This is a genomic window from Achromobacter sp. (genome assembly GCF_032102605.1).
In the GTDB taxonomy this organism is placed as follows: domain Bacteria; phylum Pseudomonadota; class Gammaproteobacteria; order Burkholderiales; family Burkholderiaceae_B; genus Achromobacter.
In genome coordinates this window covers 1-57,198 of sequence record NZ_DAMDGT010000021.1, presented here as the reverse complement: position 1 = coordinate 57,198, position 57,198 = coordinate 1, and the positions used below count along the sequence as shown (strand labels likewise).

Genomic DNA, 57,198 nt, shown 5'->3' with positions numbered 1-57,198 from the left:
TTGAGAAACTTTCATGCAAGGCGTCCGAGCGGCGCCTGCCCTTGCGCATAATCGGGGCGGCAATGAAAAAGGGCCGCACCAGGCGGCCCTGCGTATACGTCGACCGACGTCAGGCCGACGTGGCCCCGATTTGCTTGGGAGCCAGCTTGGGATTGAGCGTATAGGTGCCCGTCAGCGAAGCCTGCGCCAGCACGTGCTTCTGGATGGCGCGCAGCGCATCTTCACCTGTGAACGAACCCTGCAGGTTCAGGCTGGGCACGTCCAGCGCGTACAGCGTGAAGATGTACCGGTGGACCAGGGCGTCGTTCCAGGGCGGGCAAGGGCCGTCGTAGCCAAAGTACTCGCCGCTCATGTCGTGGTCATTGGCGAACCACGAAGAATACGAGTTGATGCCCTGGCGCGCGTCCATGGGAGCCAGGGGGCCGCCCTTGCCGCGCGGCGTGATGCCGTTGGAGAAGGCGCCCTCTTCGATATCTCGCAGGTCGGCCGGCAGGTCCACCAGCACCCAGTGGAAGAAATCCACTCGGGGCAGGTCGGCGGGCACTTCGCGACCTTCCTGGTTGACGTCGTCGGGGCGCGAGGGCACGTCAGGATCGTGGCAGAGCAACGCGAACGACTGCGTACCCGCAGGGACGTCGTCCCACGAGAACTGCGGGTTGAAATTCTCTGCCAGCGCGACGTGCGATTGCGCATCGATCCTGCCGAATGCGTAGCGCTCGGGAATCGACTCGTGATCGGAAAATGACAAACTCGAAAGTTCCATGTCGTGCTCCTTTAAATGCCGCAAAGGCGCCCTGCCCCTGTCTGTACCCCCAGGGTATCAAAACTTCGGATTTACGGGTTCAAGTTAACACGCGCAAACTTGCGCTTGCCCACCTGAACGACGTAAGTCCCGGCCGGCAATTGCAACGATTTGTCTTCCACGCGATCGCCATTGACGCGCACCCCGCCTTGCTCGACGTTGCGCTGCGCTTCGGACCCCGACGCCACCAGGCCGGCTTCTCGCAGGAGCTTCAAGATGCCCACGGGAGCGCCGCCGATGTTCACTTCAGGCATGTCATCCGGAATCGCGCCATCGCGAAAGCGCGCCTCGAACGTGGCCAGGGCGTCGTCCGCGGCCTTGGCGGAATGGAAGCGCGCGATGATTTCCTGGGCCAGCATCACCTTGGCGTCGCGCGGATTGCGGCCGCCTTCGATCTCTTGCTTGAGCGCGGCGATGTCCTCCAACGAGCGGAACGACAGCAGCTCGAAGTACCGCCACATCAACGTATCGGAGATGGACATCAGCTTGCCGAACATGGAATCGGGCGACTCTGAAATGCCGATGTAGTTGCCCTTGGACTTGGACATCTTCTCTACGCCGTCCGTCCCGACCAGCAGCGGCATCGTCAGGATGCACTGCGGCTCCTGCCCATATTCTTTTTGCAGTTCGCGCCCGACCAGCAGGTTGAACTTCTGATCGGTGCCCCCCAGCTCCAGATCGGATTTCAGCGCCACCGAGTCATAGCCCTGCATCAAGGGATACAGGAATTCATGCACCGAGATGGGAATGCCACCCTTGAACCGCTTGGTGAAGTCCTCGCGTTCCATCATGCGAGCCACCGTGTAGCGCGACGCCAGCTGGATCATGCCGCGAGCGCCCAGCGGATCGCACCATTCGGAGTTGTAGCGGATCTCGGTTCGAGCCGGATCCAGCACCAGGCTGGCCTGCGCGTAGTAGGTCTTGGCGTTGGCTTCGATCTGCTCGCGCGTGAGCGGTGGGCGCGTGCTGTTGCGGCCGCTGGGATCGCCAATGGTGGACGTGAAGTCACCGATCAGGAAGATGACGTTGTGGCCCAGGTCCTGCAATTGGCGCATCTTGTTCAGCACCACCGTGTGGCCCAGGTGGATGTCCGGGGCGGTGGGATCCAGCCCCAATTTGATGCGCAGGGGCACCCCGGTGGCGCGGCTCTTGGCCAGCTTGCGGGCAAATTCGGATTCAACCAGCAGCTCGTCGCAACCGCGCTTGGCTATACGCAGATCCGCTTCGACTTCGGGAGTGATGGGGGCTTCGGATGGTGACATGACGGGGGACCAATGCGGCTTCAGCCGACAAAAAGGTGTAAAAAGTGACGAAAACTATCGAAAATTCTAGCCGAATCGGCTAGGATACCGGCCTAATCATACGCAACTGTCATATATACGCAGTTGTGTTCGCTCTACCACCCATTGTTCACAAGATGCGCCCCCGCGCCAGCCCTTGCCCCGGAAACGTGGCGCGCGAGGGCCGTTCGTGTCACGCACCCTGCGAGCTCAAGCCACCTGAGAGGGTATTTTCACGATGAATCGTGGCCTCCACGAACTGGCGAGTAGCATCAAGCGCAAAGTTGCTGCCGTGTTTGCGCCCGTTGAGCCCAAGCCCCATCGCTCGGGACTTTTCCGCCGCACTCTTCTCGTCTCCGCCATCGGTCTGTTCGCCGGCGCCGCCGCCCTCGGCATGGTGCAGCAACCCGACCGCACCGAACTCCCCCCGTCGCGCGTCATCCAGAGCATTTTGCCGCTGACCGCCGAACAAGTCGAAGTCAGCAGCCCCAGCGCCGCCCCCTACATCAGTGAAACCCGCATCCGTGCCGGCGACACGCTGTCGGCGGTGTTGCAGCGCCTGGAGCTGGACGCGCCCAACCTGCAGTCCTTCCTGACGCACGACGCCAGCGCACGCAGCATCTACAAGCTGTATCCGGGCCGCTCGGTGCAGGCGGCTACCGACGAACAGGGCAACCTGATCTGGCTGCGCTACATCCACACCCCCGGCAATGAATCCGACGGCCAGGTCGTGACGCGCATGCTGCACGTCGCGCCTTCCGGCGACAGCTACAAGGCCGAGGAAGTCACCGAAAGCACCGAACGCCAGACGCGCGTCGCGGTGGGCACGATCAAGTCCTCGCTGTTCGGCGCCACCGACTCCGCCGGCATTCCGGATTCGGTCACGATGCAGATGGCCGACATCCTCAGCGCCAAGATCGACTTCCTGCGCGACCTGCGCCAGGGCGACCAATTCCGCGTGGTCTACGAAGTGCGTTCGCACGACGGACGCTACGCCGGCGCCGGCCGTGTGCTCGCGCTGGAATTCATCAACGGCGGCAAGACCTACAGCGCCGTCTGGTTCAGCCCCGACGAAAAGTCCGGTTCCTACTACGACTTCGACGGCACCAGCCTGCGCGGCGCCTTCCTGCGCACTGCTCTGAAGTTCAGCCGCATCAGCTCGACTTTCGGCATGCGCATGCATCCCATCCACAAGACCTGGACGGGACACAAGGGCGTAGACTACGCCGCGCCTTCGGGCACGCCCATCCACTCCACCGCGGACGGCACTGTCGAATTCTCGGGCTGGCAGAACGGCTACGGCAACGTGGTCATCGTGAAGCACCACGGCAAGTACTCGACGCTGTACGCTCACCAGAGCCGTATCGCCGAGGGCATCACCAAGGGCTCGAAGATTTCCCAAGGTCAGCTGCTGGGCTATGTCGGCTCCACCGGCTGGGCCACCGGCCCGCACCTGCATTACGAGTTCCGCGTCGACAACCAGCCCATCGATCCGCTGTCCGTGGACCTGCCTGTGGCCCGCGCCCTTGAACCCGCTGAAGTCCGCGCGTTCAACCAAGCCGTGGCGCCCTACAAACAGCAGATCCAGTTGCTGACCGAGTTCCAGCAGACGCTGCCCGATGCGCTGACCAACGTGGCCAGCCGCTAGGCGGATCCGCAAGCCCTTCGGGGCAAAGAAAGCCCGCTTGGCGGGCGCGGCGGCGGGGCAGCATGCTCCAGCCGCCTTTTTTATTTTCGAGGTGCCCGTGAACGCCACCCAGCCCCTGCAACACGAAAGCGGCACGCTCTATATCGGATTGATGTCCGGAACCAGCGTCGACGGCGTAGACGGCGTGCTGACGCGGTTGGCCAACGGCCAGCCGCCTCAGGTGCTGGCCAGCGCCAGCCTTCCCATGCCCGAAAACCTGCGCCGCGAACTGCTGGCGCTGAACTTGCCTGGGAACGACGAACTTGGGCGTGCGGCGCTGGCAGCCAACGCACTCGCGCGCCTTTACGCCCAGGCGGTGTCTGCGCTGCTCAAGGACGCAGGGGCCGCCGCCCACGACATCACCGCCATCGGCGCGCATGGCCAGACCGTTCGCCACCGCCCGGACTTGGGCTATACCCTGCAGTTGAACGCGCCGGCGCTGCTGGCCGAACTGACGGGCATCGCCGTAGTGGCGGACTTCCGCAGCCGGGACGTCGCCGCGGGCGGCCAGGGTGCGCCCCTCGTCCCGCCCTTCCATGCGGCGATCTTCGGCGCCAGCCACGGCCGCGCCGTGCTCAACCTGGGTGGCATCGCCAATGTGACGCTGCTGACCAACGGGCAGCCGGCACGCGGCTTTGACACCGGTCCCGCCAACGTATTCCTGGACGGCTGGTGCCAGCGCCACCTTGGCCTGCCCTATGACGCGGACGGCCGCTGGGCCGCCACGGGCCAGGTGCTGGCGCCGCTGCTCGAACAACTGATCGCGAGCGAGCCCTGGTTCGGCTTGCCCCCACCCAAGTCCACGGGCCGGGACCTCTTCAACATGCAATGGCTGGACAGTCGCCTGGCCGAGTTCGGCGGACCCAAACCGGCGCCCCAGGATGTCCAGGCCACGCTGCAGCGGCTGACCGCCAGGACGGTCGCCAATGCGATAGACGCCGCGGCGCCAGGCACGCAAGACGTGTTCGTGTGCGGCGGCGGCGCCCGCAACGCGGGGCTCATGCGCGAATTGGCTTACTGCCTGCAGCGCCCCGTAAAGCCGACCGACGAGCTGGGGGTGCCAGCCCAACAGGTCGAGGCGCTTGCTTTTGCGTGGCTGGCGCAGGCCCACGTCGAACGCCGGCCGGCCGGCCTGCCCGCCGTCACGGGAGCGCGCGAGCCGCGCATCCTGGGCGCCTTCTACCCCGCCTGACGCGTTTCGCCTGACGCGTTTCACTTGGCGCGCCCCGCGCAGGCCGGCGCGGCGGCCCAAAACAAAAGCCCTTCGGCGTGCCGAAGGGCTTTTGTCTTTCCTGCCTGGCGATTACACCGAGAACGAGGAGCCGCAGCCGCAGGTGGTGCTGGCGTTGGGATTGCGGATGACGAACTGCGCGCCTTCCAGGTCTTCCTTGTAGTCGATCTCGGCGCCGACCAGGTACTGGAAGCTCATCGGGTCGACGAGCAACTGCACGCCGTCCTTGTCGAGCACGGTGTCGTCTTCGTTCACGACTTCATCGAACGTGAAACCGTACTGGAAGCCCGAACAGCCGCCGCCCTGCACGAATACGCGCAGCTTCAGTTCGGGGTTGCCTTCTTCGGCCAACAGGTCTTTCACTTTGGCGGCAGCCGAGTCGGTAAACACCAGGGGCACAGGCGGGGGGGCCTGAAGGTCGACGGTTTCGGTCACTGCATTCATGGTTCACTCCTGGCCGATAAGGCCATATTTCGGTGAGCGGCGTCGCCGCTCGTATAGTGTCACTATAGCGCAGGGCTTGATCAGACTCAAAGTTCCAGTTTGACACTGCGCGACGCGCGGACGGTTTCGCCCTCGAGGACGCTTACTGTCACGCTTTCGGGGACAAAGCCGTCTGGTACGGCCAGGATGCCCTGGCTGCGCTGGTACTGATCGAACTGCAGGGCCAAGGACGCGGCCGCGATGTTGTCGCCGGTGGCGGTAACGGGACCGGTTTCGGCCTTGACCTGCATGGGCGCCAGGTCCACCGTGACGGTTTCGCCCTTGAGCACGCCCGTGGCCTGGAACCGCAGCGCGCCCGCGAACGGCGTGGCGCCATTGCGGCCACTGCGCATCAACAGCACCTTGTACCGCAGGCCGCCGCCCTCGCGGTCGATCTGCACGCCGCGGATGTCCACCGAGCCTTCAGGTCCGGGCGGCAGCAATTGTTCGTAGAACGCGAGCTGGTCGCGCACCCGGCCGACTTCGGCCTGCGTGGCGTGAAGCTGGGCCTCGAGTTCCTGGCGAGCCGAACGCTCGATGACGAGTTCGCCGTCGGCGGTATCGAGTTGCCCTCGGACGTAGCGCAACTGCGTCGCCTGCTGGCGCATGGCCTCGTCCTGCGCCTCCGCCTGCTGCGTGCTGATCACAACCGCATCTTGAGGACGATAGAGCTGGCGCGCATGGAAAAAGCCTGCCGCCCCGCCCAGCAATACGCCCAGAATCAGACCCGCGCACAACCTCGCAAGCCCGCCATGAGTGGCGCGCTGCTTGGGCGAGGCGGAGGGATCTGCAGGCATCAAAAATAAGGACGGCGGCCCGCGATGGGCCGCCAAGACATCACGGCAGGATGGCGACCTGGTCCAGGCCCACCGTCTCGGGGATGCCGAACATCAGGTTCATGTTCTGCACGGCTTGGCCAGCGGCGCCCTTGACCAGGTTGTCCTGCACGACCATGACGATGAGCTGGTCGCCATTGCCCGGACGGCTGAGCGCGATGCGCAGCGTGTTCGAGGCGCGCACGGAACGCGTTTCAGGGTGGCTGCCGGCCGGCATGACGTCGACGAAGGGTTCGTCGGCGTATCGCGCTTCGAACAGGGCCTGGAAGTCGGTGTCGCGTGCTTCGGGCAGGATGCGCGCGTAGATCGTGGAGAACATGCCGCGGATCATCGGCACCAGGTGCGGGACGAAAGTCAGGCCGACCTTGCCGCCGGCAAGCTTTTCGAGCTGGGCGGTGATTTCGGGATGATGGCGATGGCCCGCCACGCCGTAGGCCTTGAAGTTGTCGGAAGCTTCGGAGAACAGCGAGCCAACTTCTGCCTTGCGGCCGGCGCCGGACACGCCCGACTTGCAGTCGGCGATGAGCGACTGGGTGTCGACCAGAGTCTTGCCGCCTTCGAGCAGGGGCGCGAGGCCCAGCAGCACGGTGGTGGGATAGCAGCCGGGATTGCCGATGACGCGCGCCTTGGAGATGGCTTCGCGGTTCAGTTCGACAAGGCCATACTGGGACTCGGCCAGGATGTCCGGGCAGGTGTGGGGAATCTTGTACCAGCGTTCGAACGTGGGAATGTCCTGCAGGCGGAAGTCAGCGGCCAGGTCGATGACGCGGGTGCCCGCGGCGATCAGTTCCTGGGCTTGCGCCATGGCCACGCCATGGGGCGTGGCGAAGAAGACCACGTCGCAGTCCGTCAGCGAGGCCTTTTCCGGCGCCGAGAAAGCAAGCTTCACACGGCCGCGCAGGTTCGGGTACATGTCGGCGACGGGCAGGCCGTCTTCCTTGCGGGACGTGATGGCAGTCAATTCCACGTTGGGATGCTGCGACAGCAAGCGCAGCAGTTCGACGCCGGTATAACCGGTGCCGCCGACGATACCAACCTTGATGCGGGTGTTCGATGCTTGGGCCATGATGAGAGCTCTTCGGAGAACGAAATACGATTGTATCGCTCGGGAAACAGGGGATTGCACCGGCGTGCCGGATTTGGCACGGCATTACCTGTCCGACCGGGCGGGGGTCGCGGAGTTCCGCGCAAGGCCGGCGATGACACGCATCGCCGGCCCAAAAACAAAAAGCCCGCCGAAGCGGGCTTTTTGCAGGGCATTAACGCTTGCTGAACTGCTTGCGACGACGTGCCTTGCGGAAGCCGACCTTCTTGCGTTCGACTTCGCGGGCATCGCGCGTGACAAAGCCAGCTTGCGACAGCGAGGGCTTCAGCGTGGCGTCGTAGTCGATCAGGGCACGCGTGATGCCGTGACGGATTGCGCCGGCTTGGCCGGTTTCACCGCCGCCGTGCACGTTGACCTTGATGTCAAACGATTCCAGGTGGCCGGTCAGTTCCAGCGGCTGGCGCACGACCATGCGGCCGGTTTCACGAGCGAAGAACTCGTCGACGGGCTTGCCGTTGACGACGATCTTGCCAGTGCCCTTCTTGATGAAAACGCGAGCCACCGAAGTTTTGCGACGGCCGGTTCCGTAATTCCAGTTACCGATCATGGCGTTTCCTTAGATATCCAGCGTCTTGGGCTGCTGGGCGGTGTGCGGGTGCTCGGCACCAGCATAGACCTTCAGCTTCTTGATCATGGCGTAGCCCAGAGGACCCTTGGGCAGCATGCCCTTGACGGCCTTCTGAATGGCACGGCCGGGAAAACGCTCTTGCATTTTCTCGAAGTTCGTTTCACGGATACCGCCCGGGTACGTCGTGTGGCGGAAGTACTTCTTGTCCTTCGCCTTGGCGCCGGTAACGACGATATCGGACGCGTTGATGATGACGATGTAGTCACCGGTATCAACGTGAGGCGTGAATTCAGGTTTGTGCTTGCCACGCAGACGACGTGCGACTTCGCTGGCCACACGACCGAGGACTTTGCCCTTGGCGTCGATCACAAACCAGTCACGTTGGACTTCATGCGGCTTGGCCACAAAGGTCTTCATGATGGTTCCTAAGAATAAAAATTTGCTCTGGTTGGAACATCCAGCCAGTTTTCTTTCCCAAACTAGGCCTAAATCCAGGTGATTCTTTCCAAGGCACAAAGAGACGGCCCGGGAAAATCCTGAAATTTCAAGCCCTTAATCGACCCCCGCCTAAGCGTTATGAATCCGCCCGTGCAAGGATCAAAATGAGGGAAAGCCTGAAATTCTAACACGGATGCTCAAAAAATGGGCAACCGGCAGGAATTCAGGCAGTTTGCGGCCCCCTTCAAGAAAGGGCGGCCGCGCACATTTCAACAGGGACGCATCGCGCCCCTGCCCGATCACGCGCCCAGATAGGCTTCCAGGACACGCGGGTGGCCCAGCAGCTCACGGCCGGAACCGGTCAGCGCCATGGCGCCGTTTTCCAGCACGTAGCCGTGTTGCGCGATCTTCAGCGCCTGCCGCACGTTCTGTTCGACCAGGAACAGCGTGAGGCCGTCGGCGTTGATGGCGCGCAGCGAGCGGAAGATTTCCTGCACCACGATGGGCGCCAGGCCCATCGACGGCTCATCGAGCAGCAGCAGGCGCGGCTTGGCCATCAGGGCGCGGCCGATGGCCAGCATCTGCTGCTCGCCGCCGGACAGGTTGCCGGCCATGCCGTTGATGCGCTCTTTCAGGCGCGGGAACAGGTTGAACACGTATTCCAGGTCGGAGTCGACGTTCTTCAGGCCTCGGCGGTAGGCGCCCAGCTCCAGGTTTTCCAGCACCGTCATCGTGGTGAGGATGGCCCGCCCTTCCGGCACCTGCACGATGCCGCGGGCAACCAGTTGGTTCGGCGCCAGGTTGGTGACGTCTTCGCCTTCGAAGAGGATGCGGCCGCGGGCCTTGGGCAGCAGGCCCGACAGCGCCAGCAGCGTGGTGGACTTGCCGGCTCCGTTGGCGCCGACCAGTGCGGTGATTTCGTTGGCGTTCAGGTCCAGGTCGATGCCGCGCACGGCTTCGATGTGACCGTAATTGACCTCGAGTCCGCGGACTTCCAGCATGGCGCTCATTGTGCGGCCCCCGCTTGTTCGGTGTCTTCGTCGTCTTCGCGGCCCAGGTAGGCCTCGATGACCTGCTCGTTGTTGCGGATCTCTTCGGGACCGCCGCAGGCGATGATCTTGCCGAAGTTGAGCACCGCGATGCGTTCGCACAGCCCCATCACGAAGCGCATGTCGTGCTCGATCATGAGGATGGTGTAGCCGCGGTCGCGGATCGCCAGGATCTCGCGCATGAGTTCGGCGCGCTCGCCGGTGTTCATGCCGGCGACGGGCTCGTCCAGCAGCAGCAGCTTGGGCTCGGTGGCCAGCGCGCGCGCCAGCTCCAGGCGGCGCTGCTCGCCATAGGACAGGTTGTCAGCCAGGTCGTTGGCCTTGTGGTCCAGCCGCATCCACGTCAGCAGTTCGTGTGCGCGCTCGCGGGCGCGCTGTTCGTGCTCGCGGTAGCCGGGCAAGCCCAGCAGCAGGCTGGGGAACCCGTAGTTCATGTGGCGGTAGGCGCCGACGACCACGTTTTCCAGCAGCGTCATCTCTTTGAAGAGACGGATGTTCTGGAACGTGCGGGCGATGCCCAGGCGCGTGATGCTGTGCGGCTTCTTGCGCAGCACGCTTTCGCCCTGGAACGTGATCGTGCCGCCGCTGGGCGGCAAGAGGCCGGTGATCAGGTTGAAGACCGTGGTCTTGCCGGCGCCGTTGGGGCCGATGAGGCCAAAGATGGCGCCCTGGGGCACGGACAGGCTGACGTCATGCAGGACGTGCAGGCCGCCGAAGCTCTTGGAGACGGAGGACAGCTCAAGCATGACGCTTCCCTCCCTGGCGGCCTTGACGCATCCAGCGCTTGAAGCGCGCCGGATCCCAGATGCCTTGCGGCAGGAACAACACAATCACCACCAGGATCACTCCATTCGCAATCAGGCGCAGATCCGCAAACCCACGCAGCAATTCGGGCAGCACCGTGATGATGAAGCTGCCCAGCACGGGACCGGCCAGGCCGCCGATGCCGCCCAGGATGGCCATGGTCAGGATTTCAACGCCGCGGTCGAAACCGTATTCGTTGGGACCGATGAAGAACGTCAGGTGGGCGTTCAAGGCGCCGGCCAGGCCGGCGATCATGGCGCCCGCCACGAACGCCAGCATCTTGTTGGCGCGCACGTCGATGCCCATCAGGCCGGCAGCCGTTTCGTCGCCTCGGATCGCGTCGAACGAGCGGCCGATCTTGGAAGCGCGCACGCGCCACAGGACGAACAGCACGATGACGACGGCCAGGACCACGTGCCACCACTGCGTCAGCTGCGGGATGCCGTTAAGGCCCAGCGCGCCGCCGGTGAGGGACTCGGTGTTCAGGATGGTCACGCGGACCACTTCGCCGAAGCCCAGGGTGGCCATCGCCAGATAGACCCCCGACAGCCGCAGCGTCGGCAGGCCGATCAGCGCAGCAACCAGCGCGGGCGCGGCCATGCCGCCAGCCAGCGCGACCGTGAACGGCGCGTCGTAGTTCATGGTGAGCAGCGCGGCGGTGTACGCCCCGATGCCCATGAAAGCCGCGTTGGCCATGGCCAGCATGCCGCAGGCCAGCGTCAGCCAGATGGAGAGAGCCAGCAGTGCATTGGTGCCGAGCGTCAGCACCACGTTGCCGTAGATGGCCCAGAAATTTTCGAATCCGCTCATACCTTAAGCCTTGCGTTGAACCACTTTGCCGAACAGACCTTGCGGACGCACCAGCAGGATCAGGAACAGCAGGCCGAAAGCCACCGCGTCGCGCATGGTGGAGCCGATATACGCCACGGACAGCACCTCGGCGAAGCCCAGGAACAGGCCGCCCAGCATCGCGCCGCGGATGTCTCCCATGCCGCCCAGGATGATGACCGCGATGCCCTTGTGCAGCATCGGCTGGCCCATCAGGGGGAACAGCGCGTTCGAGTACAGCCCGATCAGCACGCCGGCCACGCCGCCCAAAGCGGCGGCGGCAAACGAGGTGGTGATGAACAGCTTCTCGACGTTGATGCCCAGCAGCCAGGCCGCCTTGGGCGATTCGGCGATGGCGCGCAGCGCGCGGCCGAACTGCGTGCGGCGCATGACGTACATGAGCACGGCCATCAGCGCGAACGACAGGAAGATGATGCCCAGCTCGATGACGGTCAGGTGCAGGCCGGCGATCTCGATGACTTCCTCGGGCACGGTGCCGTGCGGGAAGCGCAGGTTGCTGGCGCCAAAGATGCTTTGAGCGCCGTTATTCAGGATGATGCCCACGCCGATGGTGGCGATCATGGGGATCAGGTGGGGCGCGTTGCGCTTGCGCAGCGGCTTGAGCACCAGGTAGTCGATGATGACCCCGGTAAAGCCGGCGACGAAGAACGCGACCATCAGCGCCGCCCACAGGGGCAGGCTGAATTGCTGGACCACGAACAGTGCCGCGTAGGCGCCAACCATGAAGACGGCGCCATGCGCCAGGTTGATCACCCCGAGCACGCCGAAGATCAGCGTGAAGCCCAGCGCGAACAGTGCATACACACAGCCCAGCGACAAGGCATTGACGAATTGTTGTTCGAACATGATGGGACTTTCCAGATCTGATAGGGCCGCCTCGCCGTGCCCACAACGAGGTCTTGTCTGCTTTCTGAGAAGCTTTCTGCTTGAATCGGCCCTGCGATAAAAAGCGCCTTGCGGCCGGCCGGGAGGCTGTCCGCAAGGCGCATCCCCCCGCGCGGGGATGCGTACCGCTTACTTCTCGATGACGTACTTGCCGTCCTTCGTGACGCTGACGATCGGCGCCTGGTCGGCATCGTAGCCGGCGGGCTTGCCGGCGCGGTCGTTGGCTTGGCGGAACTTGAACGGGCCGGTGGCGCCGGACCAGGTCACGGCCGGCAGGGCATCGCGCAGAGCGGCGCGATCCTTGGCCAGTTCACCGGTGATCTTGGTGTTCTTCAGCGCCTGGGCGACGATGTACATGGCGTCGTACGACTGCGCCGCGAACTGGTCGGGGGCATTGGTGAACTTGGCCTTGTAGGCGTCAATGAACTTGACGTTTTCCGGGGCCTTGTTTTCGATCGACCACGGGCTGCCGATCCACAGGTTGTTCGACGCGCCGCCAGGAGCCAGGTCGAAAATCTTGACCGAGTTCATGCCGTTGCCGCCGATGACGGGCACGTTCAGGCCCAGTTGGCGAGCCTGAACCATGATCGGGCCGCCTTCGGCCAGCAGCGCCGACAGCACGATGGCGTCGGGGTTGGTGCCCTTGATCTTGGTCAGCTGGGCCTTGAAGTCCACGTCGCCCTTGGCGAACGTTTCGGTCGTGGTGACCGGGATCTTCTGGTCTTCCAGGGCCTTCTTGAAGTTGTCGTAGCCGCTCTTGGTGAAGACGTCGTCGTTACCGTAGAGCACCGCCACGTTCTTCAGGCCGGTCTTGGCCTTGACGGTGGAGATGGTGGCGGGCAGCACGTCCGCTTCGGTGACCGAGTTGCGGAACACGTAGTTGCCGATGGAGGTGATGCCGTCAGCGGTGTTGGAGGTGCCGAAGGCGACCGTCTTGGCGGCTTGCGCGATCGGGTCGGCGGCCTGGGCCGAGTTCGACAGCGTGGGGCCGAAGACCATCAGGACGTTGTCCTTGAAGATCAGCTTCTTGAAGACGTTGATGGCTTCTTCTTTCTTGCCTTGTTCGTCCTCGACCACCAGCACGATCTTGTTGCCGTTGATGCCGCCCGCCGCGTTGATTTCATCGGCAGCCAGCTGGAAGCCGTTGCGGATGGACACGCCGTACTGGGCAGCGCCGCCGGACAGGGCTTCCGCCACGCCCAGCTTGATGTCTGCTGCATGGGCAGCGGGAACGACGCCAGCAGCGATCAGCGCGGCCAGCAACTTTTTGGTCTTGGATTGCATGGTTGTTACCACCTTAAAGTCTGTCTCGGAATATTGGTAATCCGGGCTGATGTAATCCTGCCGGATTGACGTCGAATGCCGCCTAAAGGCCGCACGTTTGCGCGTCAAGACCCGGGATATTACTCCTTTGTATCAGGCCGAAACTCGAATGCCGTTCAACAAAAGCCTCAAAACCGCCCATTTTTTTGTAAAAAACGTGTGGTTACTAGCAAAAACCCTACTTCCCACCGAATGCCATTCGGCATCGGCTTCCTCCTAACTCCTGGCGGACAGCGCCACGCCCAGATACTGGCCGTAGGCGCTTTCAGTCAGGCGAAACCAAGGCATCTCACTGTCGCGAAAGCCCATGTAACTATCGTGCAATGCCTTGAATCGGGGGTCTTTGGCGCCCAAGTCCTTGTAGACCTGCTGCGACGCCTCGAATGCCGCGTCCATGATCGAACGGGGAAATGCACGCACTTGCGCGCCGTTCGACGTCAGTTGGGTCAGCGCCTGCGGGTTCTGGGCGTCGTAGCGGGCTGTCGTCGCCGCGTGCGCGGCCATGGCCGCGGCCTGCAACACCGCCTGGTAATTCTTGGGCAGCTTGCTCCAGGCCTCGTCGTTGATATAGAGCGACAGCTGCTCGCCGCCGGCCCACCAGCCGGGTGCGTAGTAATACTTAGCTACCTTATTCAAGCCAAGCTTGGCGTCGTCGTAGGCGCCCGCACCCGCGACGGCCTGCAAGCCGTCCTTTTCGAACGCTTCGGCCAGCTTGGCCATGTCGGCCTGCTGCGGCGCAACGCCGAGCTTTGCCAGGACATCGCCGGCCAGGCCGCCCACGCGCATCTTCAGGTCTTTGAGGTCGCCGGGTCGCTTGATCTCTTTGACGTGCCAGCCGCCCATCTGGGCGCCGGTGTTGCCCAGCGGAAAGTTGATGATCTTTTCCGGCTTGAAGAGTTCACGGGTCAGGCGCAAGCCCTCGCCCTCGCTCATCCAGGCGTTCATCTGCCGCGCGTTCAGTCCGAAAGGCACGGCGGCGTCAAAGCAGAATGCGGGATTCTTGGCGTAATAGAGTCGCGACGACACATGGCCGCATTCCACCTTCTTGGTGGAGACGGCTTCCATCAGGTCAGCGGCCGCGACGATCTCGCCGTCCGGGAAGTGCCGGATATTGAACTTGCCGCCCGTGGACTCGGACACGAACTTGCAGAAGTTCTCGGCCGCGCCGACGCGCAGGTCCAGGGCGCTGGGAAACCCGGAGGAAAGGCGCCAGCTTACCGACGGCATGTCCTGCGCGAACGCGGGCGTGCTCACGGCGGCTCCTGCGACAGCGCCCAGACTGGCGCGCTTCAAGAATGAACGTCGTTGCATCTCTTTGCTCCTTTACAGCAACACCCGGGACTTCGAGCAATACCCGCCGGATATTACACGCTGGCAGGCGCGGGAACGGCTAGAGGAATTCCCCGAGCAGGTAAGGGATTGCAAAGAGGCTGGCGGGCGCGGCGCGCCCCGCCAGCGTGCGGGATCACGTCCCGGCGATGGCCATCTGCTCGATGAGGATCGAGCCGGTGGTCTTGGTGCCGCGCGAGATGGTGTCGGCGCCGATCGCGACGATCTGCTGGAACATGTCGGCCAGGTTGCCGGCAATGGTGACTTCCTGCACCGCGTGCTGGATCTGGCCGTTTTCCACCCAGTAGCCGAACGCGCCTCGCGAGTAATCGCCCGTGACGTAGTTGACGCCCTGCCCGATCAGCTCGGTGACGAGAAAGCCGGTGCCCAGCTTCTTGAGCATGGCTTCGAAGTCGTCGCCACGGCGCGTCTGCGTGGAGCTGAAGACCAAGTTGTGCGAGCCGCCGGCATTGCCGGTGGTGGCCATGCCGAGCTTGCGCGCGGTGTAGGACGACAGGAAATAGCCTTCCAGGACGCCGGCCGACACGACATTGCGGCGGCGCGTGCGCACGCCTTCGTCGTCGAACGGCGAGCTGCCCATGGCGCCCCGGATGTGGGGATCTTCGACCAGGTTGATGTGCTTGGGGAAGATCGGTTTGCCCAGGGAGTCGACGAGGAAGCTGGCCTTGCGATACAGCGCGCCGCCGTTGACGGCCTGCGTCAGCGCGCCGACCAGACCCAGCGCCAGCGGCGCCTCGAACAGGACCGGGAACTTGCCGGTGCGCACGCGGCGGGCCGACAGACGCGACAGCGTGCGCTCGGCGGCATAGCGGCCGATGGCCTCGGGCGACGCCAGCTTGGCCGGATCGCGCTCGGAGGTGTACCAGTAGTCGCGCTGCATGCCGTTTCCGCGGCCCGCGATGGGAGCCACGGACAGGCTGTGCCGCGAATAGGGATAGCCGCCCAGGAAGCCGCGCGTGTTGCCCATCACGAACTGGCCTTCGTAGGTGCCCACGGTGGCGCCGTCGGTGTTGGTGATGCGGGAATCGACCTCGCGGGCGGCGCGTTCGGCGCGCAGCGCGAGTTCCGCGGCTTCTTCGGTGGACACGGTCCAGGCGCGGTGCAGGTCCAGGTCCGGGAATTCCGTGGCCAGCTGATCCGCATCGGGCAGGCCGGCGGCCGGGTCGGCGGCGGTGTGGCGGGCGATGTGCCAGGCGGCCTCGACCGTCTGGCGGAGCGCGGCCTCGGAAAAGTCGGACGTCGATGCGGAGCCGCGGCTTTGGCCGGCGTAGACCGTCAGGTCCAGCGAACGGTCGCGCGTCTGCTCAACGGTTTCGATGTCGTTCTTGCGTACGGAGACAGAAAGTCCCAGGCTTTCCGAGACTTCCGCGGCAGCGTCGGAAGCGCCGATCTGGCGCGCGTAGGCCAGGGTTTGTTCGACGAGTTCGGAAAAACGCGCGTGATTCGCCGCCAGCGGCAAGGATGAGGAGGTTTTAACCATTGCAGTCCAATTTGCAGAGACGGTTATCATAGCCAAGTCTGTCATTGCGCAGTTTTCCATGAATTCCCATCCCGAAGAAGATTCCGTCGACGACGGTTACGACGAGAACGGCTACGACCGTCCAAGCAAGTCCCAGGTCAAGCGTGAAATGCACGCCCTGCTGGACCTGGGCAAGCAATTGATCGCGCTGTCGCCCGACCGCCTGAAGCAACTGCCGCTCGAAGAGCGCCTCTACGAAGCCATCCGCATGGCTCAGCGCACCACTGGCCGCGAAGGCCTGCGGCGCCAGGTCCATTTCGTGGGCAAGCTGATGCGCGACGCGCCCGCCGACGACATCCGCAAGCAGCTCGATGTCTGGGAGAACGGCTCGCGCGAGGAAACCGCCGCCATGCACCGGCTGGAGGCGCTGCGCGACCGCCTGCTGGAGGACGACGACGCCTTCACGCGCCTCTTGAACAACAATCCGCAGGCCGACGTGCAGCAATTGCGCACGTTGATCCGGGCCGCCCGCAAGGAAAAGCTCGCCAACGCCTCGCTGCTGCAAGGCCAGGAGCCGCAGAAGAAGCACTACCGCGCGCTGTTCCAGGCCTTGAAGACCCTCACCCTCTGATTCCCGGCCGCCCATGAACGCACCCACCGACCTGCTCGACTGCATCGAGATCGAGACCGCCCCCAATCCCACGCACGCCGTGATCTGGCTGCATGGCCTGGGCGCCGACGGCAATGATTTCGCGCCGATCGTGCCGGAACTGCGTCTGCCGGCCGGCCGCGGCGTGCGCTTCGTATTCCCGAACGCCCCGGTGCAGCGGGTCACCATCAACAACGGCATGGCGATGCGGTCCTGGTACGACATCCTGGTGATGGACCTGGTGCGCGTCGAAGACGGCCGCGGCATCCGCGCCTCGGAAGCCGCCATCCACCAGTTGATCGCGCGCGAGAACGCACGCGGCATTCCCACGTCGAACATCGTGCTGGCCGGGTTTTCGCAGGGCAGCGCCATGACTCTGCACACCGGGCTGCGCCTTCCCGAAAAGCTGGCGGGCATGATGGCGCTGTCGGGTTACCTGCCGCTGGTGGATACCGCCGAAGCCGAGCGCAACCACGCCAACAACGCCACGCCGATCTTCATGGCGCACGGCCAGTACGACCCGGTGGTGTCTCTGGCTCGCGCCGAAGCGTCGCTGGCCGAACTGAAGCGCCTGGGTTACGACGTGCGCTGGCGCACGTATCCGATGCCCCATTCGGTGTGCGCCGAAGAAGTGTCGGATATTTCAGCGTTCCTGAACGAAGTCCTGGTCTAGGACGGCCTGCGGCCTAGGGACGATGACGGGCGGCGCGCAAGGCGCGGCCCGTGTTCCTGGCCGATGGGCGCGCAAGGCCTGCGCGCCTACGATGGATGAGCCTTTCACGACGGCTCAAAAACCATTTTGTATACCAACTGGTATTCCAGCCTCGAATTGTCGGGGCTTCGATCGCGCGCGTCCATAGAGAAAAACGCCAATCGCAAAATGCTTGTCGCCTGTTTGTCTTGAATATAGTATTCGATCCAAGCCTTACCGGCCCGCGCAACCCAGTTCGGGCTTCCCTGTTGTTGTAGTCGATCCATCCCATTGGCCGTGTCGCGCCGGATGTCGGTGCGGCAATCAAGACGCAGGAGAAAGTCCCGTGAAAACCTTGCCCTTGCCCCGCGTGGCGGGCGTGGCGCTGCTCGCGCTGCTTGCCCCTCTGGCCGCCCAGGCCGAAGCCCTGAATCCCCCCGTGAAGGTCCGCTACGAAGAGGTGGTGCGCTCCATCCTGTACGTGCCCAAGTACGTTGCCCTGTCGCAGGGCTATTTCAAGGACGCCGGCCTGGACGTGTCCATGAAGACCTCGCAAGGCACGGACAAGGGAATGACCGCGCTGCTGTCCGGCAGCGCCGACATCGTGCTGATCGGGCCCGAGGCGTCGATCTATGTGCAGAACAGCGAATCCCCCGTCAAGCCGAAGATCTTCGCCGGGCTGACTGCCACCGACGGGTTCTTCCTGCTGGCGCGCAAGCCGGTCGACAAATTCGACTGGTCCATGCTGAAGGGCAAGGAGGTCATCGGCTTTCGACCGGGCTCGAACCCGATCGTGTTCCTGGAAACGGCGCTGCGCAAGCATGGCCTGGATCCGCAAAAGGACGTGAAACTGCTGAACAACATCGGGATTCCGGCGCGCGCCGGCGCATGGATGGCCGGCCAGGGCGAGTACGGCATCTTCCTGGAGCCTGAGGCGGGCGAGCTGGTGCGCAACGGCAAGGGGCACATCGTCGCCTCTGTGGGCCATGAAGTCGGGCAGGTGGACTACACGGTCTTCACCGCCACCGACAAATACATCCGCGACAACCCCAAGGTCATCCAGGCGTGGACCGACGTGGTCGCGCGCGCCGAGAAATACGTGAAGGACACGCCGGCCGCAACGCTGGCCCCGCAGATCATGACCTTCTTCCCCGGCATGGACCAGACCGCGGTGACCGAGGCCATCGAGCGCTACAAGCAGTACCAGATCTGGAAGACCACGCCCCTGGTGACGGCGCAGGCCATGACGCAGCTGCAGGACATGCTTGTCGCCAGCGCGGTCATGAAGGACAGCGCCCGCGTGAAATACGAGGACGTCGTGATCACCGACTTCGCCAAGAAGGCCCAATGATGGGGGCCGCCATCCACAATCTGAAGCCGGCGGCGGCCACGGCCAAGATCGAACTGCGGGAAGTCTGTCTGTCGTACTTCACGCCCGAAGGCGAGACCGAGGCATTGTCGAACGTGTCGTTCAGCCTGGCCCCGGGCGAATTCGTCAGCCTGATCGGACAGAGCGGCTGTGGCAAGAGCACCCTGCTCTCGCTGATCGCCGGCCTGATTCCGCCGACGTCGGGCGCAGTGCTGGTCGACGGCCAGGCCGTGACCAAGCCCAACCCGCGGATCGGCTACATGCTGCAGCAGGACTACCTGTTCGAGTGGCGCACCATCCTGGACAACGTGATGCTGGGCGCGGAGATCCAGGGCCGGCGCGATGCGCGCAGCGAGGCCCGCGCCGTGCACCTGCTGGAGAAGTGCGGGCTGGGCGCGTTCCTGACGCACACGCCGCGCCAGCTTTCCGGCGGCATGCGGCAGCGCGCGGCGCTGGCGCGCACGCTGGTGACCGAACCTGACGTGATCCTGCTGGACGAGCCGTTTTCAGCGCTGGACTCGCAGACGCGGCTGGCGATTTCCGACGAGGTCGTGGACATCCTGCGCCGCGAGGGCAAGACGGTGGTGCTGGTCACTCACGACATCGGCGAGGCCATCGCCATGACCGACCGAGTGATCGTGCTGTCGCGCCGGCCGGGACGGCTGAAGAGCCAGTACCGCATCCATTACGGCGACGGGCAGGTTCGGCCAACGCCTTTCCAGGCGCGCTCGCGGCCGGAATTCAACACCTATTTCAAACAGCTGTGGGACGAGCTGGACGTCCACGTGGAGGGCTGAGCCATGAACGCGCCGATTGCCAATACCGTTCCGCTGCGCGCCGTTCCCGGGCCCAGCGAAAAGTACCTCAACTACCTGCGCCGCGACCGCGCGCGTCGCCGCAACATCCGGGTGGCTCAGGGGTTGCTGCTGGCGGTCTTCCTGTGCGCCTGGGAGATCCTGCCGCGCATGCACATCCTGAATCCGCTACTTACCAGCTATCCCAGCGCGCTATGGCCCACCTTCATCGAACTGTGGAACCACGGCAGCCTGGGCAAGCACATCATGACGACGTTGTCCGCCACGCTGGTGGGCTTTGTGCTCAGCATGGCGATAGGGATCGCGGTGGCGGCGGCGCTTTGGTGGTCCGATTTTCTTTACAAGGTGTTGGATCCCTTCCTGGTGGTGGCCAACGCCATGCCCAAGATTGCGTTCGTGCCGATTTTCTACCTGTGGCTGGGCTCGGACTACGCGGTGTACGGCATGGCCGTGGCGATCGCGGTGTTCGTCACCATCATGGTGGTCTACGCAGGATTTCGCGGCATCGACCTGAACAAGGTGAAGCTTGCCCACACCTTCGGTGCCAGCCGCTGGCAGGTGCTGGTGAAGGTCGTCCTTCCGGGCAGCGTGCCCACGCTGATCGCCGCAGTGAAGATGAATATCGGCCTGGCGCTCGTCGGCGTCATCGTGGGCGAATTCCAGTCGGCGGACTCGGGACTGGGATTTCTCATCATGAACGGCAGCCAGGTCTTCAAGCTGAACATTGTCATGACCGCCATCGCGATGCTGGCGCTGATCTCCAGCGTCATGTACCTGATCATCTACCGCATCGAGGCCGCCGTGGCGCGGCGCTACGGATAAGGAGGCAGCATGGAATTCCCGCAATGGGTGAAGGACCGCGTCGTGGCCCGCCAGGGCTGCCTGCATCCTTATGACGAACTACCCGCCTCGCGCACCGCGGTGGTCGTGATCGACATGCAGCAGTATTTCACGCTGCCCGGCTACCAGGGCGAATGCGCGCCCGCGCGCGAGATCATCGAACCGATCAACCGGCTGTGCGCCGCCGTGCGCGACGCCGGCGGTGTCGTCGTGTGGGTGCAGACGGCGTCCGACAACGCCGACGTGTTCTGGTCGCATCACCACGGGGTCATGCTGACGCCGGAGCGCAGCGCCCGCCGCCTGGAAACGCTGCGCCGCGATTCACCCGGCTTCGAGCTGCATCCGGATCTGTGCGCCCGATCCACCGATCTGCGCGTGGTCAAGCGGTACTACAGCGCGATGGCGCCCGGCTCGTCCGAGCTGGAGCCGCTGCTGCGCGGACTGGGCGTGGACACGCTGCTGATTACCGGGACGGTCACCAACGTGTGCTGCGAGTCGACGGCGCGCGACGCGATGATGCGGGATTTCCGCACCATCATGGTGGACGACGCGCTGGCCGCCGTCACGCCCGCCGAGCACGAGAACGCCTTGCACGGATGGATGCTGTTCTTCGGCGACGTACTGTCCGTGGACGAGGTGGCCGCGCGGCTCAAGCCCGCGCAGCCGTCCCGCAAGACAGCCTGACGGCGGTCAACGGGCCGCCTGCCTGAACGCCCGAGCGCCAGCCTGAACGGGTTGGCGCGCCGCGGTCACGACAGGTTCAGCCAGACCCGGCGCATCGTCGGATCCTCGGGATCCGCGTCGTTGGTGAAGCCCAGGCTTGTCATCAGCGCCAGCATGGGCCGGTTGGTCGACAGCACCAGGCCATCGATGTATTCCAGCCCCTGCTCGCGCGCAGCGTCGATCAGCGCCGACATGAGCTGTCGCCCCAGTCCGCGCCGCTGCCAGTCGTCCCCGATGACGAGCGCGTATTCCGCGCCCCGGCCGTCGGGATTGCGCAGGTAGTGCGCGAACCCCACCAGCACTTCGTGCGGATGGCCGCGATTGGCCGGGTTGGGCACCTGCGTGGCCGCCACGAGGGCGAGCTCTCGGTGGTAATCCACTTGCGTGTAGCGGGACACCATGCGCGGGGTGAGCTCGCGCATCATGGACACGAAACGCATGTAGCGGGACCGCTCGGACAGGCCGCGGATGAACTCTTGCAGGGCCTCGCCGTCTTCGGGGCGGATGGGCCGCAACACCCAGGGAATGCCGTCGTCGAAGCGCCGCACCTGCACCAGGCGCGCCGGATACGGGTGGATCGCCATGTGCGGATAGCCGGCAGTCTGTGGCGATTCGCACCCGGGCCTCTCGGTCAGCGTCATGCGCAGGCCGTCCGCGCGAAGGCGGGTTTCGCCCGCGTAGAGCGGATCGATGTCCAGCGATTCGATATCTGGCAGTTCCGACACCAGTTCGGATACCAGCACCAGCGCCTGCTGCAGCGCCTCGGCCGCCATGTGGCCAACCCGTGGCGCCAGCACGCGGCGCCACAGTCGACTGCGTTCGATCAGTTGCCGCGCCAGGTAACCATTGAGCGGCGGCAGGTCCATGCCGCGCTCCGCGATCGGCAGCACCGCGTCAGGGCCACCCGCGCCGAAGCGGATGACCGGGCCGAACTGCGGATCGCGCCGCACGCGAATGGCCATCGGGCGGGATTCGGCCTCGGCGGGCGCCGCGTCCGCCGGCATGTCGCTAAGCGGCACATAGAACAAGGCCAGCAGCGAGCGGATTTCCGACGTGTTCAATTCGCGCCGGCACTCTGCCCGCACGCGCGCGACGATCTCGCGCGCGGCGGCCAGGTCGGGCACATGGCTGGCGGGCTCGGGCGGCTGTGTCTGCAGCAGCAACTGCTGGTTGTAGTGGTGGGACGCCAGCACGCCGAAGGCGTCGGCGGCGGATTCCGGGGTGCGGAACGCCGACGTGCCCGCGTCGTCCAGCATGCGACGCAGCGGCCGCATGCCCGCGTCGCCCATGAAACAGGACACCACGGGCTTCTTGGCGGACGGGGCGATCTGCGCGAGCTCGCGCGCGACCGCCGGCATGTCGGCCAGCGCGTCGGGCGCCAGCAGCACCAGCACGCCGTCCACGCCGGGGTCGTCCAGCACGGATTCCAGGATGGCGCGAATGCGTTCGGGCGTCATCGGCAGATAGGTGATGACGGGATTGGCCGTGTCGGCGTCGGGCTCCAGCATGTCGACCAGCGCACGCTGCGTGGTGGGAGCCAGGTCGGCGCGCAGGACGGCGGCATCGGGGCCGATGAGGTCCATGGCCAGTTGCGGAGGACCGCTGCCGTTGGAGATCAGCGCCACGCGGCGGCCCTTGGGGCGCCGCGTGTAGCCCAGCACCTTCACGGCAGAGAACAACTGCACGAAATAGCGCACTCGGACGGCCCCGGCGCGTCGCAAGGCCGCATCGAAGACGGCGTCGCTGCTGTCGGCATCGGAACGGCCAGCCTTGAGCACGATGACCGGCTTGACGCTGGCCGCGGCCCGCAGCGTGCTCATGAATTCGCGAGCAGGCCCGACGTCTTCGAGGTACAGGACGATGCTGTCCGTGCGGGGATCGCTGGCCAGGTAGTCCAGCAGCTTGGGCAGGCCCACGACGGCCTCGTCGCCCAGCGACACCGCGGTCGAAAAGCCGATATGCACGTCTTCGGCCCAATCCATGACCGCGGCCATGATGGAGCGCGACTGCGCCACCAGCGCCACTCGGCCCGCGCGCGCCAGCACGGGGTGCTGGCTGAAGTTGAAGCCGGCATGGGGCCGCTGCGCACCGAAAGACCGCGGGCCCAGCAGCTCGCACCGGTTTTCCTCGGCCCAGGCGCGGCACAGCGCCAGCGTGCCGCGCGGGTAGGGATCGGGCAATTCATGCGGCAGGAGGATCACCGCGCGCGGAGACAGCGGCGACAGCCTGCGCAGGGTTTCGGGCAGCACGGCGGGCGACACACAAACCAGGGCCAGATCGGGACGCTCGCCCGCCGCCAGGCCTTGCAGACTGGCCGGCAGGTCGGGCGCGGCGCCGGGTTCGACGGCGACGACCGTGGTCCTGGCCTTGAGCGCGGGAGACAGGGAGCCGGCCGCGGGCAGGGGCCGGTCGGCCACGATCACCAGCGAACCGGGTTCGAACATGGGCGCAAGAGCGTGTCGCAGCATAGGGAGGGCGGGCCAGGGCCTGTTCACACTAATCTAAAATAGCGTTCATCGTATCAAGACAAGCCCGCTGTCCGCTTGATGAGGACATTGCCCGACGCCGTTTTGTGGCGCCCCAGCCGCTAACATTGCCATCTATGACTTCCAACGCCTCTACTCCCATTCGTACCCGTTTCGCTCCTTCGCCCACGGGTTTCCTGCACCTGGGCGGCGCGCGCACCGCGCTGTTCTCCTGGGCCTTCGCGCGCCACCACAAGGGCACCTTCGTGTTGCGCATCGAAGACACGGACGTCGAGCGCTCCACGCCGGAAGCGGTTCAGGCCATCCTGGACAGCATGGACTGGCTGGGCATGCAGCCCGATGAAGGCCCCTTCTACCAGATGCAGCGCATGGATCGGTACCGCGAAGTCGTGGCGCAGATGCTGGCCGCCGGCACCGCGTATCACTGCTACAGCTCGCCCGAGGAAGTCGAGGCCATGCGCGAGGCTGCCCGCGCTCGCGGCGACAAGCCGCGCTATGACGGCACCTGGCGCCCCGAGCCCGGCAAGACGCTGCCGGCCATCCCCGAAGGCCGCAAGCCCGTCGTGCGGTTCAAGAACCCCCAGGACGGCGCCACGGCCTGGAACGACATGGTCAAGGGCACGATCAGCTTCGACAACACCGAACTGGACGACCTGATCATCGCGCGTCCCGACGGCACGCCCACCTACAACTTCTGCGTCGTGGTCGACGACTGGGACATGGGCATCACCCACGTGCTGCGCGGCGACGACCACGTCAACAACACGCCCCGCCAGATCAACATCCTGCGCGCGCTGGGCGCCACGCTGCCGGAATACGGCCACGTGCCCATGATCCTGGGTCCGGATGGCGAAAAGCTGTCCAAGCGCCATGGCGCGGTCAACGTCATGGAGTACGACAACGAGGGCTACCTGCCCGAGGCCATGATCAACTACCTGGCCCGTCTGGGCTGGAGCCACGGCGACGACGAGCTCTTCTCGCGCGATCAGCTGGTGTCGTGGTTCGACACCAAGCACCTGTCCAAGTCGGCTTCGCAATGGGATCCCAAGAAGCTGAACTGGGTCAACGCGCACTACATCAAGCAGATGGACAATGCCGAGCTGGCCGAGCGCGTCGCTACCCGCGTGGCCGCGCGCGGCGGCCATCCCGAGAAAATCGATCTGCCGGGCGTCATGGGCCTTTTGAAAGACCGCGCGGAAACCCTGGAGCAACTGGCGGAAGGCGCCATGCTTTTCTGCGGCGAATTCAAGGGCGCGCCGGCCGATCTGGCCGAACAGCACCTGACCGCGCCCGCCCGCGAAGCGCTGGCCGACTTTGCGCAGCGCGCCCAGGACACCGACTGGACCCGCGAAGCGCTGTCGGCCCTGATCAAGGCCGTGCTTGCAGACCGTGGCATCAAGATGCCGCAACTGGCCATCCCGCTGCGCGTGGCCGTCACCGGCCAGACCCAGACGCCCGCCGTGGACGCCGTGCTGGCGCTGCTGGGCAAGGAAACCGTGCTCAAGCGCCTGGCTGCGCTGTAATCGGGACGGGTGTCAGATACCGCTCATCGACACCCGCCGCTCAGCCCTGCTGTATCGCGGCCCGCGCCTTCAGCGCCCTGGCGAAGAAGGCGCCCAGCAGCGGCAACAGCACGGCTGACCCGCCGAACAGCGCCGCCGCGCCAATCTCGTCCACCACCGCCCCCGCGAGCGCCACGCCCGCCGCCTGCCCCATGAACAGGCAGGACGCGAACCACGCCACCGCCGTGCCCCGCGCCGACGGCACCATCTGCGTGGCATTGGTCTGCAGCGTCGCGTGCAGCAGGTAATAGCCGAATCCCGCCAGCACGCTGGCCAGCAGGCTCCACATCCAGACCGGGCCCAGCAGGTACGACAGGAACGCCACGCCCAGCACCAGTCCGCCCGCAACGGCCAGGCCGCGCTCGCCCAGCCGCTTGAGGATGCGCCCGGCAACCACGGTGTAGATCAGTCCGCCCACGGCATACACGGCCACCAGCGCCCCGGCGGCGGTCAACGAAATGTCGAAGCGTTCATGCAGATAGGACGGCGCAAAGGCCAGGGCGCCGAACACCAGCAGCCCTTCGACGAACACGGTGGCCAGCACCACCCTCGCCCATCGCGTGCCCAGCACCAGCCGCGCCTGCGAGATAAAGCCCTGCCGGGCGGCGTTGGGATCGACCTGGGCGAAGCCGGTCGCCCGCTGGCGCCGCACTTCCAGATGCAGCAGCACGCCGACGATGAGGTAACCGGCCACGAGCGCGGCGAAGGCCCAGCGCCAGCCGACCGTGTCCGCGAACAGGCCGCCGGCCAGTTGGCCCGCCGACATGCCGAGGATGGTGCCGGTCAGGAAGCGCGCCAGCGTCGCCTGGCGCCGCTCGTAGGGCACGTTGTCCCCGATCCAGGCCATGGACAACGGAACGATGCCTGCCCCCGCCGCCCCCGACAACGCGCGGCAGAGCACCAGCACGTCCAGCGATTCGGCCATGACCGCGCCGGCGCTGCCCAACGCGCACGCCACGGTGGCGACGCTGACGACCCGGTATTTGCCATAGCGGTCGCCCACCGGACCGAAGAACATCTGCAGCACGCCATACGCCACGGCAAACGCCGTGACTGCCCGCGCGGCCTGACCGGTAGTGGTGCCGAATTCCGCCGCCAGTTGCGGCAGCATGGGATCACAGATACGGAAAGCGCTGGCGCTGACGAAGGCGGCCAGAGCAAGCAGCGCGATCGCGCGTGCTTCGGAGGACATGGCGGGCATGGGAAACCGGCGGCGGGGCGTAAGTCGAAGCCCGCACCTTACCGCAGCCCGTCCATCTTGGTGAAGCCGCCGGGCGAAGTGTCCGCCCGGCGCAACGGTCAGTAGGCCAGGCGGTAGCCCGTGGGCATGCGGCGAGCGGTCAGCTGCATGCCGCCGGTCTTAAGCTCGCGCAGTGCGAACTTGGTCTTGTCGACTTTCTCGACGCGGTAGCGGTTCAGGTAGATCGGATCGTTGGCGTCCACGGGTTCGCCAGCCGATTGGGTGGTCCGCATCGTGTAGATGCCGTCCGCCACGCTCCAGCAACCGGTCTCGCGCAGGGCGGGACGCGTCTTGCGGCCGATCTTGAGCAGGGATTCGTAGGACATCGTGCCATCCGCCGACAGCACGATCAGCGACTGCATGTCGCCTGCGACGTCTTTCGGGCGCGAGTTGGACAACCAGGTGCCGATCATAGGATCGCCAGCCTTGGCGGGTTCGCAGGCCACAGGCTTGGCGGCCTCGGCCGGCTTGCCTTCGGTGATGGCGGCGGGTTTCCGGGCGGCGCAGCCGGCCAGGATCAGGATGGCGCAGGCAACGCCTGCCGAACGCAAAAACACACTGCTCATGACTTCCTCAAGACGTCCGCCGACGCGCCGCGCCGATCACACCGGCACATCCCAAGCGCAGCGGACATGACGCACTCTAAAGAGCCGTCCGGGAAGAATCAACGACGATCCGCGCCATGTGCAATTGCGCAACAGTGTTGCCGCGCGCGCGCCCGGCATCCGTCCGAAAACCGCAAAAATGCGTTGGTTTCAAGCGACACCAACCTACCCGCGCAGCGCCTTCGCACGCAGCATTTCTTCCATGCGCGCGGCTGCCGGCGACAAGCTGCGGCCGGCATGCCGGATGATGCCCAGCTCGCGTTCGATGCGCGGTCGCGACAAGGGCACGAACGCCAGGCCGGGCGAGTCCGGCGGCACGCCCAAGCGGGCCAGCACGGTGACGCCCACGCCGCGCTCCAGCATGGCAAGCAGCGACATCATGTTGGACACGAACACCTGCCGGTCCAGCATGAAGGCGGCTTGCGGGTAGCCGGCCAACTGGCGATGCGCCATGGTCCCCACCAAAGGCAGGTCGGCGATCTCGCGCCAGGTCACTGACTTGCGGCCGGCCAGCGGATGGCCGCGATGGCAGACCAGGCCAAACGCATCGCGCAGCAGCGGTTCGAAGGAAAGGCGGCGGTCGCGCGACACCAGACTGCACACGCCCAGTTCAACCTGCCCCGACAGGACCATGCGTTCGACGCCCTCGGAGTTGTCGTCGAAGAGGCGCAGCGCCACGGCCGGGTAGTGCTCGCGATAGGCCGCCACCAGCTCGGGCAGCCAGTGCGTGGCCGCGGAGGCGACCGACGCCATCGCCAGGGAGCCCGCGCCGCTACTGGCCAGCCCCGACAGGGCGCCCGCGACGCGGTCGTGGTGGTCCACCAATTCGCGCGCCAGCGGCACGCAGTCCTGCCCGAAGCGCGTGAGCGTGCCCCGATTGCCGGGCTCGAACAGCGGCTGCCCCAGGCGCTGCTCCATTTCGCGGATGGACAGCGACAGCGCCGGCTGCGACCGGAAGGCTCGGGCGGCCGCTGCGCGGAAACTGCCGAGTTCGGCCACCAGCAGGAAATGCCGATAGTGGGAAATGGACAGGTCGGGAAGCGGACGCATGCGCGGTATATTAGCCAGACTTATCAAACCATATGAAAAATAAATTTTTCTGATCATAAGCCGGCTTCTAAGATGGCCGCAATATGCACACCACCCACACGCCATCGCCCCTCATCACCGCCACGGATCCGCTGGACTTCGGCGCGGCCGACCGGCTGCCCGTTCTCCATGCCGGCCAAGGCCGGCTGTTGATTGGCGCGACACCGCAAGACGACAGGCCCGGCCTGCTGTTCGTGCCGGGCGCCTATCACGGCGCCTGGTGCTATGCGCACTATCTCGATTACTTCGCGAAGGCCGGCCTGGGCTGCGCGGCGTTGGACGTGCGCGGCCATGGCGCGCAGCCCCAGGGCGCCGCCTTCACGTCCGTCGCCATTGCCGACCTGGGACAGGATGTCGTCAGCGCCCTGGACGCGCTGCCAGGCCAGACCGTCGTCGTGGGCCACAGCATGGGTGCGTTGCCGGCGCTGCTGGCCGCCGGGCAGCGCCCCGTGGCCGGCGTGGTGCTGCTGGCGCCCTCGCCGCCCGGCGACCTGCCCGGCGCGCTGGGCCTGCCCGCCGTGCCGCCGGACACCCCGCGCGCTGCGCCCGACGACAGCGAAATCCGTGCGCGCTTCCTGGCGACCACGCCCAACCGCGATGTCAGCGAGGTGGCCCGGCGGCTGTGCGCCGAAAGCCCGCAGGTGCTGAATGACCGGTACCTGCTGCGCGTTACGGTCGGCGCCGAGTCGATCAGCGCCCCCGGCCTGTGCCTGGAAGCCGGACTGGACACGCATGACCGGCATCCGCCTGGCCAGGACCAGGCCATCGCGCGCCGCTACGGCTTTTCACACGCCCGGCTTGCCGGACAGCCGCATTGCATGATGTATGCGGACACATGGCAGGTCAGCGCGGCCGCCATCCTCGGCTGGCATCGCGGGCAATTCGGCTGACCGCGCAGGACGACAACCACAACGACGACCGCAACAACGACCACAACAATAACGACGCGCCCCGGCGCAACCAGGAGACAGACATGAACATTTCCCGCTTGCTGCGCCCCGCCCTCGCGGGCGCCTGCCTGCTGTTGGCCTCGACGTCGCACGCCGCCGGCTGGCCCGAAAAGCCCGTGACCATCATCGTGCCGTCCGCGGCAGGCGGCGCGGCCGACCTGACCGCCCGCACGTTTGCCCAATACCTGGGCGAGAAGACCGGACAGACGGTCGTCGTCGAAGACCGCCCCGGCGCCGGCGGCATCGTCGGCACCAACGCCAGCAAGAACGCGGCGCCGGACGGCTATACCTTCCTGCTGTCCACGAACTCCACCCACTCCGCCAACCAGTTCCTGTACAAGAACCTGCCGTACGACGCCCAAAAGGACTTCGAGCAAGTGGGCATGCTCGGCACATTCGGCACGGTGGGCGTCGTATCGCCGGACAGCCCGTACCGCACGGTGCCCGAACTGGTGGAGTACGCCAGGAAGCATCCCGGCGACGTCTTCTTCGGCTACTACAGCTCGTCCTCGCAGGTGCCGTCCGAACTGTTCAAGCAGCGCGCCGGCGTCAACATCACGGGCGCGGCCTACAAGAACATCACGCAGATCATCACGGACCTGCGCGGCAAGCAGATCGGTTTCGCCTTTGTTGATTACCTGACCGCCATGGGCCAGATCGACGGCAAGGGACTCATCCCCATCGCCGTGACCGGCGCGCGACCCCACGATGCCTGGCCCAGTGTGCCGACCATGGCCACGTACTACCCGGATTTCGTCGTGGCGGGCTGGCTGGGCCTGTCGGCTCCCGCGCGCACGCCCCCGGAAATCGTCGCGCGCATGAACGCCTACCTGCAGGCGGCGGTCAAGGACGAGGCCACGTCGGCCAAACTGCGCGCGTTGGGCCTGACCCCGGAGTCGATGGATGTGGCGCGTTTTGACGCCTTCGTGAAGGAGGACACGGCGCGTTGGAAGGAATGGATCCGCATCTCCGGCATCCAGCCCCAATAAACCTGCGCGACCTTCCCCGCGCGGCGCGTCCTCTATATATAGAGAGGACGCGCGTTGCGCCTACAGCGGCAACCGCTGTTCGTGCTTGATCTCGCGCAGCGCCACGATGGTGCGCGTCTGCCGGATGCCCGGCATGTTGAACAGGAACCGATGCAGGAAGCGGTCGTAGGCTTCGGGACTTTCGACAAGGATCTTCAAAAGGAAGTCCGAGTCTCCGGTGACCGCGTAGCACTCCAGGATCTCCGGCGCGTCCCGCACCGAACGTTCAAAATTCTCTACCGTGTTGGCGGAGTGCCGCTCCAGGCTGATCTGCGCAAACATGCAGCCCAGGCCCACCTTGCTGCGGTCCACCTGGGCGGCGTAGCCCTGGATCACCCCGCTCGCCTCCATTGCCTTCACCCGTCGCCAGACCGGCGCGGCGGACAGGCCGACCTTTTCTGAAAGCTGTTGCGCCGAGGCGCGGCCGTCCTCCTGCAGGGCCTTGAGGATGCCGATATCGGTCTTGTCCATGCGTTTGTCTCCTGTTTTTTATGGCACACGAAATGTTCATTGCGAATTATAGGGATAGCACGATCCAAAAACGCAATAAACCCGATGCCTGGCGAACCTATCATGGTGCGAAAGACGAGGAGCATTCACTATGGACGGTACCCCCGCCGCCGCCCCCCCGCTGGACCTTGAGTACCAGCTTGCCGACAACCTCACCCGAGAGTCCGGCCGCATTTTCCTGACCGGCACCCAGGCCCTGGTGCGCATGATGCTGACCCAGCGCCGGGTGGACCGCGAGCGCGGCTTGAATACCGCCGGGTTCGTGTCCGGATACCGGGGATCGCCGCTGGGCGGGGTCGACATGGCCATGTGGAAGGCGCAGAAAGCGCTGGATGCCAACCAGATCAGCTTCCTGCCCGGCATCAACGAAGACATGGCGGCCACCGCCGTCATGGGCACCCAACAGGCCGGCGTGCGCGCCGACCGCAACGTCGATGGCGTGTTCGCCATGTGGTACGGCAAGGGCCCCGGCGTGGACCGCGCCGGCGACGCCCTGCACCACGGCAACGCCGCAGGCGCGTCGCGCCATGGCGGCGTGCTGGTGGTGGTGGGCGACGACCACACCGCCGTGTCGTCGTCCATCCCGCACGCCAGCGAAGCGTCGCTGATCGGCTGGCAGATGCCGATCGTGCACCCGACGTCGATCGACGAATACGAGACCTTCGCGCTGTGGGGCTGGGCCCTGTCGCGCCATGCAGGCACGTGGGTCGCGTTCAAGGCGGTGTCGGAAACCATTGAAAGCGGCCACTCCTTCACCCCCGCACCCATTCAGTCCTACGACATGCCGGCCGATCCCGACATGCCGCCCGAGTCGCTGGAATACTCGGCGCGCGACTTCCTGTCGCTGGCTGTCGAAGCGCGGATGAACCTGCGCATGAAGGCGGTCGCGGCGTTCGCGCGCCGCCACAGCATCGACAAGCTGACCTGTCCCGCGCCCAAGGCCACGGTGGGCATCGTCACGGTGGGCAAGGCGCATCTGGACACCCTGGAGGCTTTGTCGCGCCTGGGCGTGGATACGGTCACGGCAAACGCCCCGGTGCGGATCTACAAACCCGGCCTGACGTGGCCGATGGACACGGGCCGACTGCTGGAGTTCGCGCGCGGCCTGTCGCACATCCTGGTGATCGAGGAAAAAGGCGCCGTCGTCGAAAGCCAGATCAAGGACCTGCTTTTCAATTTGCCCGATCGGCCCACGGTGATCGGCAAGAAGGGCCTGGACGGCGAATCCCTGGTGCCGTCGGCCGGGCAGCTGCGCCCCTCGCTGCTGGCCGCTCCGCTGGCAGGCTGGCTTTCACGCGCCGCCGGGCTGCCGGTCAGCCGTGACGTGTCGGCTTTCGAATGCCAGGCTCCGCTGTCCAACGACGCCGACGGGATGCGCCGCCGCCCCTATTTCTGTTCGGGCTGTCCGCACAGCACGTCGACCAAGGTGCCGGAAGGCAGCCAGGCGCTGTCGGGCGTAGGCTGCCACTACATGGCCGCATGGATGGACCGCGATACCGGCGGGCTGACGCAGATGGGCGGCGAAGGCGTCGACTGGATCGGACTGTCGCGCTACACCAAGATGCCGCACATCTTCCAGAACATGGGCGAAGGCACTTACTACCACTCCGGCTACCTGGCGATCCGGCAGGCCGTGGCCGCACGCGCCAACATTACGTACAAGATCCTCTTCAACGACGCGGTGGCAATGACGGGCGGACAGCCGGTCGATGGTCCGATCTCGGTGCCGCAGATCTGCCAGCAACTGCGTGGGGAAAACGTGGCGCGCATCGTCGTCACCAGCGATGAGCCCGAAAAGTACCAGGGCGTGGACCTTGGCCCGGGGATCAACGTTCATCACCGCCGCGAGCTGGATGCGCTGCAGCGCGAGCTGCGTGAAATTCCCGGCGTGACCGTGCTGATCCACGACCAGACCTGCGCGGCCGAAAAGCGCCGCCGCCGCAAGAAGAACCAGTTCCCGGACCCGGCGCGCCGCATGCTGATCAACAGCGCGGTGTGCGAAGGCTGCGGCGATTGCGGCGTGCAGTCCAATTGCCTGTCCGTCGTTCCGCTGGAAACGCCGTACGGTCGCAAGCGCGCGATCGACCAGTCGAGCTGCAACAAGGATTACTCCTGCGCCGAAGGTTTCTGCCCCAGCTTCGTGTCCGTCATGGGCGGCAAGCCCAGGAAAAGCGCAGCGCCCAAGGCAGACCAGGAACGCCTGCAACGCCTGATCGCGGAATTGCCCGAGCCCGAAGCTCCCGGGCTGGACCATCCTTATCGCCTGCTCGTCGCGGGCATGGGCGGCACGGGCGTGATCACCATCGGCGCCATCGTGTCGATGGCCGCGCACCTGGAGGGCCTGTCGGCCGCGGTGCTGGACCTGACCGGCCTTGCGCAGAAAGGCGGCACCGTCGTCAGCCACATCCGGCTTGCGCCCCCGGGCGCTTCCGCAGGACCCGTGCGCCTGGACTGGCAGCAGGCCGATGCGGCGATCCTGTGCGATCCGGTGGCGGCTGTGGCGCCGGATTCGCTGGGCGCCCTGCGCCGCGGCCACACGAAGGTCACGGTGAACACCTACGTCGCACCGGTGTCCGAATTCACGCGCAATCCCGACGCCGCCATGCGCCCCGAAGCCCTGCTGGCCAAGATCCGGCACGCTGCGGGCGATACCCACACGGCCGCCATCGACGCGCACGAGGCGGCGCTGGCGCTGTTCGGAGACAGCATCCTGTCCAACATGTTCATGCTGGGCTATGCGTGGCAGCGCGGCGGCGTTCCGCTGTCGCAAGCCGCCATCTACCGCGCCATCGAACTGAACGGCGTGGCGGTGGCAGCCAACCGCGCGGCGTTCGACAGCGGCCGCCTGGCGGCTCACCAGCCGGACGCGCTGGAAGGCGCACTGCGCCCGCGCGCGCAGGTCGTGCAGCTGCACGTGCCTGAAACTTTCGAGCGCGCGGTGGCGCGCCGCATCGAAGACCTGACGTCCTATCAGGACGCGGCGTATGCCCGCGCCTACCAGGACATCGTCGAAGCCGTCGCGGCTCGCGAACGGGAGCTCGCTCCCGACGCAAAATCCCCGCGCCTGGCGATGGCGGTGGCCCGCAGTCTCTTCAAGCTCATGGCCTACAAGGATGAATACGAGGTCGCGCGCCTGTACACCGGCGAAGCGTTCCAGGCTCAGTTGCAAGGCCAGTTCGAGGGCGATTACAGCCTGCGCTTCCATATGGCGCCCCCCATATTCGCGCGCAAGGACCCGCGCACCGGCGTGCCCCGCAAGATGACGCTGGGCCCGCGCACGATGTCGGCACTGAAATTGCTGACGCGCTTCAAGGGGCTGCGCGGCACCTGGTTCGATCCCTTCGGCCACACCGCCGAACGCAAGATGGAGCGTGGGCTGATCCGGGAGTACCGCCAGACCATAGACCAGCTACTTGTGGGGTTGACCCGGGACAAGCTTTCGCAAGCAGCTACAATCGCCGCCCTGGCAGAAAACATTCGCGGGTTTGGCCACATTAAGGCCGCGAACGTCGAGAAGTACCGGACCGAATTGGCGCGTCTGATGCAGAGCTATATGGCGCCTGCCCCGCACGCCATTCCTCTGCGGAAAACCGCATAAAAAGCCGGTCTGAGTGGTCACTGACCTGGGCGCGCCTTGCGGGGCGCGCCTAGTGCATTTGGTTACAATCTTTTGAGGGATTCGTTTCATCTTCTTCTTGTCCCTGTAAACCTCGATCACTAGAATTAGTGTCCAACGAGGGGTGCTACACTATATCTTGTGGTCGCCTAAGCGCTGATTCCCGCCGGCCACGCCTTACGGACTAGCCCGTCCGGACGTTGCGACCCCCATTACCAGATCCCATTTCGTACCAGACATGACGTCGTCATGTCGTTATCTACGCGCTTTTACGCACAGGAGCTTCCATGCAGACTACGATCGCCTCTGTGACCCGGCCCTCGGCCGTGCCGCCCTCTCAATCTGATTCCCCTGCTGACGCCAATGGCGGAAAGTGGGCCAGCTACAACATCATTCGCCGCAATGGCTCGGTCGTGGGCTTCGAGCCCAGCAAGATCGCCATCGCCATGACCAAGGCCTTCCTGGCCGTCAATGGTGGACAGGGCGCCGCGTCCGCGCGTGTGCGTGAACTGGTCGAATCGCTGACCAGCCAGGCCGTCAACGCCCTGGTGCGCAACCGCCCCAACGGCGGCACCTTCCACATTGAAGACATCCAGGACCAGGTCGAACTGGCCCTGATGCGCTCGGGCGAACATGACGTCGCGCGCGCCTATGTCCTGTACCGCGAGAAGCGCACGCAGGAACGCGCCGCCGCCGCTGCTGCCGAAAACCAGCAAAACGCTGCCGCCGCTCCGCAAGAACACGTGCTCAACGTCACCGACGGCGGCGTGCGTCGCCCGCTGGATCTCGCCGAACTGCGCTCCACCATCGTCGCCGCCGGCGAAGGCCTGTCTGAATTCATCGACGCCGAAGCCATCCTGAAGGAAACGGTCAAGAACCTGTACGACGGCATCCCCGTCGACGAAGTGTTCAAGTCCGCCATCCTGTCGGCGCGCGCCCAGGTCGAAAAGGACCCGGCCTACAGCCAGGTCACCGCCCGCCTGCTGCTGCACACGATCCGCAAGGAAGTGCTGGGTGAAGAAGTCTCGCAAGACGGCATGGCCACCCGCTACGCCGAATACTTCCCCACCTTCATCGCCCGCGGCATCGAAGGCGGCCTGCTGTCGCCCGAACTGGCCAACTATGACCTGACCAAGCTGGGCAAGGCGTTGAACGCCAAGCGCGACCTGCAATTCGGCTACCTCGGCCTGCAGACGCTGTACGACCGCTACTTCCTGCACATCCGCGGCACCCGCATCGAGCTGCCGCAGGTGTTCTTCATGCGCGTGGCCATGGGCCTGGCGCTGCGCGAAACCGATCGCGAAACGCGCGCCATCGAGTTCTACGAGATCCTGTCCTCGTTCGACTTCATGAGCTCGACGCCCACGCTGTTCAACTCGGGCACGCTGCACTCGCAGCTGTCGTCGTGCTACCTGACCACCGTCTCCGACGACCTGGAAGGCATCTACGACGCCATCAAGGAAAACGCCCTGCTGGCCAAGTACGCCGGCGGCCTGGGCAACGACTGGACTCCGGTCCGCGCGCTGCGCAGCCACATCAAGGGCACCAACGGCGAAAGCCAGGGCGTCGTTCCGTTCCTGAAGGTCGTGAACGACACGGCCGTCGCCGTGAACCAGGGTGGCAAGCGCAAGGGTGCGGTCTGCACGTACCTGGAAACGTGGCACCTGGACATCGAAGAATTCCTGGAACTGCGCAAGAACACCGGCGACGAGCGCCGCCGCACGCACGACATGAACACGGCGAACTGGATTCCCGACCTGTTCATGAAGCGCGTCATGGAAGGTGGTGAATGGACGCTGTTCTCGCCGTCCGACTGCCCCGACCTGCACGACAAGTACGGCCGCGCCTTCGAAGAAGCCTACATCGGCTACGAAGCCCGCGTCGCCAGCGGCGAGCTCACGCTCTTCAAGAAGATGCCGGCGCTGACGCTGTGGCGCAAGATGCTGTCCATGCTGTTCGAAACCGGCCACCCGTGGATCACGTTCAAGGATCCGTGCAACATCCGTTCGCCGCAGCAGCACGTGGGCGTGGTGCACAGCTCGAACCTCTGCACCGAGATCACGCTGAACACCAACGAATCCGAAATCGCGGTTTGCAATCTGGGTTCCGTGAACCTGGTTGCTCACATGAAGCCGGCTGCCGGCGGCGGTTTCGAACTGGACCACGACAAGATCAAGCGCACGGTCAGCATCGCCATGCGCATGCTCGACAACGTGATCGACATCAACTACTACGCCGTCGACAAGGCCCGCAATTCCAACGCGCGCCATCGTCCGGTGGGCATGGGCATCATGGGCTTCCAGGATTGCCTGCAGATGATGCGCGTGCCTTACGCATCGCAATCCGCCGTTGAATTCGCCGATCGCTCGATGGAAGCCGTGTGCTATCACGCCTACTACGCATCGAGCCTGCTTGCCGAAGAACGCGGCCGCTATCAATCGTACGAAGGCTCGTTGTGGTCGCGTGGCATCTTGCCGCAAGACACGTTGAAGATGCTGCGTGAAGAACGCGGTGGTCATGTCGACGTTGATGAATCGAGCACGCTCGATTGGGATACGTTGCGCGCGCGCATCAAAGAACACGGCATGCGCAACTCCAATTGCATCGCAATCGCCCCAACCGCCACTATTTCCAATATCATTGGCGTATCTGCGTGCATCGAACCCACTTTCCAGAACTTGTACGTCAAATCGAATCTCTCCGGCGAGTTCACGGTCGTTAACGATTACCTCGTGCGTGACCTGAAGAAACTCGGTCTCTGGGACGAAGTCATGGTCGCCGACCTCAAGTACTTCGACGGCAGCCTGTCCCGCATCGATCGCGTACCTTCCGAACTCCGCGAACTCTACGCCACCGCGTTCGAAGTCGAACCGCGCTGGCTGGTTGAATGCGCGTCGCGCCGCCAGAAGTGGATCGATCAAGCCCAGTCGTTGAACATTTACATGGCTGGCGCATCGGGCAAGAAGCTGGACGACACCTACAAGCTGGCATGGACGCGTGGCCTGAAGACCACGTACTACCTGCGCACCCTTGGCGCCACCAGCGCCGAGAAGTCCACGGGACGCGGCGGCGAACTGAACGCCGTCAGCGCAGGCACCCCGTCCACGGCCTCCGCCGTTGCCGCAGCACCTGTTTTGCCGGAACCCGAAGTTCTCGGGGCGGTTTGCACCATGCGGCCGGGCGACCCCGGCTTCGAAGAGTGCGAAGCCTGCCAATAACCGCCTCCGGAGAATGAATCATGATTAATTGGGACGACGACACCATCGCAACGCAACCTGCACAACCGGCCGCCCCCGCGGCGGGCGGGCAGGCTGCGCCCGAAGTCCGGGAAGCGACGGGCGTGTTCGGCGACACCGCCATGCCCACGCCTGCCGCGCCTGAACACGCGGCTGGCCTGTCCGCCAGCGGCTCCGCAACCTCGCAGCGCGTCAAGGTTGCCGACAAGCGCATCATCAACGGCCAGACCGACGTCAACCAGCTTGTGCCTTTCAAGTACAAGTGGGCTTGGGAAAAGTACCTGGCTACTTGCGCCAACCACTGGATGCCGCAAGAGATCAACATGTCGCGCGACATCGCCCTCTGGAAGAACCCGAACGGGCTCACCGAGGACGAGCGCCGCATCGTCAAGCGCAACCTCGGCTTCTTCGTGACCGCCGACTCGCTGGCCGCCAACAACATCGTGCTGGGCACCTACCGCCACATCACGGCTCCTGAATGCCGCCAGTTCCTGCTGCGCCAGGCATTCGAAGAAGCCATCCACACGCACGCCTATCAATACATCGTCGAAAGCCTGGACCTGGACGAAGCCGAGATCTTCAACGCTTACAACGAAGTTCCGTCCATCCGCGCCAAAGACGAGTTCCTGATCCCGTTCATCGACGCGATCGCTGACCCCAACTTCAAGACGGGCACGCCCGAAGCCGACCAGACGCTGCTGAAGTCCCTGATCGTCTTCGCATGCCTGATGGAAGGCCTGTTCTTCTACGTTGGCTTCACGCAGATCCTGGCGCTTGGCCGCCAGAACAAGATGACCGGCGCGGCCGAGCAGTACATGTACATCCTTCGCGATGAATCCATGCACTGCAACTTCGGCATCGATCTGATCAACACCGTCAAACTGGAAAATCCGCATCTGTGGACGCCGGAATTCCGCGAAGAAATACGAGAACTCTTCCGCAAAGCGGTCGAACTCGAATACGCTTACGCCGAAGACACGATGCCGCGCGGCGTGTTGGGCTTGAACGCACCCATGTTCAAGTCCTACCTGCGCTTCATCGCGAACCGTCGTTGCCAGCAAATCGGTATCGAACCGCTGTACCCGCAGGAAGAAAATCCCTTCCCGTGGATGGCGGAAATGATCGACCTTAAGAAGGAACGCAACTTTTTTGAAACTCGCGTGATCGAATATCAAACCGGTGGCACGCTGAGCTGGGAGTAAAGCAGTTCGCCATCAAGCCCGGCGCGGGCACGCCCTTCCACATCGGATGGCGCGTCGCGTTCGCGACAGGCTTGGTGGCAATCTCCTTGGTCAGGGTGTCTTCGAACACGTAGAACAAGCGGTTGGCGGCCTGTGATCAGGCTGCCTACCGGCGCCATTTGAAATGGCTCGCGCCAAAGGAGCGGGGGCCATATCAAATGGCTGTGCCGAATTCATTAGCGCAAACCGTAGTAGCTGTTGCTCGCACAGAACAGCGGCATGCGCCGATGAATAGCCCGGGCACGGTCCGCCTTGTTGGCGGGTCGAGGCACGGGTTTAAGTTCTGGGACCCCTGAACCTAAGGAGCATGACCATGGCAACAGCCAAGAAAGCCGTAAAGAAGGCAGCGGTGAAAAAGCCCGCCGCCAAGAAGGCAGCAGCGAAGAAGGCCGCTCCGGCCAAGAAAGCTGCCGTCAAGAAAGTCGCAGTGAAGAAAGTCGCAGCCGCCAAGAAGCCGGCCGTGAAGAAGGTTGCCGCCAAGAAGGCTGTCGCCAAGAAGGCCCCGGCCGCCAAGAAGGCAGTTGCCAAGAAAGCCGTAGCCAAGAAGGCTGTCGCCAAGAAGGCCGTTGCCAAGAAGGCAGTTGCCAAGAAGGCCGTCGCCAAGAAGGCTGTAGCCAAGAAGGCAGTTGCCAAGAAGGCCGTCGCCAAGAAGGCAGTTGCCAAGAAGGCCGTCGCCAAGAAGGCGGTTGCCAAGAAGGCCGTCGCCAAGAAGGCCGTTGCCAAGAAGGCTCCGGCCGCCAAGAAGGCCGTTGCCAAGAAGGCCCCGGCCGCCAAGAAGGCTGTCGCCAAGAAGGCCGTAGCCAAGAAGGCCCCGGCTGCCAAGAAGGCTCCCGCCGCCAAGAAGGCTCCTGCTGCCAAGAAGGCGCCTGCCGCCAAGCCGGCTGCTGCCGCGAAGAAGCCCGCTGCGAAGAAAGCCGCTCCGAAGAAGCCCGCCACGCCGCCCACCACGGCTGCTGCCCCGGGCGCGAAGACCGCGCTGAACCCCGCCGCGTCGTGGCCCTTCCCGACGGGCGGTCGTCCCTAATCGGGACACGCCGAAGCGTTAGCTTCATCAGAGCCGCCTGGTTTTACCGGGCGGCTTTTTTGTTGCCCGCGCTTTGCACCATCCAAAAGGCTGACCCGGGCACCGGGCATTCCGCACTAGGACCTCGCGCAATTTTGACGCGTGGCCGTGCGACAATTGACTCCTCTTTTTTGGGGTGATCGCGTCCATGCTCGGTGAAATCTTCCGCTTCCTTCTCGAAATCGTGTTCACGCTGTTCGGCGCAGCGCTGATTGCCCGCGCCTGGATGCACGCGATACGGCTCCATCCCTTCAACCCGTTGGCGCGCGCAATCTATGGCGCCACCAACTGGCTGGTGATGCCGCTGCGCAAGATCATTCCCGCAGGCAACAAGATCGACTGGACCAGCCTTGTCTGCGCATGGCTTTCCGCGCTGGTGTATCTGGTGCTGCTGTGGCTGGTGGCCATCGGCGCGCTGATTCCCGCTGCGCTGCTGCCCGCGGCGATGGGGTCGGCGCTGATCATGACGGCCAAATGGGCGCTGAACCTGGTGGTCTGGCTGACGCTGATCCAGGCCGTGCTGTCGTGGGTCAATCCGATGGCGCCGATGATGCCGCTGCTGCAATCGCTGACCGCACCGCTGCTCGATCCCATCCGCCGCATCCTGCCGCGCACGACGATCGACTTCTCGCCCCTGATCCTGCTGATCGTCGCCCAGGTCCTGCTGATGGTCCTGGCCCGTCTGAGCTACGGCATGATGGGCGTGTAGTACGCCGGGCGGATGACGCCCGGCCCTGGTCTAGACCGGAATGGCGGTGTAGATCTCGATCAGCTTCTTGCGATCGATCTTGTGGTTGTTCGACATCGGCAGCGCCTGGCAGGCAACCAGTTCGGAAGGCACCATGTAGGGCGGCAGGCGCTCGGCCAGCTGCTCTTTCCAGCCGGACAACGCGTCCGGCGCCAGCAGGGCTGCCTCATTGCCCAGGGATTCCACACCCGTCACGAAGCCGATCAGGCGCACCGCCGTGCCGTCAGGCCTGCGCAGTACCGCGCAGGCGCTGCCCTCCACGCCCGGCAGGCCATGCAGGGCTTCGTCGATCTCGGCCAATTCGATTCGATAGCCGTTGAGCTTGATCTGGTCGTCCATCCGGCCGCGGCAGAAGAGCAGGCCGCCCTCCTCCATCAGACCCAGGTCGCCCGTGCGGAAGGCGCGCCGGCCATCGTCGTAGGTATAGAGCTTGGCCTCGTTCAGGTCGGCGCGATTCAGGTATCCGCGCATGACGTGGTCGCCCACGATACAGATTTCGCCCTCATCCACCAGCAGTACGCTGTCCGGCTTGGCGTGCCCGACCGGCAGGGGATCATGCGCCGCCAGCACCGCGTCGGTCACTTCGATCCATGTCGTGGCCACGGTGGCTTCGGTCGGACCATACGTGTTCAGGATGACGGCGCCGGGGAAGCGCTGGCGCAGCTTCTTGGCCAGCGCCGCCGGCAGGGGCTCGCCGCAGAAGAGGAAGGTCTCAAGTGTCGGCAGCGACGCCGGGGAAAAGTCGCGGTTGGCCAGTTGCTGGTGCGCGAAAGACGGCGTGGACACCCACACCGTGATGCCATGCTCGGCCAGCCGCGCCATCCACGGACCCGGAGCCGCAATCTGCTCGCGCGCATTGAGCACGCAGCTTCCGCCGGACGCCAGCGTGGCAAATACTTCGTACATGGACAGGTCGAAGCTGAACGGCGCCTGGTTCATGAACACGGGCGCATCGCCCAGCCCGAAGCTGCCCAGCATCCAGTCGCCAAGCAGGCCGACGCTTTCGCGGCCGATCTGCACGCCCTTCGGATCGCCGGTGCTGCCGGACGTGAACATGACGTAGGCCAGGCCGCGCTCCTGCAACAGGGCGCCATCGCCCGGCGTGAACGTGCCCGACGCCGCGTCATACACGGCCGCCGCGCGCACGATCTCCACGATGCGGCGCAGGCGTTCCGCGGGGTAGATGGTATCCACCGGCACGAAAGGCGCGCCGATCAGCAGCGCGCCCACCATGGCGACGAAGAACGAGGCTTCCTTGTGGCCGTAGATGGCCACCGGCATGTCGGGCGCAACGCCCTGCGCGCGCGCCTGGTCCGCCCAGGCGATCGCCTCGGCGCGCAACTGCGACCACGTCAGGCTGCGGTCGGCGGCGGCCACGGCAAGGGCGTCGGGAGCGCGTCCGTCCTCGACGAACTGGAATGACTTCAAATCGAAACGCATGCCGAAGCTCCCGGCGTCAGATGGGACTGCGGCCGCTGAAGACGTAGAGCGCCAGCGCAGCCAGAATCAAGGTAAGGACGCGCCCCAGAAAGCGCATGACGGGCTGCGCCAGCACCGCCTGCAAGGCAGGCCGCGTGCGCGCCGCGTTCAGCAGCAGGTTGTGACCGACCGAGTACGCGCCGAACATCAAACCGCTGACGATGTAGTGCAGCGACAGACCGTTCCACACGCCCATGGCCAGCAGGGTCGCGAAGATGCCGATGTTCTGCGCCGCCAGGCGGTGGCGCCCAAAGAAGCTTGTCTTGCTCAGGGCCTTGTAGATGGGCATGAACACGACGTCGCGCAGCCATTCCGACAGGCTGATGTGCCAGCGCCGCCAGAAATCCTGCGGGTTCAGCGTGGCAAGGGGATTGCGGAAGTTGATCGGCAGCGTGAAACCGAACAGCATGCCGATGCCGATCGCCATCGTCGAGTAGCCGGCGAAGTCGAAGAACAGGTAGGCGCTGTACAGGCCGGCGTTCAACGCCACGCCGGTGAACGAATAGTCGTGCGCGTCCAGCGTCGCCAGGCCGTACCGCCAGATGAGTTCGGCCACGCCGAACTTCTGGATGACGCCCAGCATGATGAGTTCCAGGCCGGTCAGCCACGTATTCAGGTTCACGCCTTCGTATCCGCGCTTCAGGTCCGCCTGGAAGGCGCGCCAGCGGTACATCGGTCCGGCCAGCAGCGTCAGCGGGAAGAACAGGTAGATAAAGTAGTCGAGCGGCGACACGCGCTCGTTGCGCGGCGCGAACAGCAGCACGTCGATGGCGCGGAAGGTGGCGAAAGACAGCCCGAGCATGGCGCCCAGGTGCGACACGCCCGTCTTCACCAGCAGCAGCGGGGTCATCGTGATGATGACCGCCAGCCACGTGGGGATGTAGTTGCGGCGCATCGCCCACAGCGCGCCGCCCGAAATGGCCAGCAGCGCGATGGGCTGGTAGGGCCGCGTCCAGAACACCGCCATCCACACGCCCAGACAGATGACGCCGATGATGTGCCGGTAACCGATGCGCAGCGGCATGCCGGATGACCGGTATGCGACCAGACCCAGGCCGCCGAACAGGGCGCCGCCGAAAAAGCTCAAGCTTGCGAACAATTCCATGCTGCGCTCAGAACTGTTGGTATTGGAATTCGACCTTGATCGGCCCGCCGCTGCCCGTCGTGGGCTGCGCCTGCAGCACGAAAACCAGGATCACGCCCACATACAGGCAAAGATGCCAGAAGAACCGGCGCGCCCACGGCGTGCCCGCTTCGCGGGCTTCGGCTTTACGAAAGAATTTCATCGGGAAAAGTACTCCGCAATGCCTTGATCGGCCATCGCCCAGCCGAGTTCGGCCAGGTGCATGTCGTCGCGAACCATGCCGGGCTCGAACGGGATGCTGTAGAGATCCAGGCATCCCCTCTGATAGCGCGTGCACATGCCGGTGATGGCGTCCACCACCGGGTCGAACCGTTCGACGTCCAGGATGAGTTTGGGGTTGAACGGCTGGATGACGAAATACGCCTTGACCTTGCGCTTCTGCAGCAGGGCCATCACGCGCGAAAGATCGCCCAGTTCGGTGCGGGTGATCGGATCGACGTCGGCGAATTCGTTGCGCGCGGGCGAGTACAGCGGCGCCAGGTACTGCTGGTAGTAGTCGTCGCGCACGTCGTACGGGTTATGGCTGCCCAGCCCGCGCTCGACCTCGCGCGCCTGGTGGGTCAGCGTGGACCACTGCCCCGAGTTCAGGCGGGCGGACGTCGGCCAGGACACATAGCGATGCGCGGGCACCGACAGCTTGCTGCGCGGCTTGTCGGGCGCGGCTTCCTTGCGCGCGTTCCACCACAGCGCCAGCTTGTCCTTCAGCTCTGAGACCTGCCCATTGGCGATAAGCCACAGCAGTCCCCAGTTCGCGTTGTCGCTGATCCAGTTCTGCATCTGCTCGCGCGTGCTGGGCTGATCCCACAAGCGGTCCCAGACCGGACCCGTCACGTGCTCGGCGAACGCACTGCGCGGCAACTGGCCGCCCGAGGCGAACCACGCCGGAGACACCATGATCACCAGCCGCGTGTTGGGCGTGAGCGAATCGGCCACGGACTCCAGCACGCTGACGATGCCGTAAGACTGGAACATCGCGTGGCCATAGGCCAGCGTCGGTACCTTCAGCTCTTCCGGGAAGAAGCGGTAGGGAACGAATCGCAGGTCATGGCTGGAGAGTTCGGACGAGCCCAGCACCACCAGCGTGCCGTCGCTCAAGGCATTGCCCAGACGGTTCAGGTTGACGTGCTGCGTGCCCCAATCCGGCCCCAGGTTGGGCAGGTAGTTGCTCTTGTCCGCGGCGATGGCGGAAGGCGCCGACGTGGGGTTGACCACCCGGCTCAGCAAATCGTCCGCGCCGCAATACGTGCCAACCGCCAAGGCCACCGCCACGGCAGCCGCCGCGACGTGGGACAGCAGACGGGTATTACGAAGTATGGGCAGCGACATAGCCGGCAAGCACGCGGACCGACTGAAGGTGCTCTGCGATTTCGGGAGCCGGGATGCTGCAACCGTACTCGGATTCGACCGCCAGCGTGATGTCCACGGCGGCGAGCGAATCGACCAGGCCGGTGGCAATCAGTTGCGTGTCGGGAGTGACTTTCTTCATGACGATCGACTCGACGATCTCGCCGATCTTGGTGTGGAGTTCTTGCTCGGTATGCATAGGTAGTGCAGCGTAACGTTGCCGTGTGGGCAATCCATCCCCCGCCCCGGGATTCTGGACGACGAGGATACAGAAAAGAGCTGAAACCAAACTGAAAATTTTCAGCCAACCAAAGCCGCTTCCGGAAGCACGTTGTTACATAAAATCCGGAATCCCGCGACGTCGCAATCATTGCACTTCGGCCGTGGAATCGCCATGAAACTTATGGTGGAAATGGCGAGAAAAGGCTCGGAAACGTAACCTTTGCGGGTAAGTCCCCGGGTGTCGCGTTGCGGCTGAGCGACACATTCTTACCTTTTGGCCGGGACCTGCTGGATCGAGCGATTTGCCCCTATTTGCCTGCAGTTTCCAGGGACGGGACGAAAAAAAAGCCCGCTTGCGCGGGCTTTGTCGGATGCCGTCCGATTACATCGGCGTGACGCGGGTGGGACCCGCGCCGCTGATCACCTGGACGCGTTGACCGACGCTGACAGGAACGTCGGCTTCCTGGGCGACGACGCGGGTTTCGCCATTGTCCAGCCGCACCGTGATTTCAAGGCCGGAGTTCTTTTGTGCGCGGTTTTCCACAGCATTGCCAGCCAGGGCGCCGAGGATCACGCCGCCGACGGTGGCGATGGTGCGGCCGGTGCCGCCGCCGATTGCGTTGCCGGCAACACCGCCGAGCGCGCCGCCGGCAACCATGCCGACGCCGCTGGATTTGTCGTTCTGGATAACGATGGGACGAACGCCGGTGACCGTGCCCGTGCGAACGATCTGTTCGCGCTGAGCTTGGTCATAGCTATAAACACCGCTGGATGCGCTGGGGTTTGCGCAACCACCGAGAACGGCCATCGACGTGACTACAGCAGCGACGGCCATCCAGCGGCCAGTGCGCGGGCTCACCAGGGAAAAAGACTTTATATGATTCATTAGGACTCCTCGTTCGGGCATTGCCGACGGATGTTGATCATACTCCGCGCAAAACCCCCGGCAAGGGCGCCAGCAACACACTGAAACGCACCGCCAGAAGCTGCAAACAGCGGCGGGAAACAACGGGCTACAGCCCGTTGCCTATTGAATATCCGCTATTTGTTCGACCGCCTCGAAATGACCCCGTTCCCCGAGGAATCCGACTGAATTACGCCGGCAGATGAATGCCATAGGACGCATGGAGCACCGCGTCGATCTCGGCACGCGAGGGCGCGTGATTCTGCGGGCCGCGCGACGCGATCTTGATGGCGCCCATGACGTTGCCCAGGCGGCAGCTGTCTTCCCAATTCCAGCCGCTGGTCAGGCCATACAGAAGGCCACCGCGCTGCGCATCGCCGCAACCGGTGGGGTCGACGACCTGCGCTGCGCGCACGGGTGCGATCTGGATGGTCTTGCCGTCGGTCAGCAAGGTCGCGCCCTCGGCGCCGCGCGTCACCACCACGGCCTGCAGGCTGCGGGCGATGTCGGCCACGCTGCGGCCGGTGCGCTGTTCGACGACGCCGGCTTCGTAGTCGTTGACCGTCAGGGCCTGCGCGAGCTTGAGCATGCGTTCCAGGTCGGCGCCGTCAAACAGCGGCATGGCCTGGCCCAGGTCGAAAATGAACGGGATGCCGCGCTTGTGCAGACGCTCGGCGTGGGCAAACATGCCTTCCTTCGCGTCCGGAGCAACGATGCCCCAGGCCGCCTCGGCGTCGCTCAGGTCGTTTTCCGCCGCGAACGACATGGCGCCCGGATGGAAAGCGGTGATCTGGTTGTCGTCGAGGTCGGTCGTGATAAAGCACTGCGCCGTGAAGGTGTCGGGAATGACCTTGACGCGGCTGACGTCGATTCCCAGGCCCGACAGGCGCTGCATGTATTCACCGGCATCTTCGCCGACGGTCGCCACCGGCACCGGCTTTCCGCCCAGCAGGTTCATGTTGTAGGCGATATTGCCCGAGCAGCCGCCGTATTCCTTGCGCATGCTGGGCACCAGGAACGACACGCTCAGCGACTGGATGCGGTCGGCAAGAATGTGTTCCTTGAAGCGGCCTTCGAACACCGCAATGGTGTCGAACGCCATCGAACCGCAGACCAGAACAGGGGTTGCCATGCTTGTCATCCTTTATGGAAAAAACTTGTCGGTTTGGTAGCCATTCACCTGGACACCGGTCACTTCAATGGGCACCGAGATCTTCACCACGCCCTGGGGGCCGAACGGGCCGCTCAACTGCTCGGGCGTGAGGTAGTTTTCGGGCATCAGCACCTTGCGCACGACCACCGTATCCGACAGATCATTCAGCTCAAGCACCAACGCCGGCCAATGCTGCGGCTTGTCGTAGCGGTTGCGCAGTTCCAGGTTCAGCACCAGCCGGGTCCGTCCGTCGTCGATCGCGGCGGCGCCCGCGGGCGGCTGCAGCGATGAAGAAGAAATCGCGATGAGATCCCGGCGGCGCGCGTAGCCCACCGTGCAATCGAAAGGCTTGCACGCAACCTCCAGGACCGGCCGCAGCACCGGCACGGAATTGGCGATATCGGTGCGGTACACGTACAGCAGCTGCAAACCCAGCGCGACCAGGCCAATCAGGCACGCGTAGCCCCACAGCTTGCGCATCAGGCCATGACGCTCGAGACGGTCCTGGTCCAGGAATTCGGGCGGCGCGCGACCGACGTCGGTGGCGCTGGAATACCGCGTGCGGGTGTCGCCCAGGATGGGCTCGTCGGCGCCGCCGTGATCGAACTCGTCTTCGTTTTCGTATTCGTCGTCGCGCTCGGCGTCGCGCACGTCATCGTGCTGGTGATCGGCGTTCCAGCCGGTGTCCGGCTCGGGCGACCTGGAGGCGACGATGGGCTCGCTTCGATACGTGGCCGAACGCATGGGCGCTGTCCGGGACGGCGGCGTTTCGCTCAGGTACGGTTCGTCGTCGTCGACGTCGTCCGTGTCGTCCAGGCGGTCGTCGTCGGGGAACGCAGGCTCCGGTTCGGCGCGCCGACGCATGTCGTCGCGGCCGCGCAGAACGGCCGGCGGAAGCGTGGGCGCGGGTGGCGGAGCCGTGCGCGCGGGCGGCGGAGCCGTGACCGCAGCGGGCGGATCCGTGACTGCGGGCGGCGGCGCTTCGGGCTCTTCGTCCCACGGGAGAATCACACGCGGCTCGGCGGGCGGCGGCGGCGTAAACGCGGGAGCGGGGACCGGCGCGGCGGGCGGGTGGGGTTCGGGCGCGGACAGCACGGGGGCCGCCACGGCCGCCGCCGATGACGGGAGCGGCGCGGTGGCGGGCGCAACCGGCGCGACGGGCGCACCGGGCGCGGGCAGCAGGCAGGCGCGGCCGTCGAACACGGTCGAGCAGGCGCCGCAGCGCACCAGTCCATTGCGGACCCGAAGCTGGTCAGGCACCACCTTGAACGAGGTGCCGCACTGCGGGCAACGGGTAGTCAGGGCCATGATGCGCGATCCTGCCGCAGAGGCTCAGGGCTTGCGGCCGTGCAGGCAGACCCAGCCGTCGCGGGCGCGCCAGACCGACATGGCCATCCAAGGCGCGTAAGCAGCCGCGACTTCTTCGGCCTGGCGTTCCAGCACCCCGGACAACACCAGGTGGCCACCGGCAGCAACGCGGCCGGCCAGCATGGGCGCCAGCACCTTCAGCGGATTGGACAGGATGTTCGCCACCACGACTTCGAACGTGCCGTCCGCCAGCGCGTCGGGCAGCATGGCTTGCAGATCGACGCCATTGACTTCCGCGTTGAAGACCGTGCTTTGCACGGCCTGCGCATCGATATCGACCGCCTGGGTGGGGCCCGCGCCGAGCTTGCGCGCGGCAATTGCCAGAATGCCGGAGCCGCAGCCGTAGTCCAGCAGCGTGGCGCCTGCGGGGAGCTCGGCTTCCAGCCATGCCAGGCAAAGATGCGTCGTGGGATGGCTGCCGGTGCCGAACGCCAGACCTGGATCGAGCTCGATGTGGATCGCGCCTTCCTGATCGGGAACGGCCGCCGGATCCAGGCCGGGCACGTCAGGGTTGTCGCGGTGCCAGCTGGGGACGATCCAGAGACGTTCGGCGATATGGATGGGACCAAACTGCGACTGCGTCAGCCGCACCCAGTCCGCGTCCGGCACGTCGCGCAGGCTCCAGCCGTCAAAGACGGCCGGGTCCAGTTCGCCCGCCTGGGCGGCTTCCTCCATGATCTGCGCGGGATCCGCGCCATCCGGCAGCAAGGCAACCACGCGGTTGCGGTCCCAGGCCTGGACGTCGGGCTCCGTGCCGGGCTCGCCGAACAAGGGGCGCTCGACGTCGGTGCCCAGATCGGCATCTTCGACCGAGACCGACAGCACGCCCGCCTCGAGCAAGGCATCCGACAGGGCTTCGGCTTGCGCTTCCGAACAATGGAGGACGAGTTCACGCATGATTTTTTCTTCCATCTGGTGAACGGGCCGCGGCATCCGCCGCGGCCCGTTCACCCTATATCAACAACAAGGCAACACGCAAAAGGGGCCGTCAGGCCCCCAGGGTTGGTCAGGGACGCTGCGCCAACTTGTGTTCCAGATAATGGATGCTGGTGCCGCCTTCGATGAAGCGGGCGTCCTGCAGCATTTCGCGGTGCAGCGGGATGTTGGTGGAAATGCCTTCCACCACCATCTCGGACAGCGCGATGCGCATGCGGGCCAGCGCCTGGTCACGCGTGTCGCCATACGTAATGACCTTGGCGATCATCGAGTCATAGTTCGGCGGCACGAAATAGCCGTTGAACGCGTGAGAATCGATGCGCACGCCAGGGCCGCCCGGCGTATGCCAGTTGGTGATGCGACCGGGGCTGGGCACGAAACGGAACGGATCTTCCGCATTGATGCGGCATTCGATCGCGTGGCCCTTGAACGAAATGTCGCGCTGACGCAGCGTGAACTTTTCGCCGGCGGCGATCAGGATCTGCTGCTGCACGAGGTCAATGCCGGTGATGAGTTCGGTGACCGGGTGCTCGACCTGGATGCGGGTGTTCATTTCGATGAAATAGAACTCGCCGTTTTCATACAGGAATTCGAACGTGCCCGCGCCGCGATAACCCATCTTGCGGCAGGCGTCGGCGCAGCGGTCGCCGATGCGCTCGATAAGGCGGCGAGCCACGCCGGGCGCCGGCGCTTCTTCGATGACCTTCTGATGGCGGCGCTGCATGGAGCAGTCGCGCTCGCCCAGCCACACGGCGTTGCGACCGCCGTCGGCCAGCACCTGGATTTCGATATGGCGCGGGTTCTCGAGGAACTTCTCCATATAGACTTCCGGGTTGTTGAACGCGGCGCCCGCTTCGGAACGCGTCATGGTGACGGCGTTCAGCAGCGCGGCCTCGGTGTACACCACGCGCATGCCGCGGCCACCGCCGCCGCCCGCGGCCTTGATGATGACCGGATAGCCGACTTCGCGCGCAATACGAACGATTTCCTGCGGATCCTCGGGCAACGCACCCTCGGAACCCGGCACCACCGGCACGCCGGCTTCGATCATGGCGCGCTTGGCGCTGACCTTGTCGCCCATCAGGCGAATGGTGTCGGGACGCGGGCCGATGAACACAAAGCCGCTTTTCTCGACGCGATCGGCGAAGTCGGCGTTTTCGGACAAGAACCCGTAACCCGGGTGGATTGCCTCGGAATCCGTGACTTCGGCCGCCGAGATGATGGCCGGCATGTTCAGGTAGCTTTCACGCGACGGCGCGGGCCCGATGCACACGGATTCATCGGCAAGGCGCACGTACTTGGCTTCGCGGTCGGCCTCGGAGTGGACGACGACAGTCTTGATGCCCAGCTCGCGGCAGGCGCGCTGAATGCGCAGGGCGATTTCGCCCCGATTGGCGATCAGGATTTTTTCGAACATTTTCAGCTATCAGCCAATGACGAAGAGGGGTTGACCGTACTCGACGGGCTCACCGTTTTCGACCAGGATTTCTTTGATGACGCCGGCCTTGTCGGCTTCGATTTCATTGAGCAGCTTCATGGCTTCAATGATGCAGAGCGGATCGCCTTCCTTGACGGTTGCGCCCACGTCGATGAACGGCGCGGCGCCCGGGTTCGGAGAACGATAGAACGTGCCGACCATCGGGGCCTTCACGACGTGGCCCTGGATGACCGGCGCGGCGGGAGCGGCCGGAGCCGCGGGCGCGGCGGCAGCGGCCGGGGCCACGGCTGCCGCGGGCACGCCGCCTTCGGGGTGGTGGTAGGCCACCGGCTGCAGCGTCTGCGAGAACTTGACGATACGAACCTTGCCTTCGCCTTCGGTGATTTCCAGCTCGGCGATGCCCGATTCAGCCACCAGGTCGATCAGGGTTTTGAGTTTTCGAAGATCCATAGAAGCTGCTTCCCGAGATAGTGTCGGCGTCGTCCCAGCGTCGGGTTCGCGCCGTATAAGATGTAAAAGCGTTGAATTTGTTGCGAGATCAGTGCCGCACTGCGTAACGCAGCGCCGCCTCGTAGCCGTCCGCGCCCAGGCCGCTGATCAGGCCCTGCGCCAAGTCCGACAGATAGGAGTGATGCCTGAAGGGCTCTCGCTTATACAGATTGGACAAATGTACTTCAATAAATGGGATCGCGACCCCGGCCAGCGCATCGCGAATTGCGACGCTGGTGTGCGTATATGCCGCTGCGTTGATGATGATGAAGTCCGTGCCGTCCTGCCGGGCCGCCTGAATGCGGTCAACCAGCGCACCTTCGTGATTGCTTTGCCACGCGGTGAGCGTGGCGCCCAATTCGCCTGCGAGCAGCTCGAGACGCTCATTGATCTGGGCCAGAGTAAGACTGCCGTAGATATGAGGTTCCCGGGTGCCGAGCAGGTTCAGGTTAGGGCCATGCAATACCAGTATGTTTTGCGCCATGCGCTTGCCAATGAGTGGATTGCCAATTGTTGGCAAAACAGCCGATAAACCAGCTTTTTACGCCAATTCCTACTATTTGTCCAACAGACTTACGCCTTTAAACCGGCCAGGGTGCGATCCAGGTCTTCGGGATGGATTTCGCCCAGTATCTTCCGGTTAATGCCGCCATCTGCGTTGAAAACAATGGTAAAAGGCAGGCCGCCGCTAGGGTTTCCGAGTTTACGCAGGGTATCGATGGCCCCGGCGCCAATGACCCACAGCGGGTAGGAAACCTGCACTTTCTCGACAAATTTTTGCATGTTGGCTGCAGTATCCACCCCGATGCCGACAAAACGGACATTGGGGTATTTTTTCTGCAGAGCGTCGAGCGCGGGCATTTCCTTGACGCAGGGCGCGCACCAGGTTGCCCAAAAATTGACCACCATGGGCTGGCCCTTCCAGCCGGCCAGGGAATGCGACGCGCCGTTCAAGTCCGGCAGTTGCATCTGCACCAGCCCCGCGACGGGATCTGCGGCATTCGCCGAGCCCGAAGCGCCTTGGGGTTTGCGTCCCAGCAGCGTCAAGCCGCCCGCAACGGTGGCGGCGACCGCAACGGCGGCGGAAAGAAGTAGGCGTCGATTCATGGCGCGATGATAACCGTTGCGGCCGTTTTGCGCCGCCCCGCCCTCGCGCCGGCTTGTCCGCTCTCTATATATACAATGCAGGGCAGGAGATTTATCAATGCACCTGCACATTCTTGGCATCTGCGGCACGTTCATGGGCGGCCTGGCGCTGATCGCGCGGGCGGCCGGCCACAAGGTCACCGGTTGCGACGCGGGCGTCTACCCGCCGATGAGCACGCAGCTGTCCGAACAAGGCATCGAGCTTATCGAAGGCTTCGGCGCCGAACAGCTGGCTTTGAAGCCGGACCTGTACGTGATCGGCAACGTGGTCAGCCGCGGCAATCCGCTGATGGAAGCCATTCTGGAATCTGGCGCCCGTTATGTGTCGGGCCCGCAATGGCTGGGCGACAACATCCTGCCCGGCGCCCATGTTCTTGCCGTGGCGGGAACGCACGGCAAGACCACGACCAGCTCCATGCTTGCGTGGGTGCTGGAAGCCGCCGGCCTGGCGCCCAACTTCCTGATCGGCGGCGTTGCCACGGACCTGCACGTATCGGCCCGCTACGATCCGGCGCGCCGCCCCTTCGTGATCGAGGCGGACGAATACGACACGGCGTTTTTCGACAAGCGTTCCAAGTTCGTCCATTACCGCCCTCGCACCGCGATCCTGAACAACCTTGAATACGATCACGCCGACATCTTTCCCGATCTGGCTGCGATCGAAACCCAATTCCATCATCTGGTGCGAACGATCCCGGGCAGTGGCCGCATCGTCCGTCCGGCGCAATCCGATGCGCTGGATCGGGTGATTGCACGCGGTTGCTGGTCCGATACCGTCACGTTCGGCGTCGATGGCCAGTGGCAGGCCACCGAGCCGGACTCGGATGGGGCGTTCGACGTGCTGCGCAGTGGTGCCTTGGCCGGGACCGTGCGCTGGAATCTGACGGGCGAACATAACCGCATGAACGCCCTGGCGGCCCTGGCCGCGGCGGAACACGTGGGCGTGCCGGCGGATCAGGGCATCGACGCCCTGACCCGCTTCGGCGGCGTGAAGCGGCGCATGGAACTGCGCGGCACGGTGAACGGCATCAAGGTCTACGATGACTTCGCCCACCACCCCACGGCAATCGCCACCACGCTGGAAGGCTTGCGCCGGCAGGTGGGCCAGGCTCGCATCCTGGCCGTGCTCGAGCCGCGTTCCAACACCATGAAGCTCGGCACCATGGCCGCCCGGCTGCCGCAGGCGCTGACTGACGCCGACCTGGTGTTCTGCTTTGGCGCCAGCGAAGGCAAGCACGCCCTGGGCTGGAATCCCGCCGAGGTTCTGGCCCCCCTGGGCGACCGGGCTACCAGTTACGATGACATCGGCGCGCTGGTGGACGCCGTGACCCGCGCGGCCCGCCCGGGCGACCAAGTGCTGGTCATGAGCAACGGCGGCTTCGGCGGCATCCATGGCAAGCTGCTGGATGCCCTGCAAGCCAGCCGCTGATCGTCTCTTTCGCCAAGCTTCGGACGGCCCGCCCGTCCGAAGCCGCGTGCCCGCATCGGCGGGCCTGGCGCGCAGGCACTTTCCAATCGACTTCGGCAACGCAGACGGAAACAGCACGCAATGATTCTTTATCTACACGGCTTCCGCTCGTCTCCCGACTCATTCAAGGCCCGGATGATGGCCGACGCCATGGCGGCGCGAGGCTTGTCGGACGATTGGTCCTGCCCGCAGCTGCCCGCCAGCCCGCGTGAGGCGATCGACCTGGCCATGGACATTGCCCGGGACAAACTGGCCGGCGCGGCCTCGCCCCGGTCTCTGACCGTGATCGGTTCGTCGTTGGGCGGCTTCTACGCCACCTGGATCGCCGAACAGACCGGCTGCAAGGCGGTGCTGCTGAACCCGGCCGTGCAGGCTGCCCGGGACCTGGCAACCCAGGTCGGCGAACACCGCATGTATCATTCCGGCGCGCCTTTCGTTTTCCTGCCCGAGTATGTGGACGAGCTGGCCGCCATCCACGCCCCGCAGATTACGCAGCCCGACCGTTACTTCCTGGTGGCCGCAACCGGCGACGAAGTCCTGGACTGGCGCGAAATGCGCGACCGCTACGCCGGCAGCCGGCAGCGTATCGTGCAAGGCAGCGACCATGGCCTTTCCGATTTCGCGGAATGGATGCCCGAAGTGCTTGAATTTGCCCTTGGCGGCAAGCAGGTACGCCCTTAATAATCAATATCGAATCTCAACACTCTCAAAGCTGCGCAAGGCGGCGCAAGCCCGCCGCCCAGGACGATTCCCACCATGTATGTGTTTTACGAAGATGACGGCAGCTTCAAGGCCGGCCATATCATGTCCGAAACCGACGCCAGCCTTCAGGTGGAGTCGGAATCGGGCAAGCGCAGCAAGATCAAGCGCGCCAATACCCTGTTCAACTTCGCCGCGCCCGAACCGGCGACGCTGATGAGCCAGGCGGCCGCCACGGCCGAAACGCTGGACCTGCAGTTTCTGTGGGAATGCGCGCCGCAGGAAGAATTCGACTCTCCCGCCCTGGCCGCCGATTATTTCGGCCACGCCCCCACGCCTGTCGAGCAGGCCGCCCTGCTGATGCGCCTGCACGGCGCGCCGGCGTACTTCCACCGCCGCGGCAAGGGCCGGTACCGTCCCGCCCCGCCCGACATCCTGGCCGCCGCCCTGGCCGCGCTGGAGAAAAAGCAGCGCCAGGCCGAACAGCAACAGGAATGGGTCGACGAGATGGCCGCGGGCCGACTGCCCGAACCGATCGCCCAGGTAGCGGAATCGCTGCTGATCCGCCCCGACAAGAATTCCCAGCAATGGAAGGCGCTGGACGCTGCGTGCACCAAGCTCGGCAAGGCCCCTGACCGCCTGCTGCTCGAACTGGGCGCGTGGCCGCACGCGCTGGCGCTGCACAAGCGCCGCTTCCTGGCGGTGAACTTTCCTCGCGGATTGGCTTTCCCCGACCTGGAACTGCCGCCCGTCGACCGCGAACTGCCGCTGTCCGACGCCGAGATCTATTCGGTCGACGATGTCACGACCACGGAAATCGACGACGCGCTGTCCGTGTCGACGCTGCCCGACGGCCGCCTGCGCGTGGGCATCCACGTCGCCGCGCCCGGCCTGACCGTGACCCGTGACAGCGAGTTCGACAAGCTGGCCCGCGCCCGCCTGTCCACGGTGTACATGCCGGGCGACAAGATCCCGATGCAGCCGGACAGCGTCATCCAGGCCTTCTCGCTGGACGCCGGCCGCGAAGTGCCCGCGCTGTCGCTGTATGTAGTGGCCAATCCGGAGACCGGCGAGGTCATCGAATCGGAGACCCGCCTGGAACGCATCGTGGTGCGCGAGAACCTGCGCCACAACATGCTGGACACCCAGGTTACCGAGACCAGCCTTGCCGACCCGTCGGCGGACCTGCCCTACGGCCATTGGCTGCGCCCGCTGTGGAAGCTGGCGCAGGCGCTGTCCGCGCAACGCGAGAACGTGCGCGGCAAGCCGGAGAACAATTCGCGGGTGGAGTACAGCTTCTACCTGGACGGCAATCCCGACGATCCGGACACGCCGGTGCGCCTGGTGCCGCGCCAGCGCAACGCGCCGCTGGACCGCATGGTGGCCGAATACATGATCCTGGCCAACAACCTGTGGGGCGGCCTGCTGAACCAGCACGGCGTGCCCGGCATCTACCGGTCCCAGCAGGCCGGCCGCGTGCGCATGAGCACGCAGGCGCTGCCGCACGAGGCCATCGGCGTGCCGCAATACGCCTGGAGCACGTCGCCGCTGCGCCGCTACGTCGACCTGGTCAACCAGTGGCAGCTGATTGCCGCGGTGGAACATGGCGTGTCGGCCCGCCTGATCGCCCCCTTCAAGCCGCGCGACGCAGACCTGTTCGCGATCATCGGCGCGTTCGATGCACAGTACGCGGCGTGGGCCGAGTTCCAGAGCGCGATGGAGCGCTACTGGTGCCTGCGCTGGCTGAAGCAGAACGGCGTAACCCGCACGGTCGCCCACGTCCTGCGCGAAGACCTGGTGCGGTTTGCGAACGCACCGCTGGTGACCCGCGTCGGCGGCATGCCGGAGTTGGAGCGCGGGGCGGCTGTCGAGGTGGATATTCTGGGGATGGATGAGCTGTCGCTGGAACTGGATTGTCGGTATGTGGGGGAGGTTCGCGGCGAGGCTGTGGAGGATGCTGCGGGCTGACGTCGCGGCGATGGGCGAGGATGCTTGTAGGTGGCATCGCGCTTTTGTCGGTGCTTCTTAGGTCGTGTTCGTTCTTCGTAGGTTGTGTCGGACTTTCGTTCGCGGTCTTCTTTCTTCGTAGGTCGCATCGGGTTTTCGTTCGCAGCATGTGGTTCTTCGTAGGTCGCCCGTCGCCGCGGTCACCGTGGCTGCGAGCGCCCACGATTGCGGTCCGGAGCCTTCGCTCCGGACTGCCCCGTCGTCATCTTCGTTGTCGCCTTCGGCGACTGCCTTCAGATTCCCCCGGGCGCATCGAGGTTGCTCGCAGCCACGGCGCCCGCGACGCCGGGCTACGAGGATCTTTGGTTTGATGCGCTACAAGACCTGTGGTCAGGGTAGGAGATCTGCGTTGTCGCCGGCGAGCTGCCGCCCGGGCGGCGGCTCGCCGGCATTTGGGTGGTTGGTCGTCGTAGCGGTGTGCGCTTGCGCGTATGCGGTGGGTGGTTTGCTAATGGCGCCCCGCCCGTTGGGGTAGGCGGTGATGGGCGGGTCTGCGCTGTGGGATTGACGTGGCTCGATCGACAAGAACAAAAAGCCAAATCAGCCACACGCGAAGCGGCATCGTTTCAACGCCAGACACTGCGTAAGTCCCCAAAGGCCGCCCGCGCGGCCGGCCGGGGACGGGCCCCGCAAGACGCTTTGCGCCCGCGAACGCCTGCGCCAGAATGCCAAGCACACCAGCCGCCCCAGCGTCCGTTAATGACAAACGGCAAGAGCCCGGCGTGGCGTGGGGCCTGGGGTGGGCGGGGCGTTTAGATGCGCCCGGCGGAAACCGTAGGGAGCCGAAGGCG

51 protein-coding genes are annotated in these 57,198 nt (G+C 64.9%); 19 read left to right on the top strand and 32 right to left on the bottom strand.

The window, feature by feature from the left end; all coding sequences use genetic code 11:
- Positions 1–109 precede the first annotated feature (109 nt).
- Positions 110–763, bottom strand: coding sequence for a YbhB/YbcL family Raf kinase inhibitor-like protein (locus RT614_RS27635; protein WP_313625621.1), 654 nt, complete (start codon positions 761–763; stop codon positions 110–112).
- Between the two features lie 71 nt (positions 764–834).
- On the bottom strand, positions 835–2,064 hold the full coding sequence (tyrS, locus tag RT614_RS27630; protein ID WP_313625620.1) for a tyrosine--tRNA ligase: 1,230 nt from the start codon (positions 2,062–2,064) through the stop codon (positions 835–837).
- A 256-nt stretch (positions 2,065–2,320) separates the two neighbouring features.
- Here tyrS and RT614_RS27625 point away from each other — a divergent pair, with 256 nt between their 5' ends.
- Together RT614_RS27625 and RT614_RS27620 are read left to right on the top strand one after the other, a co-directional pair.
- Positions 2,321–3,730 carry a M23 family metallopeptidase gene (locus RT614_RS27625; protein ID WP_313625619.1) on the top strand — a complete coding sequence of 470 codons (1,410 nt, stop codon included), beginning with the start codon at positions 2,321–2,323 and terminating at the stop codon, positions 3,728–3,730.
- A gap of 97 nt (positions 3,731–3,827) precedes the next feature.
- On the top strand, positions 3,828–4,961 hold the full coding sequence (locus RT614_RS27620; RefSeq protein ID WP_313625617.1) for an anhydro-N-acetylmuramic acid kinase: 1,134 nt from the start codon (positions 3,828–3,830) through the stop codon (positions 4,959–4,961).
- 111 nt (positions 4,962–5,072) lie between these two features.
- Here the strand turns inward: RT614_RS27620 and erpA are convergent, their stop codons facing one another.
- The 12 genes from erpA to pmbA all read right to left on the bottom strand — a co-directional run bounded on the left by erpA (position 5,073) and on the right by pmbA (position 16,170).
- A complete protein-coding gene (gene erpA / locus RT614_RS27615) occupies positions 5,073–5,444 on the bottom strand; it encodes an iron-sulfur cluster insertion protein ErpA (protein ID WP_063951957.1) in 372 nt (123 codons plus the stop codon).
- Positions 5,445–5,530: 86 nt separating this feature from the next.
- Positions 5,531–6,280, bottom strand: a complete 750-nt coding sequence (locus tag RT614_RS27610) for a DUF6776 family protein (RefSeq protein ID WP_313625615.1) — start codon at positions 6,278–6,280, stop codon at positions 5,531–5,533.
- 40 nt (positions 6,281–6,320) lie between these two features.
- Positions 6,321–7,385, bottom strand: a complete 1,065-nt coding sequence (gene argC / locus RT614_RS27605) for an N-acetyl-gamma-glutamyl-phosphate reductase (protein ID WP_313625613.1) — start codon at positions 7,383–7,385, stop codon at positions 6,321–6,323.
- 193 nt (positions 7,386–7,578) lie between these two features.
- Positions 7,579–7,971, bottom strand: coding sequence for a 30S ribosomal protein S9 (gene rpsI / locus RT614_RS27600; RefSeq protein ID WP_008163098.1), 393 nt, complete (start codon positions 7,969–7,971; stop codon positions 7,579–7,581).
- A gap of 9 nt (positions 7,972–7,980) precedes the next feature.
- Positions 7,981–8,409, bottom strand: a complete 429-nt coding sequence (gene rplM / locus RT614_RS27595) for a 50S ribosomal protein L13 (RefSeq protein ID WP_008163100.1) — start codon at positions 8,407–8,409, stop codon at positions 7,981–7,983.
- A 320-nt stretch (positions 8,410–8,729) separates the two neighbouring features.
- Entirely contained in the window at positions 8,730–9,440 is a 711-nt protein-coding gene (locus RT614_RS27590) for an ABC transporter ATP-binding protein (RefSeq protein WP_313625611.1), read from the bottom strand.
- A complete protein-coding gene (locus RT614_RS27585; RefSeq protein WP_313625609.1) occupies positions 9,437–10,225 on the bottom strand; it encodes an ABC transporter ATP-binding protein in 789 nt (262 codons plus the stop codon). Before RT614_RS27585 ends, RT614_RS27590 begins: the two co-directional genes overlap by 4 nt.
- On the bottom strand, positions 10,218–11,093 hold the full coding sequence (locus tag RT614_RS27580; RefSeq protein ID WP_313625608.1) for a branched-chain amino acid ABC transporter permease: 876 nt from the start codon (positions 11,091–11,093) through the stop codon (positions 10,218–10,220). Before RT614_RS27580 ends, RT614_RS27585 begins: the two co-directional genes overlap by 8 nt.
- A gap of 3 nt (positions 11,094–11,096) precedes the next feature.
- Entirely contained in the window at positions 11,097–11,978 is an 882-nt protein-coding gene (locus RT614_RS27575) for a branched-chain amino acid ABC transporter permease (protein ID WP_313625607.1), read from the bottom strand.
- A 168-nt stretch (positions 11,979–12,146) separates the two neighbouring features.
- Positions 12,147–13,301: an ABC transporter substrate-binding protein gene (locus RT614_RS27570; protein WP_313625606.1), complete on the bottom strand. Its 1,155-nt coding sequence runs from the start codon at positions 13,299–13,301 to the stop codon at positions 12,147–12,149.
- Positions 13,302–13,556: 255 nt separating this feature from the next.
- Positions 13,557–14,651 (bottom strand): ABC transporter substrate-binding protein, encoded by a 1,095-nt coding sequence (locus RT614_RS27565; protein WP_313625605.1) that lies wholly within the window; start codon positions 14,649–14,651, stop codon positions 13,557–13,559.
- Positions 14,652–14,805: 154 nt separating this feature from the next.
- Positions 14,806–16,170, bottom strand: a complete 1,365-nt coding sequence (gene pmbA / locus RT614_RS27560) for a metalloprotease PmbA (protein ID WP_313625604.1) — start codon at positions 16,168–16,170, stop codon at positions 14,806–14,808.
- Positions 16,171–16,228: 58 nt separating this feature from the next.
- Between pmbA and yjgA the strand changes: the two genes are divergently transcribed.
- The 6 genes from yjgA to RT614_RS27530 all read left to right on the top strand — a co-directional run bounded on the left by yjgA (position 16,229) and on the right by RT614_RS27530 (position 21,197).
- On the top strand, positions 16,229–16,780 hold the full coding sequence (gene yjgA / locus RT614_RS27555) for a ribosome biogenesis factor YjgA (RefSeq protein WP_313625603.1): 552 nt from the start codon (positions 16,229–16,231) through the stop codon (positions 16,778–16,780).
- Positions 16,781–16,793: 13 nt separating this feature from the next.
- On the top strand, positions 16,794–17,471 hold the full coding sequence (locus tag RT614_RS27550; protein ID WP_313625602.1) for an alpha/beta hydrolase: 678 nt from the start codon (positions 16,794–16,796) through the stop codon (positions 17,469–17,471).
- A gap of 364 nt (positions 17,472–17,835) precedes the next feature.
- Positions 17,836–18,840 carry an ABC transporter substrate-binding protein gene (locus RT614_RS27545; RefSeq protein ID WP_313625601.1) on the top strand — a complete coding sequence of 335 codons (1,005 nt, stop codon included), beginning with the start codon at positions 17,836–17,838 and terminating at the stop codon, positions 18,838–18,840.
- Positions 18,840–19,655 (top strand): ABC transporter ATP-binding protein, encoded by an 816-nt coding sequence (locus RT614_RS27540; RefSeq protein ID WP_313625634.1) that lies wholly within the window; start codon positions 18,840–18,842, stop codon positions 19,653–19,655. Before RT614_RS27545 ends, RT614_RS27540 begins: the two co-directional genes overlap by 1 nt.
- Positions 19,656–19,658: 3 nt before the next feature.
- Positions 19,659–20,495, top strand: a complete 837-nt coding sequence (locus RT614_RS27535; RefSeq protein ID WP_313625600.1) for an ABC transporter permease — start codon at positions 19,659–19,661, stop codon at positions 20,493–20,495.
- A gap of 9 nt (positions 20,496–20,504) precedes the next feature.
- Positions 20,505–21,197: an isochorismatase family cysteine hydrolase gene (locus tag RT614_RS27530; RefSeq protein ID WP_313625599.1), complete on the top strand. Its 693-nt coding sequence runs from the start codon at positions 20,505–20,507 to the stop codon at positions 21,195–21,197.
- A gap of 65 nt (positions 21,198–21,262) precedes the next feature.
- Here RT614_RS27530 and RT614_RS27525 read toward each other — a convergent pair whose 3' ends face one another.
- A complete protein-coding gene (locus tag RT614_RS27525) occupies positions 21,263–23,704 on the bottom strand; it encodes a GNAT family N-acetyltransferase (protein WP_313625597.1) in 2,442 nt (813 codons plus the stop codon).
- Positions 23,705–23,838: 134 nt separating this feature from the next.
- On the opposite strand from RT614_RS27525, the gene gltX reads away from it, so the two are divergent.
- Positions 23,839–25,245, top strand: coding sequence for a glutamate--tRNA ligase (gene gltX, locus RT614_RS27520; protein ID WP_313625596.1), 1,407 nt, complete (start codon positions 23,839–23,841; stop codon positions 25,243–25,245).
- A gap of 40 nt (positions 25,246–25,285) precedes the next feature.
- On the opposite strand, the gene RT614_RS27515 is transcribed toward gltX, so the two are convergent.
- The 3 genes from RT614_RS27515 to RT614_RS27505 form a co-directional block, all read right to left on the bottom strand.
- Positions 25,286–26,485 carry an MFS transporter gene (locus tag RT614_RS27515; protein ID WP_313625595.1) on the bottom strand — a complete coding sequence of 400 codons (1,200 nt, stop codon included), beginning with the start codon at positions 26,483–26,485 and terminating at the stop codon, positions 25,286–25,288.
- A 98-nt stretch (positions 26,486–26,583) separates the two neighbouring features.
- Positions 26,584–27,090: a hypothetical protein gene (locus RT614_RS27510; RefSeq protein ID WP_313625594.1), complete on the bottom strand. Its 507-nt coding sequence runs from the start codon at positions 27,088–27,090 to the stop codon at positions 26,584–26,586.
- 204 nt (positions 27,091–27,294) lie between these two features.
- Positions 27,295–28,179 carry a LysR substrate-binding domain-containing protein gene (locus RT614_RS27505; RefSeq protein ID WP_313625593.1) on the bottom strand — a complete coding sequence of 295 codons (885 nt, stop codon included), beginning with the start codon at positions 28,177–28,179 and terminating at the stop codon, positions 27,295–27,297.
- An 83-nt stretch (positions 28,180–28,262) separates the two neighbouring features.
- On the opposite strand from RT614_RS27505, the gene RT614_RS27500 reads away from it, so the two are divergent.
- Together RT614_RS27500 and RT614_RS27495 are read left to right on the top strand one after the other, a co-directional pair.
- Complete coding sequence (locus RT614_RS27500; RefSeq protein WP_313625591.1) at positions 28,263–29,108, top strand: alpha/beta fold hydrolase; 846 nt, start codon at positions 28,263–28,265, stop codon at positions 29,106–29,108.
- An 83-nt stretch (positions 29,109–29,191) separates the two neighbouring features.
- Complete coding sequence (locus tag RT614_RS27495) at positions 29,192–30,157, top strand: tripartite tricarboxylate transporter substrate binding protein (RefSeq protein ID WP_313625589.1); 966 nt, start codon at positions 29,192–29,194, stop codon at positions 30,155–30,157.
- A 60-nt stretch (positions 30,158–30,217) separates the two neighbouring features.
- Here the strand turns inward: RT614_RS27495 and RT614_RS27490 are convergent, their stop codons facing one another.
- Positions 30,218–30,667 (bottom strand): Lrp/AsnC family transcriptional regulator, encoded by a 450-nt coding sequence (locus RT614_RS27490; RefSeq protein WP_313625588.1) that lies wholly within the window; start codon positions 30,665–30,667, stop codon positions 30,218–30,220.
- Between the two features lie 130 nt (positions 30,668–30,797).
- On the opposite strand from RT614_RS27490, the gene RT614_RS27485 reads away from it, so the two are divergent.
- The 5 genes from RT614_RS27485 (at position 30,798) to RT614_RS27465 (ending at position 40,571) form a co-directional block, all read left to right on the top strand.
- Entirely contained in the window at positions 30,798–34,304 is a 3,507-nt protein-coding gene (locus tag RT614_RS27485) for an indolepyruvate ferredoxin oxidoreductase family protein (protein WP_313625586.1), read from the top strand.
- 305 nt (positions 34,305–34,609) lie between these two features.
- A complete protein-coding gene (locus RT614_RS27480) occupies positions 34,610–37,540 on the top strand; it encodes a ribonucleoside-diphosphate reductase subunit alpha (protein WP_313625585.1) in 2,931 nt (976 codons plus the stop codon).
- 20 nt (positions 37,541–37,560) lie between these two features.
- The gene (locus RT614_RS27475; protein ID WP_313625584.1) at positions 37,561–38,760 is read left to right on the top strand and encodes a ribonucleotide-diphosphate reductase subunit beta; all 1,200 of its coding nucleotides are present in this window, start codon (positions 37,561–37,563) and stop codon (positions 38,758–38,760) included.
- A gap of 352 nt (positions 38,761–39,112) precedes the next feature.
- Entirely contained in the window at positions 39,113–39,823 is a 711-nt protein-coding gene (locus RT614_RS27470) for a histone H1-like DNA-binding protein (protein WP_313625583.1), read from the top strand.
- A 187-nt stretch (positions 39,824–40,010) separates the two neighbouring features.
- Entirely contained in the window at positions 40,011–40,571 is a 561-nt protein-coding gene (locus RT614_RS27465) for a YggT family protein (protein ID WP_313625582.1), read from the top strand.
- A gap of 30 nt (positions 40,572–40,601) precedes the next feature.
- Here RT614_RS27465 and RT614_RS27460 read toward each other — a convergent pair whose 3' ends face one another.
- The 13 genes from RT614_RS27460 to RT614_RS27400 form a co-directional block, all read right to left on the bottom strand.
- Positions 40,602–42,050 carry a D-alanine--poly(phosphoribitol) ligase gene (locus RT614_RS27460; protein ID WP_313625581.1) on the bottom strand — a complete coding sequence of 483 codons (1,449 nt, stop codon included), beginning with the start codon at positions 42,048–42,050 and terminating at the stop codon, positions 40,602–40,604.
- Between the two features lie 16 nt (positions 42,051–42,066).
- A complete protein-coding gene (locus RT614_RS27455) occupies positions 42,067–43,194 on the bottom strand; it encodes an MBOAT family O-acyltransferase (protein ID WP_313625579.1) in 1,128 nt (375 codons plus the stop codon).
- Positions 43,195–43,201: 7 nt separating this feature from the next.
- Positions 43,202–43,375, bottom strand: a complete 174-nt coding sequence (locus tag RT614_RS27450; protein ID WP_313625578.1) for a hypothetical protein — start codon at positions 43,373–43,375, stop codon at positions 43,202–43,204.
- Complete coding sequence (locus RT614_RS27445) at positions 43,372–44,559, bottom strand: D-alanyl-lipoteichoic acid biosynthesis protein DltD (RefSeq protein WP_313625577.1); 1,188 nt, start codon at positions 44,557–44,559, stop codon at positions 43,372–43,374. The genes RT614_RS27450 and RT614_RS27445 overlap by 4 nt, the downstream gene beginning before the upstream one ends.
- Positions 44,537–44,776 carry an acyl carrier protein gene (locus tag RT614_RS27440; protein ID WP_008159625.1) on the bottom strand — a complete coding sequence of 80 codons (240 nt, stop codon included), beginning with the start codon at positions 44,774–44,776 and terminating at the stop codon, positions 44,537–44,539. The genes RT614_RS27445 and RT614_RS27440 overlap by 23 nt, the downstream gene beginning before the upstream one ends.
- A 405-nt stretch (positions 44,777–45,181) precedes the next feature.
- Positions 45,182–45,685, bottom strand: a complete 504-nt coding sequence (locus RT614_RS27435) for a glycine zipper 2TM domain-containing protein (RefSeq protein ID WP_313625576.1) — start codon at positions 45,683–45,685, stop codon at positions 45,182–45,184.
- Positions 45,686–45,893: 208 nt separating this feature from the next.
- Entirely contained in the window at positions 45,894–46,835 is a 942-nt protein-coding gene (locus RT614_RS27430; RefSeq protein WP_313625574.1) for a carbohydrate kinase family protein, read from the bottom strand.
- Positions 46,836–46,847: 12 nt separating this feature from the next.
- Positions 46,848–48,164, bottom strand: coding sequence for a DUF3426 domain-containing protein (locus RT614_RS27425; RefSeq protein ID WP_313625573.1), 1,317 nt, complete (start codon positions 48,162–48,164; stop codon positions 46,848–46,850).
- 24 nt (positions 48,165–48,188) lie between these two features.
- Positions 48,189–49,121: a 50S ribosomal protein L11 methyltransferase gene (prmA, locus tag RT614_RS27420; RefSeq protein WP_313625572.1), complete on the bottom strand. Its 933-nt coding sequence runs from the start codon at positions 49,119–49,121 to the stop codon at positions 48,189–48,191.
- Positions 49,122–49,230: 109 nt separating this feature from the next.
- The gene (gene accC, locus RT614_RS27415) at positions 49,231–50,577 is read right to left on the bottom strand and encodes an acetyl-CoA carboxylase biotin carboxylase subunit (protein WP_313625571.1); all 1,347 of its coding nucleotides are present in this window, start codon (positions 50,575–50,577) and stop codon (positions 49,231–49,233) included.
- Between the two features lie 9 nt (positions 50,578–50,586).
- Positions 50,587–51,048: an acetyl-CoA carboxylase biotin carboxyl carrier protein gene (gene accB, locus RT614_RS27410; protein ID WP_313625570.1), complete on the bottom strand. Its 462-nt coding sequence runs from the start codon at positions 51,046–51,048 to the stop codon at positions 50,587–50,589.
- 88 nt (positions 51,049–51,136) lie between these two features.
- Complete coding sequence (gene aroQ, locus RT614_RS27405; protein ID WP_056327805.1) at positions 51,137–51,571, bottom strand: type II 3-dehydroquinate dehydratase; 435 nt, start codon at positions 51,569–51,571, stop codon at positions 51,137–51,139.
- Positions 51,572–51,660: 89 nt separating this feature from the next.
- The gene (locus RT614_RS27400; protein ID WP_313625569.1) at positions 51,661–52,194 is read right to left on the bottom strand and encodes a TlpA disulfide reductase family protein; all 534 of its coding nucleotides are present in this window, start codon (positions 52,192–52,194) and stop codon (positions 51,661–51,663) included.
- Positions 52,195–52,291: 97 nt separating this feature from the next.
- On the opposite strand from RT614_RS27400, the gene mpl reads away from it, so the two are divergent.
- The 3 genes from mpl (at position 52,292) to RT614_RS27385 (ending at position 56,368) form a co-directional block, all read left to right on the top strand.
- Complete coding sequence (gene mpl / locus RT614_RS27395) at positions 52,292–53,662, top strand: UDP-N-acetylmuramate:L-alanyl-gamma-D-glutamyl-meso-diaminopimelate ligase (protein WP_313625568.1); 1,371 nt, start codon at positions 52,292–52,294, stop codon at positions 53,660–53,662.
- Between the two features lie 120 nt (positions 53,663–53,782).
- Positions 53,783–54,382: a YqiA/YcfP family alpha/beta fold hydrolase gene (locus tag RT614_RS27390; RefSeq protein WP_313625567.1), complete on the top strand. Its 600-nt coding sequence runs from the start codon at positions 53,783–53,785 to the stop codon at positions 54,380–54,382.
- A gap of 75 nt (positions 54,383–54,457) precedes the next feature.
- Entirely contained in the window at positions 54,458–56,368 is a 1,911-nt protein-coding gene (locus RT614_RS27385) for an RNB domain-containing ribonuclease (protein WP_313625566.1), read from the top strand.
- Positions 56,369–57,198 lie beyond the last annotated feature (830 nt).

Bases quoted from the DNA above. Each gene is read 5' to 3' on its own strand.
- RT614_RS27635 (WP_313625621.1), bottom strand. From the start codon at position 763: ATGGAACTTTCGAGTTTGTCATTTTCCGATCACGAGTCGATTCCCGAG.
- tyrS (WP_313625620.1), bottom strand. From the start codon at position 2,064: ATGTCACCATCCGAAGCCCCCATCACTCCCGAAGTCGAAGCGGATCTG.
- RT614_RS27625 (WP_313625619.1), top strand. From the start codon at position 2,321: ATGAATCGTGGCCTCCACGAACTGGCGAGTAGCATCAAGCGCAAAGTT.
- erpA (WP_063951957.1), bottom strand. From the start codon at position 5,444: ATGAATGCAGTGACCGAAACCGTCGACCTTCAGGCCCCCCCGCCTGTG.
- RT614_RS27610 (WP_313625615.1), bottom strand. From the start codon at position 6,280: ATGCCTGCAGATCCCTCCGCCTCGCCCAAGCAGCGCGCCACTCATGGC.
- argC (WP_313625613.1), bottom strand. From the start codon at position 7,385: ATGGCCCAAGCATCGAACACCCGCATCAAGGTTGGTATCGTCGGCGGC.
- rpsI (WP_008163098.1), bottom strand. From the start codon at position 7,971: ATGATCGGTAACTGGAATTACGGAACCGGCCGTCGCAAAACTTCGGTG.
- rplM (WP_008163100.1), bottom strand. From the start codon at position 8,409: ATGAAGACCTTTGTGGCCAAGCCGCATGAAGTCCAACGTGACTGGTTT.
- RT614_RS27590 (WP_313625611.1), bottom strand. From the start codon at position 9,440: ATGAGCGCCATGCTGGAAGTCCGCGGACTCGAGGTCAATTACGGTCAC.
- RT614_RS27585 (WP_313625609.1), bottom strand. From the start codon at position 10,225: ATGCTTGAGCTGTCCTCCGTCTCCAAGAGCTTCGGCGGCCTGCACGTC.
- RT614_RS27580 (WP_313625608.1), bottom strand. From the start codon at position 11,093: ATGAGCGGATTCGAAAATTTCTGGGCCATCTACGGCAACGTGGTGCTG.
- RT614_RS27575 (WP_313625607.1), bottom strand. From the start codon at position 11,978: ATGTTCGAACAACAATTCGTCAATGCCTTGTCGCTGGGCTGTGTGTAT.
- RT614_RS27570 (WP_313625606.1), bottom strand. From the start codon at position 13,301: ATGCAATCCAAGACCAAAAAGTTGCTGGCCGCGCTGATCGCTGCTGGC.
- RT614_RS27565 (WP_313625605.1), bottom strand. From the start codon at position 14,651: ATGCAACGACGTTCATTCTTGAAGCGCGCCAGTCTGGGCGCTGTCGCA.
- pmbA (WP_313625604.1), bottom strand. From the start codon at position 16,170: ATGGTTAAAACCTCCTCATCCTTGCCGCTGGCGGCGAATCACGCGCGT.
- yjgA (WP_313625603.1), top strand. From the start codon at position 16,229: ATGAATTCCCATCCCGAAGAAGATTCCGTCGACGACGGTTACGACGAG.
- RT614_RS27550 (WP_313625602.1), top strand. From the start codon at position 16,794: ATGAACGCACCCACCGACCTGCTCGACTGCATCGAGATCGAGACCGCC.
- RT614_RS27540 (WP_313625634.1), top strand. From the start codon at position 18,840: ATGGGGGCCGCCATCCACAATCTGAAGCCGGCGGCGGCCACGGCCAAG.
- RT614_RS27535 (WP_313625600.1), top strand. From the start codon at position 19,659: ATGAACGCGCCGATTGCCAATACCGTTCCGCTGCGCGCCGTTCCCGGG.
- RT614_RS27530 (WP_313625599.1), top strand. From the start codon at position 20,505: ATGGAATTCCCGCAATGGGTGAAGGACCGCGTCGTGGCCCGCCAGGGC.
- RT614_RS27525 (WP_313625597.1), bottom strand. From the start codon at position 23,704: ATGCTGCGACACGCTCTTGCGCCCATGTTCGAACCCGGTTCGCTGGTG.
- gltX (WP_313625596.1), top strand. From the start codon at position 23,839: ATGACTTCCAACGCCTCTACTCCCATTCGTACCCGTTTCGCTCCTTCG.
- RT614_RS27515 (WP_313625595.1), bottom strand. From the start codon at position 26,485: ATGCCCGCCATGTCCTCCGAAGCACGCGCGATCGCGCTGCTTGCTCTG.
- RT614_RS27510 (WP_313625594.1), bottom strand. From the start codon at position 27,090: ATGAGCAGTGTGTTTTTGCGTTCGGCAGGCGTTGCCTGCGCCATCCTG.
- RT614_RS27505 (WP_313625593.1), bottom strand. From the start codon at position 28,179: ATGCGTCCGCTTCCCGACCTGTCCATTTCCCACTATCGGCATTTCCTG.
- RT614_RS27500 (WP_313625591.1), top strand. From the start codon at position 28,263: ATGCACACCACCCACACGCCATCGCCCCTCATCACCGCCACGGATCCG.
- RT614_RS27495 (WP_313625589.1), top strand. From the start codon at position 29,192: ATGAACATTTCCCGCTTGCTGCGCCCCGCCCTCGCGGGCGCCTGCCTG.
- RT614_RS27490 (WP_313625588.1), bottom strand. From the start codon at position 30,667: ATGGACAAGACCGATATCGGCATCCTCAAGGCCCTGCAGGAGGACGGC.
- RT614_RS27485 (WP_313625586.1), top strand. From the start codon at position 30,798: ATGGACGGTACCCCCGCCGCCGCCCCCCCGCTGGACCTTGAGTACCAG.
- RT614_RS27480 (WP_313625585.1), top strand. From the start codon at position 34,610: ATGCAGACTACGATCGCCTCTGTGACCCGGCCCTCGGCCGTGCCGCCC.
- RT614_RS27475 (WP_313625584.1), top strand. From the start codon at position 37,561: ATGATTAATTGGGACGACGACACCATCGCAACGCAACCTGCACAACCG.
- RT614_RS27470 (WP_313625583.1), top strand. From the start codon at position 39,113: ATGGCAACAGCCAAGAAAGCCGTAAAGAAGGCAGCGGTGAAAAAGCCC.
- RT614_RS27465 (WP_313625582.1), top strand. From the start codon at position 40,011: ATGCTCGGTGAAATCTTCCGCTTCCTTCTCGAAATCGTGTTCACGCTG.
- RT614_RS27460 (WP_313625581.1), bottom strand. From the start codon at position 42,050: ATGCGTTTCGATTTGAAGTCATTCCAGTTCGTCGAGGACGGACGCGCT.
- RT614_RS27455 (WP_313625579.1), bottom strand. From the start codon at position 43,194: ATGGAATTGTTCGCAAGCTTGAGCTTTTTCGGCGGCGCCCTGTTCGGC.
- RT614_RS27450 (WP_313625578.1), bottom strand. From the start codon at position 43,375: ATGAAATTCTTTCGTAAAGCCGAAGCCCGCGAAGCGGGCACGCCGTGG.
- RT614_RS27445 (WP_313625577.1), bottom strand. From the start codon at position 44,559: ATGTCGCTGCCCATACTTCGTAATACCCGTCTGCTGTCCCACGTCGCG.
- RT614_RS27440 (WP_008159625.1), bottom strand. From the start codon at position 44,776: ATGCATACCGAGCAAGAACTCCACACCAAGATCGGCGAGATCGTCGAG.
- RT614_RS27435 (WP_313625576.1), bottom strand. From the start codon at position 45,685: ATGAATCATATAAAGTCTTTTTCCCTGGTGAGCCCGCGCACTGGCCGC.
- RT614_RS27430 (WP_313625574.1), bottom strand. From the start codon at position 46,835: ATGGCAACCCCTGTTCTGGTCTGCGGTTCGATGGCGTTCGACACCATT.
- RT614_RS27425 (WP_313625573.1), bottom strand. From the start codon at position 48,164: ATGGCCCTGACTACCCGTTGCCCGCAGTGCGGCACCTCGTTCAAGGTG.
- prmA (WP_313625572.1), bottom strand. From the start codon at position 49,121: ATGCGTGAACTCGTCCTCCATTGTTCGGAAGCGCAAGCCGAAGCCCTG.
- accC (WP_313625571.1), bottom strand. From the start codon at position 50,577: ATGTTCGAAAAAATCCTGATCGCCAATCGGGGCGAAATCGCCCTGCGC.
- accB (WP_313625570.1), bottom strand. From the start codon at position 51,048: ATGGATCTTCGAAAACTCAAAACCCTGATCGACCTGGTGGCTGAATCG.
- aroQ (WP_056327805.1), bottom strand. From the start codon at position 51,571: ATGGCGCAAAACATACTGGTATTGCATGGCCCTAACCTGAACCTGCTC.
- RT614_RS27400 (WP_313625569.1), bottom strand. From the start codon at position 52,194: ATGAATCGACGCCTACTTCTTTCCGCCGCCGTTGCGGTCGCCGCCACC.
- mpl (WP_313625568.1), top strand. From the start codon at position 52,292: ATGCACCTGCACATTCTTGGCATCTGCGGCACGTTCATGGGCGGCCTG.
- RT614_RS27390 (WP_313625567.1), top strand. From the start codon at position 53,783: ATGATTCTTTATCTACACGGCTTCCGCTCGTCTCCCGACTCATTCAAG.
- RT614_RS27385 (WP_313625566.1), top strand. From the start codon at position 54,458: ATGTATGTGTTTTACGAAGATGACGGCAGCTTCAAGGCCGGCCATATC.